At 72.0% G+C, this 57,671-nt stretch carries 43 protein-coding genes (2 of these 43 cut by a window edge); 27 read left to right on the forward strand and 16 right to left on the reverse strand.

Going from position 1 to position 57,671, the window contains the following annotated elements:
• On the reverse strand, window positions 1-930 hold the 5' portion of the coding sequence (locus tag ACIOC1_RS14150; RefSeq protein WP_391162165.1) for a beta-1,3-glucanase family protein. The gene continues 270 nt to the left of window position 1, outside the view; 930 of the gene's 1,200 nt are visible here — the first part of the coding sequence; it begins with the start codon at window positions 928-930; its stop codon lies beyond the left edge, outside the window.
• A 158-nt stretch (window positions 931-1,088) separates the two neighbouring features.
• Window positions 1,089-2,120, reverse strand: a complete 1,032-nt coding sequence (locus tag ACIOC1_RS14155) for a LacI family DNA-binding transcriptional regulator (protein WP_401854206.1) — start codon at window positions 2,118-2,120, stop codon at window positions 1,089-1,091.
• A 376-nt stretch (window positions 2,121-2,496) separates the two neighbouring features.
• Here ACIOC1_RS14155 and ACIOC1_RS14160 point away from each other — a divergent pair, with 376 nt between their 5' ends.
• On the forward strand, window positions 2,497-5,643 hold the full coding sequence (locus ACIOC1_RS14160; protein ID WP_401854209.1) for a GH92 family glycosyl hydrolase: 3,147 nt from the start codon (window positions 2,497-2,499) through the stop codon (window positions 5,641-5,643).
• A gap of 83 nt (window positions 5,644-5,726) precedes the next feature.
• Here the strand turns inward: ACIOC1_RS14160 and glgC are convergent, their stop codons facing one another.
• The 3 genes from glgC to ACIOC1_RS14175 form a co-directional block, all read right to left on the reverse strand.
• Window positions 5,727-6,944 carry a glucose-1-phosphate adenylyltransferase gene (glgC, locus tag ACIOC1_RS14165; RefSeq protein WP_355345901.1) on the reverse strand — a complete coding sequence of 406 codons (1,218 nt, stop codon included), beginning with the start codon at window positions 6,942-6,944 and terminating at the stop codon, window positions 5,727-5,729.
• A 101-nt stretch (window positions 6,945-7,045) separates the two neighbouring features.
• Window positions 7,046-8,221, reverse strand: coding sequence for a glycogen synthase (gene glgA / locus ACIOC1_RS14170; protein ID WP_391045618.1), 1,176 nt, complete (start codon window positions 8,219-8,221; stop codon window positions 7,046-7,048).
• Between the two features lie 133 nt (window positions 8,222-8,354).
• Window positions 8,355-8,768 carry a nitroreductase family deazaflavin-dependent oxidoreductase gene (locus ACIOC1_RS14175; protein ID WP_355345895.1) on the reverse strand — a complete coding sequence of 138 codons (414 nt, stop codon included), beginning with the start codon at window positions 8,766-8,768 and terminating at the stop codon, window positions 8,355-8,357.
• 465 nt (window positions 8,769-9,233) lie between these two features.
• On the opposite strand from ACIOC1_RS14175, the gene ACIOC1_RS14180 reads away from it, so the two are divergent.
• A complete protein-coding gene (locus tag ACIOC1_RS14180) occupies window positions 9,234-9,806 on the forward strand; it encodes a GNAT family N-acetyltransferase (RefSeq protein WP_391052393.1) in 573 nt (190 codons plus the stop codon).
• 237 nt (window positions 9,807-10,043) lie between these two features.
• Here the strand turns inward: ACIOC1_RS14180 and ACIOC1_RS14185 are convergent, their stop codons facing one another.
• Window positions 10,044-10,991: an SDR family NAD(P)-dependent oxidoreductase gene (locus ACIOC1_RS14185; RefSeq protein ID WP_401854212.1), complete on the reverse strand. Its 948-nt coding sequence runs from the start codon at window positions 10,989-10,991 to the stop codon at window positions 10,044-10,046.
• Window positions 10,992-11,153: 162 nt separating this feature from the next.
• Here ACIOC1_RS14185 and ACIOC1_RS14190 point away from each other — a divergent pair, with 162 nt between their 5' ends.
• The 3 genes from ACIOC1_RS14190 to ACIOC1_RS14200 all read left to right on the forward strand — a co-directional run bounded on the left by ACIOC1_RS14190 (window position 11,154) and on the right by ACIOC1_RS14200 (window position 13,310).
• Window positions 11,154-11,732 (forward strand): helix-turn-helix domain-containing protein, encoded by a 579-nt coding sequence (locus ACIOC1_RS14190; RefSeq protein ID WP_355345886.1) that lies wholly within the window; start codon window positions 11,154-11,156, stop codon window positions 11,730-11,732.
• A 184-nt stretch (window positions 11,733-11,916) separates the two neighbouring features.
• Window positions 11,917-12,819 carry a SigB/SigF/SigG family RNA polymerase sigma factor gene (locus tag ACIOC1_RS14195; protein ID WP_391052386.1) on the forward strand — a complete coding sequence of 301 codons (903 nt, stop codon included), beginning with the start codon at window positions 11,917-11,919 and terminating at the stop codon, window positions 12,817-12,819.
• Between the two features lie 209 nt (window positions 12,820-13,028).
• Window positions 13,029-13,310, forward strand: coding sequence for a hypothetical protein (locus tag ACIOC1_RS14200; protein ID WP_355345883.1), 282 nt, complete (start codon window positions 13,029-13,031; stop codon window positions 13,308-13,310).
• Between the two features lie 79 nt (window positions 13,311-13,389).
• On the opposite strand, the gene ACIOC1_RS14205 is transcribed toward ACIOC1_RS14200, so the two are convergent.
• From ACIOC1_RS14205 to ACIOC1_RS14235, 7 genes are all read right to left on the reverse strand, one after another.
• Window positions 13,390-15,192, reverse strand: a complete 1,803-nt coding sequence (locus ACIOC1_RS14205; protein WP_401854216.1) for a beta-xylosidase — start codon at window positions 15,190-15,192, stop codon at window positions 13,390-13,392.
• Entirely contained in the window at window positions 15,189-17,255 is a 2,067-nt protein-coding gene (locus ACIOC1_RS14210) for a TIM-barrel domain-containing protein (protein ID WP_401854218.1), read from the reverse strand. Before ACIOC1_RS14210 ends, ACIOC1_RS14205 begins: the two co-directional genes overlap by 4 nt.
• Before the next feature lie 87 nt (window positions 17,256-17,342).
• The gene (locus ACIOC1_RS14215; protein ID WP_391052400.1) at window positions 17,343-18,104 is read right to left on the reverse strand and encodes an ABC transporter permease subunit; all 762 of its coding nucleotides are present in this window, start codon (window positions 18,102-18,104) and stop codon (window positions 17,343-17,345) included.
• Between the two features lie 74 nt (window positions 18,105-18,178).
• Window positions 18,179-19,150, reverse strand: a complete 972-nt coding sequence (locus ACIOC1_RS14220) for an ABC transporter permease subunit (RefSeq protein WP_391162172.1) — start codon at window positions 19,148-19,150, stop codon at window positions 18,179-18,181.
• Between the two features lie 13 nt (window positions 19,151-19,163).
• Window positions 19,164-20,420, reverse strand: coding sequence for an ABC transporter substrate-binding protein (locus ACIOC1_RS14225; RefSeq protein ID WP_401854221.1), 1,257 nt, complete (start codon window positions 20,418-20,420; stop codon window positions 19,164-19,166).
• 196 nt (window positions 20,421-20,616) lie between these two features.
• Window positions 20,617-21,624 (reverse strand): substrate-binding domain-containing protein, encoded by a 1,008-nt coding sequence (locus tag ACIOC1_RS14230; protein WP_391052369.1) that lies wholly within the window; start codon window positions 21,622-21,624, stop codon window positions 20,617-20,619.
• Between the two features lie 146 nt (window positions 21,625-21,770).
• Window positions 21,771-23,246, reverse strand: coding sequence for an MFS transporter (locus ACIOC1_RS14235; protein WP_355345865.1), 1,476 nt, complete (start codon window positions 23,244-23,246; stop codon window positions 21,771-21,773).
• Between the two features lie 537 nt (window positions 23,247-23,783).
• Between ACIOC1_RS14235 and ACIOC1_RS14240 the strand changes: the two genes are divergently transcribed.
• From ACIOC1_RS14240 to ACIOC1_RS14280, 9 genes are all read left to right on the forward strand, one after another.
• Window positions 23,784-24,518: a YoaK family protein gene (locus tag ACIOC1_RS14240; RefSeq protein ID WP_355345862.1), complete on the forward strand. Its 735-nt coding sequence runs from the start codon at window positions 23,784-23,786 to the stop codon at window positions 24,516-24,518.
• A gap of 151 nt (window positions 24,519-24,669) precedes the next feature.
• Window positions 24,670-24,999 carry a YciI family protein gene (locus tag ACIOC1_RS14245; RefSeq protein WP_391117591.1) on the forward strand — a complete coding sequence of 110 codons (330 nt, stop codon included), beginning with the start codon at window positions 24,670-24,672 and terminating at the stop codon, window positions 24,997-24,999.
• 42 nt (window positions 25,000-25,041) lie between these two features.
• The gene (locus ACIOC1_RS14250) at window positions 25,042-26,439 is read left to right on the forward strand and encodes an RNA polymerase sigma factor (protein WP_401722587.1); all 1,398 of its coding nucleotides are present in this window, start codon (window positions 25,042-25,044) and stop codon (window positions 26,437-26,439) included.
• A 241-nt stretch (window positions 26,440-26,680) separates the two neighbouring features.
• The gene (locus ACIOC1_RS14255; RefSeq protein ID WP_401854224.1) at window positions 26,681-27,934 is read left to right on the forward strand and encodes a glycoside hydrolase family 3 N-terminal domain-containing protein; all 1,254 of its coding nucleotides are present in this window, start codon (window positions 26,681-26,683) and stop codon (window positions 27,932-27,934) included.
• 287 nt (window positions 27,935-28,221) lie between these two features.
• Window positions 28,222-29,412, forward strand: coding sequence for an imelysin family protein (locus tag ACIOC1_RS14260; RefSeq protein WP_391162234.1), 1,191 nt, complete (start codon window positions 28,222-28,224; stop codon window positions 29,410-29,412).
• Entirely contained in the window at window positions 29,409-30,686 is a 1,278-nt protein-coding gene (gene efeB, locus ACIOC1_RS14265) for an iron uptake transporter deferrochelatase/peroxidase subunit (RefSeq protein ID WP_401854226.1), read from the forward strand. Before ACIOC1_RS14260 ends, efeB begins: the two co-directional genes overlap by 4 nt.
• A 182-nt stretch (window positions 30,687-30,868) precedes the next feature.
• Window positions 30,869-32,833: an alkaline phosphatase family protein gene (locus tag ACIOC1_RS14270; RefSeq protein ID WP_401854228.1), complete on the forward strand. Its 1,965-nt coding sequence runs from the start codon at window positions 30,869-30,871 to the stop codon at window positions 32,831-32,833.
• Between the two features lie 493 nt (window positions 32,834-33,326).
• The gene (locus tag ACIOC1_RS14275) at window positions 33,327-35,936 is read left to right on the forward strand and encodes a discoidin domain-containing protein (RefSeq protein WP_355345842.1); all 2,610 of its coding nucleotides are present in this window, start codon (window positions 33,327-33,329) and stop codon (window positions 35,934-35,936) included.
• Between the two features lie 439 nt (window positions 35,937-36,375).
• The gene (locus ACIOC1_RS14280) at window positions 36,376-39,336 is read left to right on the forward strand and encodes a glycoside hydrolase family 3 C-terminal domain-containing protein (RefSeq protein ID WP_401854231.1); all 2,961 of its coding nucleotides are present in this window, start codon (window positions 36,376-36,378) and stop codon (window positions 39,334-39,336) included.
• 105 nt (window positions 39,337-39,441) lie between these two features.
• Here the strand turns inward: ACIOC1_RS14280 and ACIOC1_RS14285 are convergent, their stop codons facing one another.
• Window positions 39,442-39,948, reverse strand: coding sequence for a cupin domain-containing protein (locus tag ACIOC1_RS14285; RefSeq protein WP_401854234.1), 507 nt, complete (start codon window positions 39,946-39,948; stop codon window positions 39,442-39,444).
• Window positions 39,949-40,087: 139 nt separating this feature from the next.
• Between ACIOC1_RS14285 and ACIOC1_RS14290 the strand changes: the two genes are divergently transcribed.
• The 13 genes from ACIOC1_RS14290 to ACIOC1_RS14350 all read left to right on the forward strand — a co-directional run bounded on the left by ACIOC1_RS14290 (window position 40,088) and on the right by ACIOC1_RS14350 (window position 55,410).
• Window positions 40,088-40,591, forward strand: a complete 504-nt coding sequence (locus tag ACIOC1_RS14290; protein WP_401722602.1) for an RrF2 family transcriptional regulator — start codon at window positions 40,088-40,090, stop codon at window positions 40,589-40,591.
• On the forward strand, window positions 40,588-41,514 hold the full coding sequence (locus tag ACIOC1_RS14295; RefSeq protein ID WP_401854237.1) for a DsbA family protein: 927 nt from the start codon (window positions 40,588-40,590) through the stop codon (window positions 41,512-41,514). The genes ACIOC1_RS14290 and ACIOC1_RS14295 overlap by 4 nt, the downstream gene beginning before the upstream one ends.
• Window positions 41,515-42,093: 579 nt before the next feature.
• Window positions 42,094-43,635 (forward strand): ABC transporter substrate-binding protein, encoded by a 1,542-nt coding sequence (locus ACIOC1_RS14300; protein ID WP_401854239.1) that lies wholly within the window; start codon window positions 42,094-42,096, stop codon window positions 43,633-43,635.
• Complete coding sequence (locus tag ACIOC1_RS14305; protein WP_355345824.1) at window positions 43,632-44,708, forward strand: ABC transporter permease; 1,077 nt, start codon at window positions 43,632-43,634, stop codon at window positions 44,706-44,708. The genes ACIOC1_RS14300 and ACIOC1_RS14305 overlap by 4 nt, the downstream gene beginning before the upstream one ends.
• A complete protein-coding gene (locus ACIOC1_RS14310; RefSeq protein ID WP_391052338.1) occupies window positions 44,705-45,589 on the forward strand; it encodes an ABC transporter permease subunit in 885 nt (294 codons plus the stop codon). Before ACIOC1_RS14305 ends, ACIOC1_RS14310 begins: the two co-directional genes overlap by 4 nt.
• Window positions 45,573-46,826, forward strand: a complete 1,254-nt coding sequence (locus tag ACIOC1_RS14315; RefSeq protein WP_401854242.1) for an ABC transporter ATP-binding protein — start codon at window positions 45,573-45,575, stop codon at window positions 46,824-46,826. The genes ACIOC1_RS14310 and ACIOC1_RS14315 overlap by 17 nt, the downstream gene beginning before the upstream one ends.
• The gene (locus ACIOC1_RS14320) at window positions 46,823-47,917 is read left to right on the forward strand and encodes an ABC transporter ATP-binding protein (RefSeq protein WP_401854243.1); all 1,095 of its coding nucleotides are present in this window, start codon (window positions 46,823-46,825) and stop codon (window positions 47,915-47,917) included. The genes ACIOC1_RS14315 and ACIOC1_RS14320 overlap by 4 nt, the downstream gene beginning before the upstream one ends.
• A gap of 45 nt (window positions 47,918-47,962) precedes the next feature.
• The gene (locus ACIOC1_RS14325; protein WP_401722616.1) at window positions 47,963-49,045 is read left to right on the forward strand and encodes an LLM class flavin-dependent oxidoreductase; all 1,083 of its coding nucleotides are present in this window, start codon (window positions 47,963-47,965) and stop codon (window positions 49,043-49,045) included.
• On the forward strand, window positions 49,042-51,549 hold the full coding sequence (locus ACIOC1_RS14330) for a molybdopterin-dependent oxidoreductase (RefSeq protein ID WP_401854246.1): 2,508 nt from the start codon (window positions 49,042-49,044) through the stop codon (window positions 51,547-51,549). Before ACIOC1_RS14325 ends, ACIOC1_RS14330 begins: the two co-directional genes overlap by 4 nt.
• On the forward strand, window positions 51,546-52,766 hold the full coding sequence (locus ACIOC1_RS14335; protein WP_391052327.1) for an acyl-CoA dehydrogenase family protein: 1,221 nt from the start codon (window positions 51,546-51,548) through the stop codon (window positions 52,764-52,766). The genes ACIOC1_RS14330 and ACIOC1_RS14335 overlap by 4 nt, the downstream gene beginning before the upstream one ends.
• A 51-nt stretch (window positions 52,767-52,817) precedes the next feature.
• Window positions 52,818-53,981 carry an LLM class flavin-dependent oxidoreductase gene (locus ACIOC1_RS14340; protein ID WP_355345803.1) on the forward strand — a complete coding sequence of 388 codons (1,164 nt, stop codon included), beginning with the start codon at window positions 52,818-52,820 and terminating at the stop codon, window positions 53,979-53,981.
• Window positions 53,978-54,784 (forward strand): alpha/beta hydrolase, encoded by an 807-nt coding sequence (locus tag ACIOC1_RS14345; RefSeq protein ID WP_401854248.1) that lies wholly within the window; start codon window positions 53,978-53,980, stop codon window positions 54,782-54,784. The genes ACIOC1_RS14340 and ACIOC1_RS14345 overlap by 4 nt, the downstream gene beginning before the upstream one ends.
• 74 nt (window positions 54,785-54,858) lie before the next feature.
• Entirely contained in the window at window positions 54,859-55,410 is a 552-nt protein-coding gene (locus ACIOC1_RS14350; protein ID WP_355345797.1) for a flavin reductase family protein, read from the forward strand.
• Between the two features lie 34 nt (window positions 55,411-55,444).
• Here ACIOC1_RS14350 and ACIOC1_RS14355 read toward each other — a convergent pair whose 3' ends face one another.
• On the reverse strand, window positions 55,445-56,206 hold the full coding sequence (locus ACIOC1_RS14355; protein WP_401854251.1) for a class I SAM-dependent methyltransferase: 762 nt from the start codon (window positions 56,204-56,206) through the stop codon (window positions 55,445-55,447).
• Window positions 56,207-56,499: 293 nt separating this feature from the next.
• On the reverse strand, window positions 56,500-57,671 hold the 3' portion of the coding sequence (locus ACIOC1_RS14360) for a hypothetical protein (protein WP_401854254.1). 163 nt of this gene lie beyond the right edge of the window; only the last 1,172 of its 1,335 coding nucleotides appear in the window; its start codon lies beyond the right edge, outside the window — the gene reads right to left on this strand; its stop codon occupies window positions 56,500-56,502.

Consider the following 57,671-nt stretch of genomic DNA (forward strand, 5'->3'; position numbering starts at 1 on the left):
TGCGTCCAGCAGCTTGTAGCAGCCGAAGACGCTGTCGGAGTCCGGCTTCTGGAAGCTGGTGACGACCGCGCCCGAGGAGTCGGTGAAGTTCATGACGTCACCGGAGACCCGGCCGAAGTACTTGGTGTCCGGCTGGTCGCCGAAGGGCGTGACCGTCAGGGTCGAGGAACTGTACTTGTCCCAGACCCGGTTGATGTAGTCGTCCATCACCGAGGCGGGCAGCGCACCGGACTCGATGCCGTGGCCGGGCGCGAGCGCGCGCAGGACGCTGCCGTCGGGCGCGGTCTCGACCAGGCCCGCCCAGCCGCCGGGCCGCGCCTTGAGGCCGTCGAAGAACCCGTTGTAGCCGCCGGGCTTGAGGTGTCCCGTGGTCTTCGTCGTCCCGTCCGCGGTCTTCACGCCGACCGCGTAGGGGGCGGAGAACATGTCGACCTGCGTGCTGTTGATCCACAGGCCCGAGTCGTTGAGCGTGTACTCGGTCCAGTTGAACAGGATGTCGTGGTTCGGGTCGTCCGGATTCTGCACGGCGGGCTGGACGAGGCCGCCGGTGGTCAGCTTGAAGACCAGCTTCTGGCCGTAGGAGAAGTACACCCGGCCGGAGAACTTGGGGAGCTTCAGGGTGAGCGACTGGCCGTCGGCGGGGCCCGCGATGGACGCGTCGGGCGCCTCGGTGGGGGGATTGCCGCCGGCCGGCCACGCGTGGAAGGCGCCGTCCGCGTCGGCCCAGCCCTGTTCTCCGGTGGCGAGGTTGGTGCCGATGTCGTAGACGTAGACCTGGTCGCCGCGGCCGGAGTTGTTGGTGAAGGTGAGCGGAATGGTGTCCGGCACCGAGGCCGAGGCGGTCGACGCGAGCCCCGCGGCGGTCAGTCCGCCGCCGATCAGCGTGGCCGCGGCCAGCGGTACGAACAGCTTCCGTTTGGTGATGTACACGCTCTGTACTCCTCATCAGTTGGGGCACCGCGGAGGACAGACGTCGCCGGACATCGCGGAATCCGTTCCTCCGCAGCGGTTCTGAGAGCGCTCTCACCCTGATGGGGAATGGTGTGCATGTCAATGACGCGACAGTGGACTTCCGCTGCTGACGGTAATCACCGCTGATCCGGGGCGGGTTGGGGAGACCGGAGGCCGCGGAATTCGCCGGAGCCGCGGATCACGAGACGGGTCAGCAGCACCACGGAGCGGGGTGCGGAGCGGTCGCCGCCGATCCGGGCGAAGAGCAGACTGGCCGCCGTGCCGCCGATGGCCACCGGGTCCTGGCTGACCACGGTCAGCGGCGGGCTGAGCCGTTCGGCGAGCGGCAGGTCGTCGAAGCCGACGATCGCCACCGGGGCCGGGTGGTCGAGGCCGTCGAGCACGCCCATGGTGATCAGGTCGTTGCTGGCGAACAGCGCGGTCGGCGGGTCCGGCAGGGCGCGCAGCCCGGCGAGCGCGCCGCGCGCCTCGCGGTGGGAGCGCAGTTCGTGCCGGACGAGGTCGGGGTCCTCGGGTATGCCGTGCGCGGCCAGCGCGTCGAGGTAGCCGAGGTGGCGCTCCCGCTGGGTCCAGATGCCGTAGCGGTCGCCCAGGTAGGCGATACGGGTGTGGCCGTGGCCGAGCAGGTGGCTGACCGCGCGTTCGGCGCCCGCGCGGTTGTCGACGGTGACGGTGTCCACGGCGAGGCCCTTGGCGGGCCGGTCCACGCAGACCACCTGGGTGCCGCCCTCCATGGGCTGCTTGAGGAAACCGTGGCCGCCGCTGGTCGGCACGATGATCAGGCCGTCCACCTGACGGGCGGTGAAGGCGGCGATGACCTCGCGTTCGCGCCGCGGTTCGTCGTTGGTGCTGCCGACGAGCACGACGTAGCCGCGGCGGTGCGCCTCGTCCTCGACCGAGCGGGCCATCAGCGCGTAGAAGGGGTTGGCGAGGTCGTCGACGACGAGCGCGATGGTGGAGGTGCCGAGGTTCTTCTGGCGCAGATTGCGCGCGTTGTCGTTGCGCTGGTAACCGAGCTTCCTGACCGCCCGCTCGACCCTGGCGGCGGTGTCCGGCGAGACGCCCGGCTCGCCCGAGACGACGCGGGAGACCGTCATGGGGCTCACCCCCGCGGTCCGGGCCACGTCCTTCATCGTCGGGCGCTTCACGGGCCTCCTCCTCGGCGTGCTTCGGGCCGACCGCCGTACGGGCTGGTGTCGATGATGTCAGGCCACGGCGCGGACAACCATCGTCCGTGGTGGAGCGCTTGGTAACGTTCACAAAATGTCAGGCCCTCGCGCGTTCGACCCGACGCATCGTCACGCCCCTTTCGCACGGACCTCGTCGGCGGCTCCGCACGGGCATCGTACGGCCGGAAACACCCGATGTCCCGGCCTGGTCCGCACCCTTGACATCCAGTCAGGTACACCTCAACAATTCGGTTCTGCTTGGTAACGTTCACATGCACTTCGCGCAGCCCCCCGTGCCCCGAGGCGGCCCGCAAGGACGACGGCGCGCCGCCTCCGCGAGAAGGTGGTCTCCTCCGTGCCCCCCACTCCGTTCCGCATCAGAACCGTCGGCGCCGCGAGCGCCCTGTTACTGGCCGCCTTCGGCGTCGGCGGCCTGGCCGCGGCCCCCGCGCACGCCGCGACGCTGCCGCTGACGCAGTACGCCGACCCGTTCGTCGGCACCGACGACAGCTCGGCTCCCAACCCCGTGCCGGGCGGCGCGGGCGGCAGTACGTATCCGGGTGCGGTGGTGCCCTTCGGCGGTGTGCAGTTCAGCCCCGACACCCCGACGGCCTCGCCCTCCGGCTACCGCTACTCCGACACCTCGATCGAGGACTTCAGCCTCACGCACTTCGACGGCGCGGGCTGCCCGAACAACGAGGACCTGCCGCTGATGCCGGTCACCGGCGCGGTCAGCACCTCACCGGGCACCAACTGGACCAGTTACGCGTCCGGTTACACCAAGGCGAACGAGTCGGCCGCTCCCGGCTACTACAAGAACCGGCTGGACAAGTACGCGACCAATGTCGAGCTGACGGCCACCACCCGTACCGGCATGGGGAAGCTGACCTACCCCTCGTCCACGTCGTCCCGGCTGCTGATCAACACCAGTCACAGCGCGACGGGCAACCGCAACGGCACGGTGAACGTCAACGGTTCCGAAGTGACCGGCAGCGTCACCGCGGGCGGCTTCTGCGGCTCCACGAAGACCTTCCAGATCTACTTCGACATCCGCTTCGACCGCGCCCCGACCGGGCACGGCACCTGGTCGGGCGGCACGGTCACCGACGGTTCATCCAGCGCGAGCGGCACCAACACCGGCGCGTACGTCACCTTCGACACGACCGGCAACGCGGCCGTGCAGTTCAAGGTCGGGCTGAGCTACGTGAGCGTGGCGAACGCACAGGCCAACGTGGTGGCGGAGAACAACGGCTGGGACTTCGGCGCGGTGCGCACGGCCGCCGACACCTCGTGGAACCAGATCCTCAACCGGGCGCAGGTCACCGGCGGCGCGACCGCCGACCTCAAGAAGTTCTACACCTCGCTCTACCACGTCTTCCAGAGCCCCAACGTCTCCAGTGACGTCAACGGCGACTACCGGGGCTTCGACGGCGCGGTGCACAATTCGACCCGGCCGGTCTACCAGAACTACTCGGGCTGGGACATCTACCGGTCCTGGGCGGCGCTGGTCGCGCTGATCGCGCCGACCGAGGCGAGCGACATCGCCAAGTCGATGGTCCTGGACGGGCAGCAGGGCGGTCTGCTGCCGAAGTGGTCGCAGCAGACCAACGAGGACTTCGTGATGACGGGCGATCCGGGTCCGATCATCGTCAGCAGTCTCTACGCCTTCGGGGCCAGGGACTTCGACACCGCGAGCGCGCTGTCGCTGATGGAGAAGGCGTCCAACGGCGGCACGATGCAGGGCTCGCCGATCCGCGGCAATCAGGGCACGTACACCAACCTGCACTATCTGCCCGGCGCGCCCTCGGACTCCCTCGAATACTCCGCGTCGGACTTCGCGGTCGCGCAGTTCGCCAAGGCGCTGGGGAACACGTCCAGTTACTCCACGCACATGACGCGCGCGCAGTGGTGGCGCAACACGTACAGCACCGAGTCCGGCTACACGCAGCCGCGCAACTCCGACGGGAGCTGGGCGTGGCCGCTGAATCCGGCCAGCCAGAACAACTTCACCGAGGGCAACGCGTCGCAGTACACCTGGATGGTGCCGTACGACTTCTCCGACCTGATCAACGACATGGGCGGCCGGCAGACCGCGGTGCAGCGCCTCGACCACCACTTCACGCAGGTCAACGCGGGCCAGAGCCTGCCGTACTACTACATCGGCAACGAGCCGGAGCACGGTGTGCCGTGGGCGTACAACTACGCGCGTGACCCCGCGGGCGCCTCGGACGCGGTGCGCAAGGTGATGACCGAGTCGTACACCACCGGTCCCGGCGGCCTGCCGGGCAACGACGACCTGGGCGCGACCTCGGCCTGGTACGTGTGGGCCGCGCTCGGGGTGTACCCGGCGACGCCCGGCGCGGACACACTGGCGATCCACGGCCCGCAGTTCCCGTCCGTGCTGCTCCAGCGGCCTGGCGGCAACATCACCATCAACTCCTCGGGCAGCGGCGGCTATGTGCAGGGCGTCAGCGTCAACGGGACGGCCACCAGCCACAATTACCTGCGCTACCCGGACGTGGCGGGCGGCGGGACGCTGAACTTCACCATGGTCGGTACGCCGAGCGCGAGTTGGGGAACGGGCGCGGGCGACGTCCCGCCGTCCTTCACCGACGGAGCGACCCCGGTGCCGGCCGCGCCCGAACTGGGCACGGACCTGGCCAAGGGCAAGCCGGTGACGGCCTCGGCGCCGTGCGCGACCGCGGAGTCCGGCGACAAGGCCGTGGACGGCACGCTGAAGGACAACAGCAAGTGGTGCTCCACGGTGGCCAATCCGTCCCTCCAGGTGGACCTCGGCTCGGTGCAGACCGTGTCGTCGTTCGTGCTCAAGCACGCCGGGCTCGGCGGGGAGAACACCGGCTGGAACACGGCCGCGTTCACCATCCAGACCAGTACCGACGGCGCCAACTGGACCACCGCGGCCACCGTCACGGGCTCGCGCTCCAGCCGTACCTACCACCCGGTCTCGGCGCGCCAGGCCCGCTATGTGAAGGTCGCCATCTCCTCGCCGGTCAACGACGCGGCCGGCTCGACCGTGGCCGCCAGGCTCTACGAACTGGAGGTGTACGGCGGCGGCCAGGCCGATCTCGCGCTCGGCCGCACCGCGACCGGCTCCGACGCGTGCGGCACCACCGAGACGCCCGACAAGGCGGTCAACGGCAGTTACACCGGCGGCAACAGCGACAAGTGGTGCTCGAAGGTGTCGGGCACCAAGACCCTCCAGGTCGACCTCGGCGCCTCGCACGCGCTGTCCTCGCTGACCGTCCGGCACGCCGGGGCGGGCGGTGAGGACCCGAGCTGGAACACCAAGGACTTCGACCTCGCCGTCTCCGCCGACGGCAGCACCTGGACCACCGTCGCCCAGGTCCGCGGCAACACCGCTGACTCCACGACCAACGCGGTGAGCGCCACGGCCCGTTATGTGCGGCTCAGCGTGATCACGCCGTCCCAGAACACCGATCCGGCGGCGCGGATCTACGAGTTGGAGGTGTACGGCAGTTAGGCGGCGCTCCCCCGGCCGCACGGGAACGGCGGCCACCCCTCGGTGCGAGGGGTGGCCGCCGTTCCGCGGACGGGCGGTGCGTGTCAGAGCACCAACTGGGCCTTGCCCAGCGCGATCACCCCCGCCGCGGAGACCGTGTACAGCTCGCGGTCGCGGTCCGGGTTGACGCCGATGGTGGCGCCCGGCGGCACGTCGACGTTCTTGTCGAGCACCGCGCCCCTGACGATGGCGCCGCGCCCGACCCGTACGTTGTCGTGCAGTACCGAGCCCTGGACGACGGCGCCGGTGTCCACGACCACGCCGGGCGACAGCACCGAGCGGGTGACCTGCCCGCGGATCTCACAGCCGGGGCTCACCACCGACTCGCCCACGATGCCGCCCGCGGCGATCTTGGCGGGCGGGAGCTGCCCGGAGTGGGTGTAGATGGGCCAGCGCCGGTTGTGCAGGCTGAAGGCGGGCTGGTCGGAGATCAGGTCCATGTGCGCGTCGTAGTACGCGTCCAGCGTGCCGACGTCGCGCCAGTAGCCGTGGTCGCGGGCGGTCTCGCCCGGCACGTGGTTGTTGTCGAAGTCGTAGACCTGGGCGACGCCCTGGTCGGTGAGCCGGGGCAGGATGCTGCCGCCCATGTCGTGGACGGACTGCGGGTCCTCCGCGTCCTCGTGCAGGGCGTCGATCAGGGTCTTCGTACTGAACAGGTAGTTGCCCATCGAGGCGAAGACATGCTGGGGGTCGCCGGGCAGCCCCGGCGGGTCGAGAGGTTTCTCCAGGAAGCGTTCCACTTGTATGCCGTCGGCGGCGGGCGAGATCACGCCGAAGCCCGCCGCGTCGGCTCTGGGCACCTTGATTCCCGCGACGGTGACGCCCGCGCCGTGCTCGATGTGCTGCGCCAGCATCTGCCGGGGGTCCATCCGGTACACATGGTCGGCGCCGAACACCGCGATGTAGTCCGGCTGTTCGTCGTGCACGAGATTGAGGGACTGAAGGATCGCGTCCGCGCTGCCGAGATACCAGCGCGGGCCGAGCCGCTGCTGTGCCGGTACCGGCGTCACGTAGTTGCCCAGCAGGCTGGACATCCGCCAGGTGGTGGTCACATGGCGGTCGAGCGAGTGGGACTTGTACTGCGTCAGCACGCAGATCCGCAGGATGTCCGCGTTCACCAGGTTCGACAGGACGAAATCGACCAGGCGGTACGTGCCGCCGAAGGTCACCGCTGGTTTGGCCCGGTCGGCGGTCAGCGGCATCAGCCGCTTTCCCGCGCCACCGGCCAGCACTATGCCCAGTACCGAAGGTCCTCCACGCATCGAGACCCCCCCTTGTCGTCTCTGCCGCTCATATCTGCTCCTCGTGCCGTTCTCGTGCCTGATCCCGGTCCCGTGTTCCGGCGTTCACCGGCTCACTCCGCCTACCGGCCCTGCGCCAGCACCGACGCGTACAGCTCCGCCGTACGCCGTGCCACGGTGTCCCAGCCGAATTCGCGCACCGCGCGGTCCCGGCCCGCCGCCCCCATCCGCTCCGCCTCGGCGCGGTCGCCGATCACCCGGTTGAGCGCCCGCGCGAGTCCCGCCTCGAACGCGGCGGGGTCCTCCTCGCGGTAGGGCACGAGCAGCCCGGTGACGCCGTCCTCGACGACCTCGGGGATGCCGCCGACCGCGGAGGCGACCACGGGTGTGCCGCAGCCCATCGCCTCCAGATTCACGATGCCCAGCGGCTCGTACACCGAAGGGCACGCGAACACCGCCGCGTGGGTGAGGAGTTGGACCACGGCGGGGCGTGGCAGCATCGCCGGGATCCAGTGCACGCCGTCGCGTACCGCGTTCAGCTCGTCGAAGAGCGCGCGGAATTCGCGGTCGAGCGCGGGGGTGTCCGGCGCTCCCGCGCACAGCACGAGCTGCGCGGACGGGTCGAGTTCGCGGGCGGCCCGCAGAAGATGGGGCACGCCCTTCTGCCGGGTGATCCGGCCGACGAAGAGCACGTAGGGGCGCTGCGGATCGATGCCGATCCGGCTGAGCACGTCGGTGCGCGGGTCGGGCCGGTAGGTGGCGGTGTCGATCCCGTTGCGGATGACGTGCACCCGGTCGGGGTCGAGCGCCGGATAGCAGCCCAGGATGTCGCCGCGCATGCCGTCGGAGACCGCGACCACCGCGTCGGCCGACTCCATCGCCGTGCGCTCGGCCCAGCTCGACAGGGCGTAGCCGCCGCCGAGCTGCTCCGCCTTCCAGGGCCGCAGCGGCTCCAGCGAGTGGGCGGTGAGCACGTGCGGTATGCCGTAGAGCAGCTTGCTCAGGTGGCCCGCGAGGTTGGCGTACCAGGTGTGCGAGTGGACGAGGTCGCGGCCCTGAAGACCGGCGGCCATGGCCAGGTCGACGGAGAAGGTGCGCAGCGCGTCGTTGGCGCCGTCGAGCGTGGACGGGGCGTGGTGCCGGGTCACCCCGGTGTCGGGGCTGTCCGCCCCGTCGCCCCAGCAGTGCACGGCGACATCCACCAATGAGCGCAGTTCACGGGCCAGGAACTCCACGTGGACCCCGGCTCCGCCGTATACATCCGGCGGATATTCCCGGGTCAACAGACCCACCTTCACCGAGACCTCCTGCCGTCGACAACCGTGTGCCCCTGTTGCCTTCCCCGGTTGGACGCGGCCTACCGCGCGGGAGCGTGACGTAATTCCGCCGCCCGCGCGGTCCGACGGCAGGTCGCACCCGCCGCGCGCGGTCCTAGCGGCGGCTGAGCGCGATCACCGGGATGACCCGGCTGGTCTTCTTCTGGTAGTCGGCGAAGCCGGGGAAACGGGACGCCTGCTCGGCGTACTTCTCGTCGCGCTCGGCGCCCTTGAGCTCCTCGGCGTGCACGGGGATGGTCTCGTCGCCGATCTCGATGTCGATGTCGGGGTGCGCGAGGAGGTTGAGGTACCAGGCGGGGTGGGTGTCGGCGCCGCCCTTCGAGGCGAACACCAGATAGCGGTCCCCGTCGGCCATGTACATCAGCGGGTTGACGCGCTCGATGCCGGTACGGGCGCCGCGGGTGTGCAGCAGCACCATCGGCGCGCCCTCGAAGGGGCCGCCGACCTTCCCGTGGTTGGCCCGGAACTCGGCCGTGATCCGGGCATTGAAGTCGTCGCCGTCGCTCATTCACCGCTCCTGACAGATGTGGTCAATACGGGTCCCACCGGTCACCTTAGCCAAGCGGCCGGCCCGTTCTCCGTATCCGCGAACGCGAGCCCCTGGCCCGGCATTCCCCCGAACGGGCGTGCGCCGCGCGGGCCTCGGACGGCGGTGCGGCCGTTCTGCGGGAAATCGTCCGGATCGCACTGGACCACGCGTCACACCGGTCACCCGCACCGCGTACGACGCAGGGGCACGCGCAGGCGGGCGTGCGCGGAACAGGTGCATCGTTTTCCCGCCAGATCCGGCGAGCCGCCCGGCCGACGTGCGCCGGGGCCGGCCGGGCCGCCCGCGTGCCGGGGGCGCAAGCACACGGCCCACCGGGCGATGGCCAATACAGCGGATCTGCCCAGGTGACGCGGAAAGTGGAATGACGCTTTACGGACGGCTGTCCGGAGCCGGACAGGGCACACGGAGGAGAGACCGCGCGTGATGACCAACAGCCGCTCCGCCGCACCCGTTCCGCTGCGCAGCGGGGCACGGTTGGCGCTGGCACTGGCGAGGGAAGAGATGATGCAGGACTACCACCGGTGGGAGACCGATCCGGCGACCGTCGTCGGATTCGGGGCCCGCTGGCCGGTGTCCTGGGAAGTCTTCCAGGCTCGTTTCCACAGTGGCCATACCTCCACCCACTACCAACTCTTCGAAGTGATCACCACGGACAGTGGCATTCCGGTCGGGACCACCGCGCTGAGCGTCGACCAGTCGGCCAACAGCGCCGAGTACACCCTTGTCATCGCCCCGGAGCACCGCGGCCTGGGCTACGCCGCCGAGGCCACCGCACTCACCCTCGACTGGGCTTTCACCATCGCGTCGCTGAGCGCGGTGTGGCTGGAGGTACTCGCTCCGCACACCGCCGCGGTGCACGCCTACCTCAAGGCCGGTTTCCGTGACGCCGGGCGGCTGCGCAGCGCCGCGCTGTGGCAGGGCAGGCGCGTCGACAAACTCCTGCTGGACTGCGTCCCCGGCGACCTGCCGGGGACCGAGCCGGACGAGAGGAGGTGATCCACGATGTCATGCTCCGACGTGAACTGCCGTAAAGGCGGGTGCACCACCGACCCCGACCGCACCGGGCGCGAAGGCGGTCAGAAGCGCGGGTGAGCGGCCATCGGCCGGGCGCCGCGGTGCGTGACGTACCGCGGCGCCACCGTATATACGGAAGTCTCCGTGCGTTCCCGGAGATGTCCCGCCGATGCCACCGGAGATGTCCCCACCGTTGTCCCCGGAGATGCCCCCGCCGCGCTATCCGGCGGCCAGGGTCGCCACGGACACCTCCCACAGCCGCCGCGCCGCCTCCGGGTCGAGGGCGTAGGCCGCGACGCCGTCGGGGGCGCCGGGCCGGTTCTCCGCCGCCTCGTCGCAGTCCTCGAAGTACCGGCCGCCGACGCCGTCGAGCAGCGGAGAGGCCGCGACCAGCACCGAGGTCGCCGCGCCCTGCTCCGGGGTCTTCCACCGGGGGAGGTCGGGGCCCCGCTCGGCGCGCAGCCGGTTCAGCTCCTCGTCGGACACGTAGCGCTGGAGCTTGGTCCTGATCCCGCCCGGCATCAGCGCGTTGACGGTGATGCCGTCACTCGCCCAGCGCTTGGTGGCCTCGACGGCGAACAGCACGTTGGCGGTCTTGGACTGGCCGTACGCGGACCAGGGCTCGTACGGCCGCTCGCGGAAGTGGATGTCGTCGAAGACGACGGGCGAGCGCAGATGGGCGCTGGAGCTGACCGCGGCCACGCGGGCGCCGCCCGCCGCGGCGAGCGCCGGGCGCAGGCCGGCGGCCAGGGCGAAGTGGCCCAGGTGGTTGGTGGCGAACTGCATCTCCCAGCCCTGCGGGGTGCGCATCTCGGGCGAGGCCATGATTCCGGCGTTGTTGACCAGCATGTGCAGCGGGCCCTGCCAGTCCGCGACGAAGGCGGCGACGGACGCCTGGTCGGCCAGGTCGAGCGGAGCGACCCGCACCTGCTCGTTCCCCGTGGTCCTCGTGATGTCCTCGGCGGTCCGCCGGCCTGCCTCCGCGTCCCGTACGGCCAGCGTCACCTCGGCCCCGGCGGCGGCCAGGGCGCGGGCGGTCTCGACACCGATGCCGGACGCGCCACCGGTCACGACGGCGCGGCGGCCGGTCAGATCGATGGCCGCCAGCACGTCGGCGGCGGTGGACTCCCTGGTGAAGGGGGTGGTGATGAGGGGGTTTGACGTCATGATCCGTGCGTCTCCTCGGTAGCGCGGAGGGCATGGCACTGCCGGTACGATAAAAACCGGAGGATCCTCCGCTCAGATCCACCGTAAGCGGAGGAACCTCCGCTTGCAAATTCGCCGGGCCCCCGTGCCCCGACGATCCGCGTCCCACCGAGGAGAGACACCGTGCCGGGCACCTCACCCCGCCCCCTGCGCGCCGACGCGCAGCGCAATCGCGACCGGCTGCTGGCCGCCGCCGTGCGCGCGTTCGCCCACGACGGGCCCGAGGTGACGCTCGAGGCCATCGCCAAGGACGCGGGGGTCGGCATCGGCACGCTCTACCGGAACTTCCCGACCCGCGAGGCGCTGGTCGAGGCCGCGTACCGCAACGAGCTGACCCGGCTGTGCGACGCCGCGCCCCGGCTGCTCACCGCCGCTCCCCCCGACGTGGCGGCGCGCGCCTGGATGGACCACTTCATCGACTACATGACGACCAAGCGCGGCATGGCCGACGCGCTGCGCGCCGTGATCGCGTCCGGCGGCGACCCCTTCGCGCACAGCCGTGAGGCGCTGCTCGGCGCGGTCGGCACCCTGCTGCGGGCGGGCGCGGAGGCCGGGACGCTGCGGGCGGACGCCGACCCCGAAGACGTGCTCGTCGGGCTCGGCGGGGTGGCGCTGTCGGCGGCCGGTCCGGAGCGCAGGGCGCAGGCGGGACGTCTGCTGGACCTGCTCATGGACGGATTGCGCTACCGTGCGGGGCAGTAGTCGCGGCGCGCGGCCGGAGACGGGACGCGCGACGGGACCCGGCAGAACACGGACGAGGACGCGAAACAGGCCGCCGCTCGGACCCGTTCGGGGTCCGGAAAAATTGCTCGAAAAAAAGTTGGCATAGGACGTTCGACAGCGGGCAAGCGGCTTGTGGACAGTCTTACCGAGGCGAGGCGATGACGTGACCACACAGGTTCAGCAGTCGGACAGCGCGTACGAAACGGCGACGCTTGAGGCATCACCGCGATCCGAGGGCGGCTTGATTGGTGAACTTCCGCGGATCGACGACGCCACGGCGGTGGCCCCCAAGGACGCGCGGGCGCTGTCGAAGCTCTTCTTCGACCGGCTCCAGGCCGTCGAGGAGGGCACCCGTGAATACCAGTACGCCCGCAACACGCTGATCGAGATGAACCTCTCGTTGGTGCACTTCGCCGCCGGGCGCTACCGCAACCGGCCGGCCACCGACATGGAGGAGATCGTCCAGGTCGGCACGATCGGCCTGATCAAGGCCATCGACCGGTTCGACCTGTCGCGGGAGAACGAGTTCACCACCTTCGCCATCCCGTACATCGTCGGCGAGATGAAGCGGTTCTTCCGCGACACCTCCTGGGCCGTGCACGTGCCGCGCCGCCTCCAGGAACTGCGCGTCGAACTGAGCAAGGCCAAGGAAGCGCTCGCGCTGGTGCTGGACCGCGACCCGACGGTGGCCGAGCTGGCCGCGCACCTCGACCTGACCGAGGAAGAGGTCATCGAGGGCCTGGTCGCCGCCAACGGCTACACCGCGGGCTCGCTGGACACGCCGTACAACGACGGTGAGAGCGGCGGTGACGGCGAGGGCCGCACGCTGGCCGACACCTTCGGCGAGTGCGACTACGCGATGGACCTCATCGAGAACTTCCAGAGCCTGGCCCCGCTGATCGCCAAGCTCCCCGAGCGCGACCGGCAGATCCTCCAGATGCGCTTCGGCGAGGAGATGACGCAGGCGCAGATCGGCGAGGAGCTGGGCTACTCGCAAATGCACGTGTCGCGGCTGCTGAGCCGCACCATCGCCGGCCTGCGCGCGGGCCTGATGACGCAGAAGTAGGCAGCCGGAAGCAGGCAGCGAGCACGACGAACGGCTGAGGGGCCTCCCGGACCGGGAGGCCCCTCAGCCGTTCACGCCCGCCCGTACCGCTCCCCCGTCGATTGCGCGACACGTGAAGTGTGTGACGGACAGTGAACGGGGAATGCGAGGGGTAGTTGACGATTGCGGGATGAGGGATCCGGATGACGGATGACGAAGGGGTGCGGTCCATGACCATTGCCAGTGACAGCCAGTCGGTGTCGGACGAACTGCGCGACCGGGCGGGCGCGTTCGTGAACAGCCATGTCGACATGTGGGTGACGGTGGAGGACGACGGGGTGCTGATCCTCGCCGGTGGCGACGCCGCGGAGCTCTTCCAGGCCGCCACGGACTGGCTGCGCGAGGGGCCCTCCTACACGGTCGCCTCGGTCGGCTGGGCGCGCCAGGAGACGGAGCCCGCTTACGCGTTGCGACTGGTCCTTCGGCAGCCGGTGGGCGGCGAGGCCGTGTGACCGGTGCCCGTCCGCGGCCCCGTGGCCGGAAGGCCGGGGGTCGCGGACGGGCCGGTGTGCGCCGCGGGGGCGTCCGGGACTACGAGACGTCCGCGCGGTCGACGGCGATGTTGTTCCCGGTGCTGTGCGCGTTGCGCGCGCCGGTGTTGGTGATGGTCAGGGTGTGGCTCCCGGACGGGAGCGCGGGGCTGGTCCACACGGTGCCCGAGGCGTTGCGGGCGGCCGCGTAGTTGTCGACGCTGACGGGTGAACCGCCGTCGACCGAGAGCGACATGATGCCCTGGTCGGTGTCGCGGACGGCGTGCAGGGCGACGGTGCTCCCGTGGAAGTGGAAGGTCGCCGAGGCGCCCGCGGTGAACGTCCAGTTGGCGGTCTGCTGGTACATGTCGGTGATGCCGTTGGCGACGCCCCAGTTGGCGCCGTACTGGAAGTAGTTGGCGTCGCCGGAGTTGGTGGCGGTGCCGTCCACGACGGTCGTCACCGGGTCGACGGGTCCGGTGGAGCCGTTGCCCGCGGTCAGGGTGACCGTGTAGGCGTCGGTGCCGCTGGTGAGGGTGACGGGGACGCGCAGGGTGTTGCCGTCTGGGGTGAGGTCGGAGTCCAGGACGGTGGCGGGCGCGCCGAGCGGGGACTGGTCGGGGATGCGTTGGATCTTGGCGTGCACCTTGCCGTTGCCGCCGCGCAGCCAGGAGGCGGCGGACAGATTCTGGAAGGTGACCGTGGTGGTGCCGCCCTGGCCCGAGTTGTTGCCGATCAGCGCGAGGACCTGGTGGGCGGTGGTGTCCGCGCCCGCGGCGACGGCGATACCGCCGCTGCCCGTGGTGCCCAGCAGGTGGCCGCCGATCCGCGCGTACGCCTGGTAGACCCACCACTGGCCGGTCGGCTGGCCGCCGACGAGCAGGGAGTCGAGCGTCCCGGCCCCGCAGCAGTCGGTCCAGATCGCGTGCGCGGCGGACGCGACGCCCGAGGCGGAGAGCCGGTCGAGGAACCAGGCGGTGTAGGCGGCGTTCTGCTGCTGCGAGAACAGGTACTCGTTGATGGTCAGCGGGAGCGGGGCGATGCCGTGCGCGGACAGCAGGGCGCGGGCGTCGGCGGCGTCGGCCGCGGGGTCGTTGCCGAAATGCCAGTTGACGACGGTCGGCAGGGTGTTGTCGGCCTTGGTACGGCCGAGGAAGTCGTCGAGCCAGCCGTGGTTGTAGCCGCTGTAGGAGGGGCCGACGATCTGCGCGGAGGGCGCCAGGCGGCGGATCTCGCGCACCGCCGTGTCCCACATCTGGTAGTACTGCGCGCTGTTGACACCGCGCTGCCAGAAGCCGGTGCCGTCCGGCTCGTTCCAGATGTCGTAGCTGACGGGCACCCCGGACGCCTGGACGTCGGCGACGAGCCGGTCGATGAAGGCCGCCCAGTTGGAGCAGTCGCCGTTGTCGCAGGGGTAGACGGTGTTCGACGGCTGGGTGGTGTCGGCGCCCCAGACGTCGGAGACCAGCAGGTGGTAGGTGGCGCGGTAGGGCGCGGCGGTGACGCGGCGGGCCTGGGACAGCGCGGAGTCGACGCGTATCCGGTAGCCGGAGCCCGCGGTGTAGCCGTCGCCCAGCCAGCCGCCGCCCGCGATCCGGGCGCCGCCGCCGCGGAAGAGGGTGGGCTTGAGGGGTTGGAGCAGGCTGTCGGCGGGCCCCGAGCCGTCCTGGCTGAGGCCGTAGAGGAAGCCGGAGCCGGCCTGGTTGGGCACCGCGCCCTGGTTGCCGAGGTCGACGGAGACGGTGGTGTCGGCCGCGGCGGCCGGGGACGGGCCGAGGGTGGCGCAGGCCAGGACGGCGGCGCCCAGCGCCGCCGCCGCCAGTGCGGTGGCGCGCCACCGGGGTCGTGCCGTGGACGGGTTCATCTGTCCTCCTTGACAGGTGGGGTGGGGGGTACGTCAGCAGGTGGGCCGAGCGGTTCGGCGCGGTCGCGCACGAACAGCGGTACGGCGTCGAGCGGGGCGGGGACGGTGACCCACCGGCCGCCCGCGTACCGCGTCGGTGTCGGCGTCATGGGGTGGTCCGGGGTCCCGGCGCCTTCGAGGTGCGTCCAGTCGGCGCCCGCGGGGAGGTAGACGCGGCGCTCACGGGCGCCGGGGCGTGTGACCGGAGCCACCAACAGGTCGTGTCCGCACAGGAATTGGTCGTCCACCGACCAGGCGGTGGCGTCGTCGGGGAATGCGAGCAGCAGCGGGCGGAGCAGCGGCAGCCCGTCCTCGCGGCCCGCGTCCAACTGGGCGTGCAGGTAGGGGCGCAGCCGCTCGCGCAGGGCCAGCGCGCCGGTCATCGCGCGCTCGGCGACCGCGCCGTAGGACCAGATCTCGTTGGGCCCGCCGCCGGTGCCGATCGGGCCGTGGAAGACGCGCGGCTCGCGGTGGCCGTGCAGCCGCAGCAGCGGGCAGAACACGGCGAATTGGAACCAGCGGACCATCAGCTCGCGGTAGTCCTCGTCGTCCGGGTCGCCGCCGTGGAAGCCGCCGATGTCGGTGGTCCACCACGGGATGCCGCTCATGGCGACGTTGAGCCCGGCCCTGATGGAGTCGGCGAGCGCGTCGAAGGTCGCGGGGATGTCGCCGGACCAGAGCGCGACGCCGTACCGCTGCGAGCCCGCCCACGCGGATCTGACCAGCGACAGGATCTCCGTCTCGCCCTGCTCGGCGAGGTGTTCGTACACACCGCGGGCGTGTTCGCGCGGGTAGAGGTTGGCGACCTCGCTGCCGGGGCCCGCCGCGTAGCTGAGATTGTGCGGGTGTCCGGGGCGCATCTCCGGTTCGCAGGCGTCCAGCCAGAAGGCGCGGACGCCGAGCTTGTAGTAGTGCTCCTGGAGCCGGTCCCACAGGGCGGCGCGGGCGGCGGGGTCGGTGGCGTCGTAGAAGGCGACGCCGATGCCCTCGGCCGCGTCCTCGGTGTCCGGCCAGTCGCCGTGCGAGGTCACGCCGTTGTACGTGGCGACGAGCTGGCCCGCGTCCCGCAGCGCCGCGTAGCCGGTGGACAGCGGGCTGACCGACGGCCAGACGGAGACGGCCAATTCGACGCCGAGCGCGCGCAGTTCCTCGACCATGGCGCGCGGGTCCGGCCAGTCGCGGCGGTCGAAGTCCCAGTCGCCGAGATTGCGCCAGTGCAGGTAGTCGACGACGATCACCGACAGGGGCAGGCCGCGGCGGGCGTATTCGCGGGCGACGGCGAGGAGTTCGTCCTGGTCGCGGTAGCGGAGCTTGCTCTGCCACAGTCCGGAGGCCCAGCGCGGGAAGGCGGGGGCGTGTCCGGTGGCGGCGGCGTAGTGGCCGAGGACGTCGGCGGGGGTGCGGCCCGCGGTGAGCCAGTAGTCGAGCTGCTGGGCGCGGTCGGCGACCCAGCGGGTGCCGTTGGCGGCGAATTCCACCCGGCCGACCGCCGGGCTGTTCCACAGGAAGCCGTAGCCTCGGCTGGACACGGCGAAGGGGACGGTCACCTCGCCGTTGCGCTGCTGGAGTTCGAGGACCGTGCCCTTCTGGTCGAAGCGGCCGTGGCCGTGCTGGCCGAGGCCGTGGATCCGTTCGTCGTCGTACGCGGCGAAGCGCTGCTCGATCCGGTACTTGCCGCCGCCCGCCGACTCGAAGTGCCGTGCTCCCGGCCACCAGAAGTGCGGCGGCTCCTCGCGCAGCAACTCCGCGCCGGTGTCGGCGCGTACGGCCGTGAGCAGTCCGTCGGAGGCGGCGACGGTGATCCGCAGCAGGCCGTTGGTCAAGGTGGCGTGCGTGTCGTGGACGTCGATCTCGCACGCGGAGGGTGCGGGCGCGGTCTCCAGCGCGCCGGGCAGGCCGTCGGTGACGCGGTGGACACCGGCCCGCACGCGGACGCTGTCGGGTCCCCACGGCTGGATCTCCAGCACGTGGTGGCCGTGACGCCACCGCAGGCGGTTCGGGGAGCGGGTGAACGCGGACGGCAAGGTCTCTCCTCGGTGGTCGGGGTCGCGGGCGGCCGGGGTCGCGGCCGGTCGTGGTCGCGGGGCCGGGCGGGGCAAGGCTGTTGGGGGTCAGTCCTTGACGGCGCCGCTGGTCACGCCCGCCGCCACGTAGCGCTGGGCGATGACGAGCAGCACCGCGGCCGGGAGCGAGGCGATGATCCCGGTGGCCATCACGCTGTTCCAGTCGCTGAGATGGGCGCCGATGAAGCGGTAGATGCCGACGGTGACGGGCGCCCGGTCGTCCTGGGTGGTGAGGGTGACGGCGAACAGGAAGTCGGCCCACGCGAAGAGGAAGGAGAACAGGCTCGCGGTGACCACGGCGTTCCTGCTGACCGGCAGGATCACCGACAGCAGGGTGCGCAGCCGTGACGCGCCGTCGAGTTCCGCCGCCTCGCTCAGTTCCGCGGGCACACCGCGCATGGCGGTGCTCAGGATGAGTGCCGCGAAGGGCACGCACAATGTGGAGTCGGCCAGGATCAGCGCCAGCGGCGAATTCAGCAACTGGAGCTTGTTGGCCATCGTGTAGAGCGAGTTGGCCATCACCACGCCGGGGATCATCTGCGCCACCAGGAAGGCGAAGGTGAGCATCCGGCCGCCGGGCGCCCGCAGTTGGGCCAGACCGTACGCGGCGGGCACCGCGATCAGCAGCACCACCAGGACGGTCCCGGCCGACACCCCGAGGCTGACCAGGAGGTGGCCGCCCTGGCTGGACAGCGCCCTGCGGTAGCCCTGGAGCGTGCCGTGCAGCGGGAACCAGGTCGGGGAGCTCTTCACCAGATCGGTCGAGGGCAGCAGCGACGCGTTGAGCATCCAGTACAGCGGGAAGAGCATCACCGCGAGGATCAGCAGCGCGATCACGGTGTTCAGCGGGCGGGTGAACCGGCGCGCGCCGGTGGCGGGGGCGCTCACCGTCCCGCCTGCCGCTGCTCACGGGTGCTGCGCAGATAGACCGCGGCGAAGACCACCGCGACCACGATGAGCAGGTTGCCCACCGCCGCGCCCCGCCCGAACAGCAGTTGCTGGAAGGAGAGGTTGTACGCGTAGGTGGTCAGCGTCTGCGAGGACCCGGCGGGGCCGCCCTGGGTGAGGATCATGATCACGTCGAAGACCTTGATGGTGTAGATCAGCCCCAGCGTCAGCACCACGGCGGTGACCGGCCGCAGCAGCGGGAGCGTGATGTGCCGGAAGCGGCGCCAGGCGTTCGCGCCGTCCAGCGACGCGGCCTCGTACAGCTCCCCCGGAATGCTCTGGAGTCCGCCGTAGAGGATCACCATGTTGAAGGGGATGCCGACCCAGATGTTGACCAGCGTCACGGCGATCAGCGAGTCGTGGGTGCTGGCGAGCCACGGGATCGGATGGCCCGTCAGACCCAGGCTCAGCAGCGCGTGGTTGAGCACGCCCGAGTCGGTGTCGAGGATCCAGCGCCAGGCGGTGCCCGAGACCACCAGCGGGAGCAGCCAGGGGATCAGCAGCAGTGAGCGCAGCGGGCCGCCCAGCGGGAAGGACCGGTTGAAGAAGACCGCGAGGGCCAGGCCGATGGCGAACTGGAAGGCCAGCGAACCGGCCGTGAACAGCACGGTGTTGACGACGGTGCGGGAGAAGTGGCTGTCGTGGAGGACGGCCGTGTAGTTGTCCCAGCCGACGTACGGCGCGACGCCGGTGTAGAAGGAGGAGACGGTGTAGTTCTGGAAGCCCATCCGGACGTTGCCGGCCAGCGGGTACAGATAGAAGCCGAGGACGTAGAGCCAGGCGGGGGCGATGAAGGCGAAGGCCGCCCAGCGGCCGGTGCGGCGCCGGGGGCGGCGGCCGTGGCCGTCCTGCCGGGCGGCGACGGGCTTCGCCCGTGCCACCGGGGCGCTGCGGACAGTGGTGGACATCGGTCGGCCCCGCCTAGTTCCGCGCGGAGCGCTGCGCCTGGGCGAGCGCGGACTGCGGGCTGGTGCCGCCCGCGAGCGCGGCCTGGATCGCGTCGGCGAGCGCCTGGCTGACCTTGGGGTAGTCGGTGCCCAGTTCCGTGGTCCTGGCCCGCGCGGTGCCGACCTCCGCCACGAAGGCCGCCAACTGCGGCTGACTGGTCGCCAGTCGCGCGGCGGCCTGCTGGTTGCTGGGGATGTAGCCCGCGTCCTTGGACCACTTCAGGCTCTCCTCCTGGCCGAGCAGGCACTTCACCACGGAGACGGCCTTGGCCTCGCGCGCCGCGTTGCTGTGCCCGACCGTCCAGACCTCGCCGCCCAGCGGCACGACCGGCTTCGCGGAGGGATCGGGCACCGGTATGGGCACCACGCCGAAGCGCAGGTCCTTGGCCGCGTTGAGCGTGGGGAGCTGCCAGGGGCCGTTCACCATCATCGCCGCGTTCCCGGCGAGGAACTGGTCGTTGACGTCCGCCTGCGTCCAGGTGACCACCGATTTGGAGGCCGAGCCCGTACCGACCAGGTCCTTCCACAGCGTGAGCGCCTTGACGGCATGCGGCGAGTCCAGTGCCTTCAGGCTGGCGCCCGCGGTCCAGAAGAAGGGCTCGAACTGGAAGCTGCCCTCCTCGGTGCCGACCGCGCTGAACGCGACGCCGTAGCGGGAGCCCTTGGTCAACTTCTTCGCCGCGGCGGTCAGTTCGTCCCAGGTCTTCGGCGGCGTGAGCCCCGCCCGGGTGAACAGGTCCTTGTTGTAGTAGAGCGCCAGGCCGTTGACGCCCGGCGCGATCCCGTACGTCTGGCCGTCGTACTGCCCCGCGGCGACGATCGACGGGTACAGGCCCTCGGTGGTCAGTCCGGCCTTCGACAGCGACACCAGGCCCCCGGTGGCGGCCAGTTGCTGGAGGTCGGGGTTGTCGATCAGCGCCAGGTCGGGGAGGGTGCGGGCCGATGCCTGCTGGAGCAGTTTCGGCATGAACTGGGCGCGCGGCACCTGCTGGTGCTTGATGTGCACGCCGGACTTGGCGGCGCACTCGTCGAGTATCCGCGGCAGTTGGGTGTTCTGCGGTGCCGCGTCGTAGTAGTCGATCTCCGTCAGCGTGTCGGAGCCGGAGCCCGAACTGCCGGAGCCGGTGCCGCAGGCGGCCAGCACGAGCACCCCGGCGGCGGCCAGCGCCGCCAGCGTGCCGGGTCGGGCGGCGGTGCGGGAGAGGCGGGGGAAGGGGAGGGAGCGGCTCATCGACGTGCCTTTCGAATTGATTCGACAGTGGCGCCGCGGGCACGGGACCGCCCACCGGTCCGCGCCGTGCGTGAGGGAGTGTGGGCAAGGAAACGCAGAGGGTGGTGCGGTGTGACACCGGGTCGGTGCGGTGACACCGAGTCAGAGGGGTGACGCCCCGGTCAGAGCGGAGGCGGTAAGCGCCGGTGGACGCGCCTCAGCGGGCTGGACCCGTACTGCCGCGCACCTTCAGCGTCGGGGCGAGCAGCGTGCTCGCGGGCAGCTCCTCGCCCTTGATCCGCCGGGCCAGGCTGCGTACGGCCGCCCTGGCCAGTTCCTCGGCGGGCAGCGACACCGAGGTCAGCGGCGGGGTGCACCGCTCGGCCTCGTCGTCGGGACAGATCGCGATGACGGAGATGTCGCGCGGGACCGCGCACCCCATACCGGCGAGCCGGTCCATCACCAGCGGCAGCACGCGCTCGTTGTAGACGATCAGCGCGGTCAGTTCGGGCTCGCGGGTCAGCAGGTCGTCCAGCGCGCGGACCACCCCGCCGGGAGCGGGCTCGCACGCGGCCCAGACCGCGGTCCTGCCCCCGCTCTCCAGCGCGGCCAGCACCGACTCGCGGGCGTGCACCGCGTAGGCCACGTCACGGCCGAACGCCTCGGGCGCCTGCCCGAGGTAGCCGACCCGGGTGTGGCCCGACTCGTGCAGATGCTCCGCGCAGGCCCGCGCGGCCAGCGCGAAGTCGAAGTCGACGCGCGGCAGTCCGTGCGGGTCGTCCGGCGTGCCGACCAGCACCGCGGGGCACTTCAGCTCGGTGAGCAGCGGGATCCTGGGGTCCTGCCGCTGCACCTCCATCAGCATCACGCCGTCGACGAGCGCGCTGGCGACCGCGTCCCTGATGGCCGCCTCACCGTCGTCGTCGGTCAGCATCAGCACCTTGAGCCCGCTGTCCTGGGCCGCGGTGAGGGCGGCCCAGACGTACGGCATCTGCACCTGGTTGTGCGGGCCGTAGACCATCGGCAGGGCCATCGCGATCACACCGGTGCGGCGGGTGCGGATGGACCGCGCCCCGGCGTGCGGCCTGAACCCCAGCGTCTCGATGCTCAGTTCGACGCGCCTGATGGTCTCGGGCGAGATGGTCCGGTTGCCGCTCAGGACGTACGACACCGTGCTGCGCGAAACGCCCGCGTGCCGCGCCACATCCGCGATCGTCACCGTCATGACCGACTCCGAGTCCCTCGACTGTCGAACTGATTCGATTCGTTCGATTGGCGGTGAACGTAGCACCGGCTCCGGGCCCCGGACAAGACAGTGGACGCGACCGGAATCCGGCCGCGTCCACTCGATTCGCCCCGCGAGGCCCGCCGCTAGGCGGAGGCGGACGCCGGTTCGGCGGACGACAGCGGGGTGGCGATGTCCTCGAGCGAGCGGCCCTCGGCCTTGACCGCGAGCACCGCCGCGACCAGGCCCGCCGCGCACATCAGGGACGCGCCGATCACGAAGGCCAGCACGGTGTCGTCCACGACACCGGACTTGGTGAGGTCGGCGAAGACCAGCGGACCGCTGATGCCGCCGGCGGCCGTACCGATCGCGTAGAAGAAGGCGATGGCCATCGCGCGGGTCTCCATCGGGAAGATCTCCGAGACGGTCAGATAAGCGCTGCTGGCACCGGCGGACGCGAAGAACAGCACGACGCACCAGCACGCGGTCATCGTCGTGGCGTCCAGCGAGCCCCGGTGGAAGAGCCACGCCGTGCCGAACAGCAGGATGCCGGAGATCAGATACGTCGAGGAGATCATGATCCGGCGGCCGACGGTGTCGAAGAGCTTGCCGAGCAGCAGCGGGCCGAGGAAGTTGCCCGCCGCGATGACCGCGAAGTAGTAGCCGGTCTTGCCGGTCGAGACGCCGAAGAAGGTGGTGAGGATGGAGCCGAACCCGAAGGTGATGGCGTTGTAGAGGAACGCCTGGCCGATGAAGAGCGACAGGCCGAGCACCGCGCGCTTGGGGTACTTGTGGAAGACGGTCTTGGCGATCAGCCCGAATCCGATGCTCTTGCGCTGGTGGATGGTGATCGAGTTCTTGGCGCGCGGCAGCCGCTCGCCCTTCTCCTCCTCGATCTCCCGCTCCACCGTGCCGACCAGTTGGTCCGCCTCGTCGCCGTAGCCGTGGATGAACTGCCAGCGCGGGCTCTCCGGCACGTGCCGCCGTACCACCAGGATCACCAGACCGAGGACGACGCCGAGGGCGAAGGTGAGCCGCCAGCCGACGTCCTTGGGGAAGATGTCGGTGTTCAGCGCGACGATCGACAGCAGCGAGCCGCCGATGGCGCCGAGCCAGTAACTGCCGTTGATGATCAGGTCGACCCGGCCGCGGAATCGGGACGGGATCAGTTCGTCGATGGCCGAGTTGATCGCCGCGTACTCGCCGCCGATGCCGAAGCCGGTCAGGAAGCGGAAGGTGAAGAACCACCAGGGCTGGAAGGACAGCGCGGTCATCGCGGTCGCGGTGAGGTAGACCGCGAGGGTGACCATGAAGAGCTTCTTGCGGCCGAAGCGGTCGGTCAGCCAGCCGAAGAACAGCGCGCCCGCGCAGGAGCCCGCCACGTAGAGCGCGGCGGCGATGCCCGTGATCTGGGCGGACGTGATCGACAGCCCGCTGCCCTGTTCGGAGATCCGCCCGGCGATGTTGCCGACGGTGGTCACCTCGAGGCCGTCGAGGATCCACACGGTGCCCAGGCCGATCACGATCATCCAGTGCCAGCGCGACCACGGCAGCCGGTCGAGGCGCGCGGGGACGTCGGTGGTGATCGTGCCGCCGGACGCGGCTTCCGGCGCTGACGCCATGGGTCCCTCCTTCATGAGCCGTACCGACGGCTCAACGTGAGCCGGTCCGACAGCCCGGTCCGAGCCGGGCCGACGGCCCGACCCTTGCGCGGCTGCCCCCTTGACGTGCCGTCATGCCGCGCCGCTGCTCGCGCGCTCCAGGATCGCCACGTCGCGGGCCAGTCTCACACCGGCGCGGGCCCGTACGGCGCCGACAGCCCGCGCGTCCCCCGTATGCCACGCGCGGCACGGCTGACGTGCCCGTTCGGGCGCGGGAGCGGGCGCCGGCACGGCTGTGGGCGGTCCGCTTTTCGGTACGGGCGCGGACCGATCTTCAGACCGGCGACGCCTGGCTTTCGGACCGGCGCGGCCTGGCTTTCGGACCGGCGCGGACCGACTTTCATACGGGCGCGGACCGATCTTCGTACCGGCGCGCCACGGCGTTCGTACGGGCAACGGCCCGCTTACGGCGGAAGGTCCCGCGCGGCGGGGGGTCTGACGGGCTGCGGGGCGGGACCATGGGTCGCCCAGGGAACGCATGATCGGAGGACGGCCGCCGTGAACTCCACGCTCCGCGAGGCCCGCGACACGCTCGTACCCGACTTCGGCGGGCGGCACGGGCCGCTGCCGCCGCTGCTGCTCGGGCTCACCGTCGTGACCGGACTGGTCGACGCCTTCAGCTATCTGGCACTGGGCCGGGTCTTCGTCGCGAACATGACGGGCAACGTCGTCTTCATGGCCTTCTCGCTCGCCGGTTCCAGCGGCTTCTCGCTGACCGCCTCCGTCCTGTCGCTGCTCTCCTTCGCCGTGGGCGCGCTGGCCGCGGGGCGGCTGGCCAACCGTGTCGTGCGGCACCGGGCGCGGCTGCTGCTCGCGGTGACGGCCGGACAGGCACTGCTCGTCCTGGTCTGTTACGTGGTCGGCGAACTGGTCGACCTGCCGGCCGCCGGGTGGAGCCGCTGGTGCCTGGTCGTGCTGCTGGGCTTCGCGATGGGCGGGCAGAACGCGGTGGTACGGCGGCTGGCCGTGCCCGACCTGACGACCACGGTGCTGACCCTGACCATCACCGGCGTGGCCTCGGACAGCCGCCTGGCGGGCGGCGAGACGAGCAAGGCGGGGCGCAGGCTGCTCTCGGCGGCGGCGATGTTCCTCGGGGCCCTGGCCGGTGCCGCGCTGATCGGGCACGGGCACCGGGCGCTGCCGCTGCTCATCGCCGGTGCGGCGCTGGTCGCGGTGGCGGTGGCGTTGTTCCCGCACCGGCGCTCGGCGCTCGGCTGGACGGCGGCGGCGTGACGCGGACGCGGCTCGTGCCGAAGTTCTTTCCGCCCGGTGTAGTTTCCGGCGGTTCCCGATCGTCGTAGGGGTGGACGCACGGGAGGAAGAAGAGGCCCGTGGCCGCCGGAGGCATCGCGACCTCCGGAGTGACCGGAGAAGGAGAAGGACCATGAAGTATCTGCTGCTCATCTGCGACGACGGATCGCTGGCCGACGCGCCCGAGGAGGAGATGGACGCGATGCCGTGGGTCGCGGAGACGACCCGCAACGGCACCCGGCTGCTGGGCAGCCGCATCCGTCCGGCGCAGGACGCGACCACCGTACGGTTCAAGGACGGCGCGCCGCTGATCACGGACGGGCCCTTCGCCGAGACGAAGGAGCAGATCTGCGGCTTCGACATCATCGACTGCGCCGATCTGGACGAGGCGATCGCGATCGCCGCGAAGCATCCGGTGGCGCGGTACGGGATGGTCGAGGTGCGGCCGTTCTGGACGGAGTGACGCGAGCCGCGGGCTGACGAGGTGGCGGGGCGGAGTGAGGCGATGACGGGTCGGGACGCGGAGTCCTGGGCGGTGACCGGGGCGCACGGGGACTCCGGGCGCGGACAGGCGCGTCCCCCGTCGGGGCCGCGCCGCCCCGACCCCGTCAAGGACGCCGTCGCCGCGGCCTGGTCAGAGGAGTGGGGCCGGGTCGTGGCCGCGGTGATCGGCATGACCGGCGACTGGGACCTCGCGGAGGAGTGCGCGCAGGACGCCTTCGCGCGGGCGCTGGAGCGCTGGCCGGTCGACGGTGTGCCGCGCAGGCCCGGCGCCTGGCTGACCACCACCGCCCGCAACCGCGCCCTGGACCGGCTGCGCAGGGCGGCGAACGAGAAACGCAAGCTGCGGGAGGCGGCCGTGCTGACCCCGGTGGACGACGCCCTCCCGCCGCCCGGGAACGACGACGATCCCGTACCGGACGACCGGCTGCGGCTGATCTTCACCTGCTGCCACCCCGCGCTGCCGCTGCCGTCCCGCGTCGCGCTGACCCTGCGCACCCTGACCGGGCTGAGCACGGCGGAGATCGCGCGGGCCTTCCTGGTGCCCGAGGGCACGATGGGGCAGCGGCTCACCCGCGCCAAGAGCAAGATCCGGCACGCGGGCATCCCCTTCCGCGTGCCGCCGCGCGACCTGCTCCCGGAGCGGACCTCCGCCGTACTCGCCGTGCTGTACCTGCTGTTCAACGCCGGTTACGCGCCCAGGGCCGACACGGCGGACAGCGCCGACCAGCGGCGCGTCACGGCCGAGGCGATCCGGCTGGCCCGGCTGCTGGCCGCGCTGCTGCCGTACGAGCCGGAGGCGCGCGGACTGCTCGCGCTGATGCTGCTGCACGACGCGCGCGCCGCCGCCCGTACCGACGCGGCCGGTGACCTGGTGCCGCTCGACGAGCAGGACCGTACGGCCTGGGACCGGGACGAGATCGCCGAGGGGCTCGCCGTCGTGGAGGACGCCCTGCTCGCCCGCCGCCCGGGGCCGTACCAGGTCCAGGCCGCCATCGCCGCCTGCCACGCGAGCGCCGCCGAGGCCGCCGCCACCGACTGGCCGCAGATCGCGCTCCTCTACGGCGAACTGGCGCGCATGACGCCGGGCCCCGTGGTCGAGCTCAACCGCGCGGTCGCCGTCGCCATGGCCCGCGGGCCCGCCGCGGGCCTCGCCCTGGTCGACGCCCTCACCGCGAGCGGCCGACTCGACGGCTACCACCTGCTCCCCGCCACCCGCGCCGACCTGCTGCGCCGTCTCGGCCGCTCCGACGCGGCCGCCGACGCCTACCGCGAGGCCATCGCCCTCTCCCCCACCCCGCCCGAACGCCGCTTCCTCCTCCGCCGCCTGGCCGAGGTCGAATCCGGCACCGGAACGTCCGGCTCGACGCCTCCCACCGCCCCGGACCCGGCCGACGGCTGACGGCCGCTCCGACGCCTTCCCCTGGTAAGGGCCTTGCCGGGCGTGTCACACCCATCGCGGGGGTTTCTCCACGTCACATGAGACAACTGGTGCCTCAGGGGGAAGGGGATGAGTGCATACGTTCCGTTTCCGTGTGATCGAAAAGGTGTGAGGTCTTCCCGTGCGTCTGCCGACTGCTCCTGGTGCCGCCAGCCGAACGTCCCGCTCGCGACGGCGTGGGGTGGGGCTCGCGGTGGGGCTGATGGTCACTGTCGCGGCCTGTTCCAACGGGGGCGGGAGCGGTGACACGTCGGCCACGTCCGTGGCGCCCGGTACGACGTCGGCGTCGCCCAGCGCGGCCCCGACGACCACGGCCACGTCGGCCCGTCCGTCGGCGTCACCGTCGCCCAGCACGACGCACGCCACTCCCGTACCGCCGCCCGCGGCGAGCACGACCAAGGCGCAGGCGAGCTGCGTGGACCGGACGGCGGGCGCGATGTCGACCGCCCAGCGCGTCGGGCAGCTCTTCATGTCGGCCGTGACGTCCACCGGGATGACCGGCTCCGAGGCGTCGGCGATCACGCAGGGCAAGGTGGGCGCGGTCATCCTGATGGGCCACACCTCGGCGGGCACGCAGGCGGTCAAGGGGGTCACCGACCGGGTGCGGACGCTCGCCACCTCCGTCAAGGGCTCGAATCTGCGGCTGCTGGTCTCCACCGACCAGGAGGGCGGCGAGGTCCAGGTGCTCAACGGCCCCGGCTTCTCCAGCATGCCGAACGCGGTCACGCAGGGTCAGTGGTCCGCGTCGCGGCTCCGGCAGGAGGCGGCGACGTGGGCGGGCCAGCTCAAGGCGGCCGGGGTGAACATGAACCTGGCCCCGGTCGCGGACACGGTCCCGGCGGATCTGGTGGGCGTCAACGCGCCGATCGGCGAGCTGCACCGGGAGTACGGAAACGATCCCGCGACCGTCGCCACGCACAGCGACGCGTTTCTGCTCGGCATGCGGCAGTCCGGGGTCGTTCCCACGGCCAAGCACTTTCCCGGCCTCGGCCGGGTCCGCGGCAACACCGACCTGACGGCGGGCGTCACGGACACGGTGACCACCCGTAACGACTCCTACCTCCAGCCGTTCCGCAGCGCCATCCAGGCGGGCACGCCGTTCATCATGGTCTCGTCGGCGACCTATACGAAGATCGACCCCAAGAACCAGGCGGTCTTCTCGCGCATCGTCCTGCACGACCTGCTGCGCACCCAGCTCGGCTTCAAGGGCGCGGTCATCTCCGACGACATCGGCGCGGCCGTCGCCGTCAGCGACCGTACCCCCGCGCAGCGCGCGCTGGACTTCTTCGCCGCGGGCGGCAACATGCTGCTGACCGTCCGGCCGAGCGACATCGCGCCGATGACCGCCGCCGTCATCGACCGGCTCCCGAAGGACGCGACGCTGCGCGCCGCGGTCGACGACAGCCTGAACCGCATCCTGACCGCCAAGGTCAACGCGGGCCTGCTGAGCTGCTGAGGCGCTACGGCGCAACGTGTGACGGTGCTGCTGACGGGTGACGGTGCTCCGGGCGCGACACGGCACTTCACCGGCCGAAAACCCCGGTAAGGGTGCCCTTATGTGACCCAAGGGTGAACTGCCGGGGAATTGTGGATTCCTGACCTTGGCGCAGGTGGGTGCGCGGTCGTGAGGTGCTTAGCATGAACGGCGCCCCGTTCCACTGCACCGACATCTGGAGGTCCGGTGTGTCCGCCGAACCAGACGGCATAGCTCCGCCGCCACCGCACCGACTCCGCCGCGTGCCGATGTGGCAGGTGGCCGCGGCCGGGCTCGCCGTCGCCGGAGCGGTCACCGCGGCGGTGCTCACCGTCGGCGGCGGTGGCGGTCACACCGACAAGCACGCCGCTCCCGCCACCGCGTCGGACGGTCTGCGGCACACGGCGGTGGACGCGTCCACGGGCGGCTGCGGCCGGGGCTGGATCACGCCGAAGCCGGGCACGCAGGTCTTCGACCTGCGCAACACCGGTGCGAGCGCCACCGAGGTCTATCTGACCGACCCGCGCAGCGGGAAGGTCTACGGCGAGGTGGAGGGCCTGGCGCCGGGCATCACCCGGCCGATGGCGGTGGACCTGGGCAGCGGCTCGTACGCGTTCAAGTGCCTCCAGGAGGACACCGACGCGGTCACCGGGCCGACCGTCGTCGTACCGGGCAAGGCTCCCCGGGGTCCGGCCGCGGTGCCGGTCACCCAGCACGATCTGATCCCGCCGACGCTGGCGTACCAGCGGTGGGTCGGCGCCCGGATCGACGACCTCGCCCGCGGCGTCGGCGCCCTCAGGTCGGACATCGACGGCGGCGATCTGACCGCGGCCCGCCGCGACTGGCTGAGCGCACACCTGGTCTACGAGCGGATGGGCGCCGCGTACGGCACCTTCGGCGACGCGGACGGCGCGATCAACGGCACGGCCTCGCTCACGCCTGGCTCGGTCGCCTCCGCGGACTTCACCGGCTTCCACCGGATCGAGTACGGGCTGTGGCACGGCGCCTCCGCCGACTCGTTGCGCGGCCCGGCCGCCGCGCTGGTCAAGGACGTGGCGACGCTGCGCGACGGCTGGTCGCAGGAGCGGATGGACCCGGCCGACCTGGGACTGCGCGCGCACGAGATCGTGGAGAACGCCGAGCAGTTCGAGCTGACCGGCCGTACGGACTACGGCAGCGGCACGAATCTGGCCACGGCCCGCGCGAATCTCGACGGCACGAAGGAACTGCTCGGCCGGCTGCACGCCCTGCTCGCCCCGCGTGACCCGCGGACCGCCGAGCTCGACGCGTCGCTCAAGCGCGCGGAGCGCGACCTGGACGCCGCGCACCACGGTGGGACGTGGACGCCGCTCGACAAGCTGACACACGATCAGCGCCAGCGGATCAACGCCGACTTCGGCGATCTGCTCGAACAACTCGCCCCGGTGGCGACGATCTTCGATGTACGGAGGACGGCATGACGGACACGCACGGGCCCGTGGCGGGCGCGGGCGACCTGCGGCGGCGCGGCTTTCTGCGCGGCGCGGCGCTCGGTGTGGGCGCCGTCGGCGCGGTGGCCGGTGGCGCCGCCGCGCTGACGGGCGCGACCGCTTCCGCCGCCGGCCCGGCCCCGGCCCCGGCGGCACGCGCGAACGCCGACTTCCACGGCCCGCACCAGGCGGGCGTCACGCGGCCGGTGCAGCAGTCCTCGCTCTTCCTGTCCTTCGACGTCACCGCCGCCGACCGGCGTGAACTGACCGAGTTGCTGCACATCGTCACCGACCGGGCGAGGTTCCTGACCGGCGGCGGCACACCCGCGGCGCTCGGCATCACGGACTCGCCGTCGGACAGCGGCACGCTGGGCCCGAAGGTGCCGGGCGACGGTCTGACCGTCACCGTCGGGGTGGGCGCGTCGCTCTTCGACGAGCGGTTCGGGCTCAAGGACCGCAAGCCGCTGCGGCTGAGCACGATGCCCGCGTTCGAGGACGACGACCTCCAACCCGACTGGTGCCACGGGGACCTGAGCCTCCAGCTCTCCGCGCCGCACCCGGACACGGCGCTGCACGCGCTGCGCGACATCGCCCGGCACACCCGCGGCGGGATGCAGGTGCGCTGGCGGCTGGACGGTTTCACCAGCCCGCCGCGGCCCAGCGGCACACCGCGCAACCACATGGGTTTCAAGGACGGCACCTCCAATCCGGACATCAGCGATCCGGCCACCGCGAACGAGCTGCTCTGGGTGCGGGGCGCCGGGGGCGGCGGCGAGCCCGCCTGGACGACCGGAGGCACGTACCAGGTGGTGCGGACGATCCGGATGCTGGTGGAGTTCTGGGACCGGGTATCGATCACCGAACAGGAGCGGATGTTCGGCCGCAGCCGGGACACCGGCGCACCGCTGGACGGGACCAGGGAATTCGACACACCGCGATTCGCGCAGGATCCGACCGGCGATGTGATCCCGTTGGACAGCCATATCCGGGTCGCCAATCCGCGCACCGCGCGCACCGACAAGTCCCGTATTCTGCGCCGTGGTTACAACTACGACCGGGGTATGGACAGCAATGGCAACCTCGACATGGGGCTGATCTTCGTCTGTTATCAGCAGGACATCGAGCGGCAGTTCGCGACGGTGCAAAAGCGCCTCGCGGGTGAGCCGCTGGTGGACTACATCACCCCGTTCGGCGGCGGCTATTTCTTCGTCCTGCCGGGAGTGCGCGACCGGTCCGACTGGCTCGGCAGCGGGCTGCTCGCCTGAAACCGCAGCTCAGAGTGTAAAAGCGGGGTCAAGGCTTCCTAAGATTTTACTGACCCGCTGTTCACCCCGCCTCCACCGCTGTGCCTTTGTCATGTCGCGGACCGCCATGACGATCGCGTTCGACACCGTGCACGAATGACAGCGGCACGCGCGACGCGGCACTTAGCGGAGGCTGAGAAAGTATGAGCACCACAAGCGGTTCTGGCAGGAGCAGAGGGGCGGGCCCGCGCGTACGGGCCGCCCGGTGGGGGGCGTTCGCCGGAGCTGCGGCGCTCGTGCTGATGGGCGGGACGGCGGCGCCGGCCCTGGCCGACTCCCCGTCGCACAACGGCGGTGGCGGCACCGAGACGCCGATCAAGCACCTGGTGGTGATCTTCCAGGAGAACGTCTCCTTCGACCACTACTTCGGCAGCTACCCGGACGCGGCGAACACCGACGGCACGAAGTTCACGGCGGCCGGGAACACGCCGAAGAACATCGACACCCTCGCGCACGCCGGTCTGCTCAAGACCAACCCGAACCAGTACGCGCCCAAGCGGCTCTCCCCCGACCAGGCCGTGACCTGCGACCAGAACCACAACTACGGCCCCGAACAGTACGCGGCCAACGGCGGCAAGGCCGACGCGTACGTCCAGAACACCGAGACCAGCAAGTGTTCTGGCGGCCTGTTCGGCGAGCCCGGTCTGGTGATGGACTACTACGACGGCAACACCGTCACGGGCCTGTGGAACTACGCGCAGCACTACTCGCTGGGCGACAACTCGTACAGTTCCACGTACGGTCCGTCCACGCCGGGCGCGCTCAATCTGATCTCCGGTCAGACGCACGGTGTCATCTCGGTCGACCCGGCCTCGGGCACCGAGCACCCGAAGCAGACGGCGACGCCGGACGCGTACACGGTGGTCTCCCCCGACGCCAAGGGCGTCGGCACGGTCATCAACGACCCCGACCCGGCGTTCGACGACTGCTCGGACAACAGCCACACCGGCACCAACGCGCTGGCGGTCATGCGCGGCAAGAACGTCGGTGACCTGCTGAACTCCAAGAAGGTCACCTGGGGCTGGTTCCAGGGCGGCTTCCGTCCCTCCACCCCCTGGGACGGCAAGAGCGGCGACTACGCGAGCTGCGCCAACTCCACGCACGCCAACATCGCCGGCGCGTCCTCGGTCGACTACAGCCCGCACCACTCGCCGTTCCAGTACTACGCGTCGACGTCGAACCCGCACCACCTCGCGCCGAAGAACACCGCCGAGATCGGGCACAACGGCCAGGCGAACCACAACTACGACCTGACCGACTTCGACTCCGCGCTCAAGGCGGGCAGCCTGCCCGCCGTCAGCTTCCTCAAGGCCGCCGAGTACCAGGACGGCCACGCCGCCTACTCCGACCCGACCGACGAGCAGAACTTCCTCGTCAAGGAGATCAACGCGGTCCAGGCGTCGTCCTCCTGGAAGGACACCGCGGTCGTCGTCGCGTACGACGACTCCGACGGCTGGTACGACCACGCGTACGCCAAGCCGCAGAACGGCTCGAAGGACAGCACGGTCGGCTCCAACGGCAAGGCCGTCGACAGCCCGGCGTGCCAGGCGGGTCCCGCGTCGGCCGGTGGCTACGCGGATCGCTGCGGCCCCGGCACCCGGCAGCCGCTGCTGGTCATCTCCCCTTACAGCAAGGTGAATTCGGTCGACCACACCCGCACCGAGCAGGCGTCGATCACCAAGTTCATCGAGGACAACTGGAAGACCGGCCGGGTCGGTGACGCGTCCTTCGACAGCCGCGCCAACTCGCTGACCGGCGCGTTCGACTTCGAGCACCCGAACAACAAGCAGGTGCTGCTGAACGCCGACGGCTCCGTGAAGTCGGTCAAGGACATCGACACCCACGGCGGGGGCGGCCACGGCACCTCCGGCGGCTCCTCCTCGGGCGGCGCGAACTCGGGCGGCGCGAACTCCGGTGGCTCCAACGGCGGTTCGCACTCGGGCGGCTCGTCCGGCGGTCACAACGACGCCTCCACGCAGACCCTCGCGGAGACCGGGGGCACCTCCCCGGTCCTGCCGCTGGGCATCACCGCGGGCGTACTGCTCGTCGGCGGCGGGGCGCTCTACTACGCCCGCCGCGGCCGTCGCCGTTCGACCACCGCGGTCTGATCCGACGCTCTGCCCCAGGGCCGTTCCCGGTGCGCCTCGCGCGCGCCGGGAACGGCCCTTTTCGCCATCCGCCGCACATACCACCGCAGTCCACTGCGGCTTCATGCTCTGAAGGTATACGGAAGCGTTTCCGGGTCGGACCGGGGTGCGGGCGAGGTGCGACGGCGCGTCAAGCGGCCTGCCGCGCGGAGACGTCCTGACATACCCGCTGGTCACCGCAGTGCGTTCAACTTGTGTCACCAGCTACGACGGCTTTGCCCGGATTTCTGGAGCTTCCCCATTCGGGAGGACGCACTCTGTGCACAACTCTTGACATGGATGAAACACAGGGAGAACCATCGCGGTGTGCACCCGGGAGAGCGCTCTCACCTCAACAGGTGGGCGCCCGCCCGGACTTCACCGTTTCAGCAGCATCCTGTCGTCCGGCCACCGCAGTTCGGCCGGACGATCACCGACCCCTGCCCCCCCACGTGTGGAACCAGGAGAGTTGCTCATGCTCGCTCCCCCCTCCGGCTCGACGGCGCTGAGACCATCAGCACCGGCGAATCGGCGTAACACCGCCGCGGCGATCATCACGGCCCTGATCGCCTCGTTGCTCCTCTTCGTACCCTCGCACTCCGCCCGCGCGGCGGACACACTGCTCTCCCAGGGCAAGACCGCGACGGCGTCGTCGACCGAGAACGCGGGCACGCCCGCCTCGGCCGCGGTCGACGGCAACACCGGCACCCGCTGGTCCAGCGCCGCCTCCGACCCGCAGTGGCTCCAGGTCGACCTCGGCGCCACGGCGACCATCAGCTCCGTCACCCTCAACTGGGAGGCGGCGTACGCCAAGGCGTTCAAGATCCAGACCTCGGCCGACGGCACGAACTGGACCGACGCCTACTCCACCACCACCGCGACCGGTGGTGTCCAGACAGTCGCCGTAAACGCTTCCGGGCGTTATGTCCGTATGTACGGTACGGCGCGCGCGACCGGTTACGGTTACTCGCTCTGGGAGTTCCAGGTCTACGGCAGCACGGGCGGCGGGGGCAACCCGCCGGCCACCGGGACGCTGCTCTCGCAGGGCAAGACCGCCACCGCGTCCTCGACCGAGAACGCGGGCACGCCCGCCTCGGCCGCGGTCGACGGCAACGCCGGCACCCGCTGGTCCAGCGCGGCCAGCGACCCGCAGTGGCTCCAGGTCGACCTGGGCGCGTCCGCGACCATCAGCTCGGTCGCGCTCAACTGGGAGGCGGCGTACGCCAAGTCCTTCAAGATCCAGACCTCGGCCGACGGCACGAACTGGACCGACATCTACTCCACCACCACCGGAACGGGCGGCAACCAGACGCTCACCGTGACCGGCACCGGGCGCTACGTCCGGGTGTACGGCACGGTCCGCGCCACCGGATACGGCTACTCCCTGTGGGAGTTCCAGGTGTTCGGCACCGCGGGCAGCGGCGGTGGCGGCACCGGCCCGATCCAGGGCGGCGGCGACCTCGGCCCCAACGTCAAGGTCTTCGACCCGTCCACGCCCAACCTCCAGGGCCAGCTCGACCAGATCTTCGCCCAGCAGGAGTCCAACCAGTTCGGTGACGCCCGCTACCAGGTCTTCTTCAAGCCGGGTACGTACAACGGCATCAACGACCAGGTCGGCTTCTACACCTCGGTCTCCGGCCTGGGCAAGAACCCGGACGACGTCCAGATCAACGGTGACATCACCGTCGACGCGGGCTGGTTCAACGGCAACGCGACGCAGAACTTCTGGCGCTCGGTGGAGAACCTGGCCATCAAGCCGGTCAGCGGCGACGACCGCTGGGCCGTCGCGCAGGCCGCGCCGTTCCGCCGGATCCACGTCCAGGGCGGTCTGAACCTGGCACCGGCCGGTTACGGCTGGGCGAGTGGCGGCTACATCGCCGACAGCAAGATCGACGGCACCGTGGGCCCGTACTCGCAGCAGCAGTGGTACACCCGCGACAGCTCCATCGGCGGCTGGACCAACGGCGTGTGGAACATGGTGTTCTCGGGTGTGAAGGGCGCTCCGGCGCAGGGCTTCCCGAACCCGGTCTACACGACGCTGGCCACGACGCCGGAGTCGCGTGAGAAGCCGTACATGTACCTGGACGGCAACAACTACTCGGTGTTCGTGCCGAGCCTGCGGCAGAACGCGAGCGGCACCTCCTGGCCCAACACGCCGGGTACGTCGATCCCGCTGACGCAGTTCTACGTGGCGCACCCCGGCGACTCCGCGGCGACCATCAACGCGGCGCTCGCGCAGGGGCTGAACCTGCTGCTCACTCCGGGCATCTACCACGTGGACCAGCCGATCAACGTCACGCGCGCCAACACCGTCGTCCTCGGCCTCGGCTACGCCACGGTCGTCCCGGACAACGGCGTGGACGCGGTGAAGGTCGCCGACGTGGACGGCGTCCGGCTGGCGAGCTTCCTGATCGACGCCGGTGCGGGCAACTCGCCGCAGCTCCTCCAGGTCGGCGCGCCCGGTTCGTCCGCGAACCACTCGGCCAACCCGACCACGGTCCAGGACGTGTTCGCCCGGGTCGGCGGCGCGCGCGCCGCTCAGGCCCAGACCGCGTTCGAGATCAACAGCAATGACGTCATCATCGACCACACCTGGATCTGGCGTGCCGACCACGGCAGCGCGCCGACCGGCTGGAACGTCAACCCGGCCGACATCGGTCTGAAGGTCAACGGCAACAACGTGCTGGCGACCGGCCTGTTCGTGGAGCACTTCAAGAAGTACGACGTGGAGTGGTCCGGTCAGAACGGCAGGACGATCTTCTTCCAGAACGAGAAGGCCTACGACGCCCCGAACCAGGCGGCGGTCCAGAACGGCAGTATCCGCGGGTTCGCGGCCTACAAGGTGGACGACAACGTCACCACCCACGAGGGCTGGGGCCTCGGCAGCTACTGCAACTACACGGCCGATCCGTCGATCATCCAGGACCACGGCTTCGAGGCACCGACCACGGCGGGCGTGAAGTTCCACGACCTGTTGGTCGTCTCGCTCGGCGGCATGGGCCAATACGCCCACGTCATCAACAACACCGGGCCGGGCACGTCGGGCACCTCGACCGTACCGTCCACGGTGACGTCGTACCCGTAACCCCATGACGAAGGCCGTCATGGCGCCTGAGACCCCGTAGGCGCGTCGCCCCACAGGCGCGCCTACGGGCACCACCGAGTGCGAGGGGCCGCCGCCCTGTTCAGGGCGGCGGCCCTTCCGCATGTCCGGGAGCGGGCCGTACGGGTCCGGGCCCCTCGGCGCGCGCGGGCTCGGGCCGCTCGGCGCGTGCCGTCTCGGGCCGCTCGCGCGCGCCGTCTCGGGCCGACTCCGGGTGTTCGGGATCGCACCTAATCAGGTCAGTCGCGGACGCAACAGGCGGTCGTAGCGGCCGACTTCACGCAATATGGCGGCGTCGAATCTGCAATAACCCTTGACCTGTGCGCAAGTTGAGCACAATCCTCGGTGAGCACTCTTGGGCTCCATCCCCCCTGGCACGGGCGGCACCCCACACCGCCCGCCGAACCCGAACGGAGTGGCGATGAGACGACGCCCCCTGCTCTCCAGCGTGCTCGCCATCGCGGTCGCCGCGCTGGCCGCGCTGACCGCCGGACCCCTGCCCGCGCAGTCCGCGTCGGCGGTCGACGCCCGGCCGTGGATGAGCGCGGCCGACACCCCCGCGCAGCGCGCCGACGCTCTGCTGGCGCAGATGACCAACGCCGAGAAGATCACGATGATGCACGGCGGCGCGCAGTGCTCATGGGGCGCCTGCGTGGACGCCAACACCCGTCTCGGCATACCCCAGTTACGCCTCCAGGACGGCCCGGCGGGCGTCGCGGACGGCGCGGGCGGCGTCACACAGCTCCCGGCCCCGGTGGCCGCCGCGGCCTCCTGGGACCGCGACCTGGCCAAGAGCTACGGCCAGGTGATCGGCAACGAGGAGTGGGGCAAGGGCGCCAATGTGGTGCTCGGCCCGACGATCAACATCGTGCGCGACCCGCGCTGGGGCCGCGCCTTCGAGTCACTGGGCGAAGACCCGTATCTGACAGGCCAGTTGGGCGCAGCCGACATCCAGGGCATCCAGAGCCAGGGCCCGATGGCCCAGGTCAAGCACTACGCGGACTACAACCAGGAGACCAACCGCAACAACGCCTCGGACAACGTCATCATGTCCGACCGTACCCAGCGGGAGATCTACCTGCCCGCCTTCGAGGCCGCCGTCAAGCAGGGCCAAGCGTACTCGGTGATGTGTTCCTACGCCTCGGTCGCGGGCACCTTCGCCTGCGAGAACGCCCAGTTGATCCAGCAGGTGCTGGAGGGCGACCTCGGCTTCACCGGCTTCGTCACCTCCGACTGGGGCGGCACCCACTCCACGGTCGCCTCGGCCAACAACGGCCTGGACATGGAGATGAACGGCAGCGACTTCTACGGCACGGCGCTCACCAACGCGGTGGCCTCCGGCCAGGTCTCGCAGGCCACGCTCGACGGGCACGTCCGCCGCATCCTCACCGCGATGTTCGCCTCCGGGCTCTTCGACACCACGCAGACCGGCACCATCACCACGCCGGTCAGCACGGACGCGCACCGGACCACGGCCCGGCAGGTCGCCGAGGAGGGCAGCGTCCTGCTGAAGAACGCCTCCGCCGCGCTGCCGCTGGGCTCCGCGAACAAGAAGATCGCCGTGATCGGCGACGACGCGGGTCCCAACGCCATGACGGCGGGCGGCGGCAGCACGCACGTCGGCTCGTCCTCGGTCGTGACCCCGTACTCGGCGCTGGTCACCCGCGCGGGCAGCGGCGCGAGCGTCAACTACGCCCAGGGATACGCCTCCCCGAGCGGCGAGATCGTCGACAGCCCGTATCTGACGCCCTCTTCGGGCAGCGGCCACGGCCTGTACGGGCAGTTCTACAACGGGACGTCGATGGGCGGCACTCCGGTCCTCTCGCGGGTCGACCCGACGCTGAACTTCCTGTGGGGCGGCGCCTCTCCGGCGTCCGGTGTCCCGGCGACCGGCTGGTCGGCGAAGTGGACCGGCACGCTGACCCCGCCGACCACCGGCACGTACACCTTCGCCCTGACCAGTGACGACGGCAGCAGGCTGTTCGTCAACGGCCAGCAGATCATCAACAACTGGGCGAATCAGCCGACCACCACGAAGACGGGCACGGTGACGCTCACCGCGGGCCAGCCGGTCAGCGTCGAGATCGACTACTTCCAGGACGGCGGCGGCAGCGAGCTGGAACTGGGCTGGCAGATCCCCAATCAGGACCTGCACGGCGAGGCCGTCACGGCGGCGCGCAACGCGGACACCGCGATCGTCTTCGTGAACAAGGGCGAGGGCGAAGGCGCCGACATCAACGACATCTCGCTGTCCGGCGACCAGAACCAGCTCGTCACCGATGTGGCGGCGGCCAACCCCAACACCATCGTGGTCGTCAACAGCGGCTCGGCGATCGCCATGCCGTGGGCCAACTCCGTCCGGGGCATCATCGAGAACTGGTATCCGGGCCAGGAGGACGGCAACGCCATCGCCCGGCTGCTGTACGGCGACGTCAACTTCTCCGGCAAGCTGCCGGTGACCTTCCCCGCCTCCCTCGCGGACGTCCCCGCCCACACCCCGGCCCAATGGCCCGGCCAGAACAACACCGTGCAGTACAGCGAGGGCATCAACGTCGGCTACCGCTGGTACGACTCGCAGAACAAGACGCCCGCGTACCCGTTCGGCTTCGGCCTGTCCTACACGACCTTCGGCTACTCGGGCCTGACGGTCGGCGCGCCCGACGCGAACGGCAACGTCGCGGTCGGCTTCGACGTCACCAACACCGGCACACGAGCGGGCGCCGAGGTCGCCCAGGTCTACGTCGGACAGCCCGCCACCACCGGCGAACCGCCCAAGAACCTGCGCGGCTTCCAGCGGGTCAGCCTCAACCCCGGCCAGAGCCAGCACGTCACGGTCACCCTGGACGCCCGCAGCTTCCAGTACTGGACCACCACCTGGACCAACGCGGCCGGCACCAACGCCGTCTACGTCGGCTCCTCCTCCCGCGACATCCGCCTCACCGGCCAGACCACCATCCCGGGCGGCGGGACGGGGAATCCGGGCCAGAGCACCACGATCAGCCTCAAGGCGCACGCCAACAGCCAGTACGTGACGGCGGAGAACGCGGGCGCGGCGGCGCTCATCGCCAACCGTACGGCGATCGGCCCCTGGGAGACCTTCGACGCGATCGACCTCGGTTCAGGGACGGTCGCGCTGCGGGCGCACGCCAACAACAAGTACGTGACCACCCCCAACTCCGGGGCCGGTGCGCTGATCGCGAGCAGCAGTACCATCGGCGCCGCCGAGACCTTCGACCTGATCCACGACCCGGACGGCGCGGTGACGCTGCGCGCCCACTCCAACCATCAGTACGTGACGGCGGAGAACGCGGGCGCCGCCGCCCTGATCGCCAACCGTGCGGCGATCGGCCCCTGGGAGGAGTTCGACCTGGTCAACGACTGACCTCGGCCGCCGGTCTCGGGCACGCGTGACGGCACCGGCCCCGGTGACCGGTCTCGGTGACCGGCCCCGGTGACCGCTTCGCGTGACCTTCCGGGTGACGGCTCGTCAGGAGCCGTCACCCGGAAGCGCGTACAGGCTCGGGAGGTTCACCACGATCGCCTCCTGGGTGCTGCGGGCGATGACGACCACGGCCTCCTCGGAGTTGTCCGGGTTCTCCTCGCGGTGCGGCACGAAGGGGGGTACGAAGATGTAGTCGCCGGGCGCGGCGCGCAGCCGTACCTCCTCGGGCTCGCCGCCGGAGTCGTCCACGAAGACGAACTCCGGCCGTCCGCTGACGACATAGATCGCGGTCTCCGACTCGCCGTGGTGGTGGTCGGAGGAGGCGGTGGCGGGGGCGACATGGGTCTGGCCCATCCACAGCCGCTCGGACCCGACGGTCCCGCCGCTGATCGCCGCGAACCGCCGCATGCCGCCGGTCTGCGCGGTGTCGCCGTCGAGGCCGTCGGCCTTGATGTGGTGCAGTCGGCTGCGCAGCGAGCCGTGCGAAGGGTCGGAACCGGCCGGGAGATGCGGATGGAATCCCTCACCGGCGATGGTCGGCTGATCGCTCATGGCAGACGACGCTAGAGGGCGCCCGGAAAAGATGTCAAGAGGTGTCCATTACGGCTCACCTGCACAGACGCACCCTTCCGTGGCCGGTGGAGCCGCCCGCGGTGCCGACTTCCGCCGTCCGGCGCGCCATACTGGAGCCATGCATATCTCCGCGAAGGCGGACTACGCCGCGCGGGCCCTCATGGAGCTGGCCTGCGACATCGACCGCCCGCTGACCTGCGAGGCCATCGCCTCCTCGCAGGAGATTCCGTTCCGATTCCTGAAGTCCGTGGTCGGCGAGCTGCGGCGGGCGGGGCTGGTGCGCAGCCAGCGCGGCTGTGAGGGCGGCTACTGGCTGACCAGACCCGCCGCCGAGATCACGCTGCTCGACGTGGTGCGCGCCGTGGACGGCGAGGTGATCACGCTGCGCGGCGAGCCGTTGGCCGAGCTTGCCTATCCGACGCCCGCCACGGGCCTGCCGAGTGTGTGGCGCACGATCGAGGAGGGCGCCGCCGCCGTGCTGGCCGGGGTGACGATCGCGGCGCTGCTGCCGTCCGGGTCGGCCGCGGCCGGTGGCGCACAGGCCGCCGGGCCGGACGCCGCTTCGATCGCCGCTCCGGCCGCCCCTTCGGCGGGCGAGGACCGCCTGGCGGGCGTGGCATGACCGGTCCCCCGCAGCCCGGTGGCACCGACCGCCTCCAGGTCACCGAGTACACCGATCCGCTCTGTCCGTGGGCGTGGGGCTCCGAGCCCGTCTTCCGCGCGCTGCGGGCCGCGCTCGGCGAACAGGCGTCATGGCGGCGGGTGTTCGGCATCCTCTTCGACACCGACGACGCCCCGGCGCCCGATCCGGCGGCCGAGACCCGGTGGTACGAGGGCTTCGTCCGGGAGATCAGCGGGCACACCGGGGCTCCGCACGCGGTGCGGCTGAGCCGGGTGGCGGCGACGAGCTGGCCCGCCTCGCTGGTCGCCAAGGCGGCCGAGGCGCAGGGCGGCCAGGTGGCCGACCGGGTGCTGCGGCGGCTGCGCGAGACGATGTTCGTGACCGGCGAGCCCGCCGATACACTGGACCTGGCGCTGGCCGCCGCCGAGGGCGTGCCCGGTCTCGACCCCGTACGCCTGGCCGCCGACGCCGCGTCCCCCCGGGTCCTCGCCGCCGTGACGGCCGACCACCGCGAGACGCGCGCCCCGCTGGCCGATGTGCTGACCGTCACAGCGGCGGGGCCGCATCCGGGCACCGCCAAGGAAACCCCGTCGGGAGAGCTGCGGTACGCGCTGCCCACCGTCGTGCTGACCGGGCCGCTCGGGCGTCGCGTGGTGCCCGGCAGGCGTGCGGCGGCGAGCTATCTGGAGGCGGCGCTCGCGGTCGCCCCCGGGGTGTCCGTGTCGGCCGAACAGCCGTCCGCCGAGGCCCTGTTGGCGTACCACCGCAGCCTGACCGGGCCGGAGTGGGAGCTGCTGGCGCCGGGGGTCGCGCCGCCCGCCTCTGCCGTCCCGGTGGCCACCGGGAACGGCCCGCTGTGGCTCCACCCGGCCGAGGCCGCGGCATACCCGGCCCCCGTATCCGTACCCCCGCTGCCGCGTTGACCAGCGGGTCTTCCGCACGCGGTCACCGTTCCACCGAATGAGACACCTTTTGGTGTCCATTGACATCGGCTCACCCCGGCAGTCAGGATGGGCACATGCTTACGACGCACCCCGGTGTGGTGTGCCGCTACGTGGACTTCCTGCGTACCAGCAGCGCTCTCTGTCGCTGACCGTACGCCCGTGGCCCTCGCGCGGCGCCTGACCGCCCCGCAGACCCCAGGCCCCAGGCCCCCGATCGGCCGGCCTGTGTCCAGGCCCGTGCGCCCCGCCCACGCGTCCTCCCGCTCGTCTTTCCGTGGCCCCGTCGTCCCGTGACGTCCACGCCATGACCCCCGCCGTAACCGCCTGAGGCACCCGCCCCCGGCGCGGCACTCCCCCGTCACGCCCACCGCCCAGTGCCGCCGCCATGGCGCCGCACCGCGATCCGTGCCGCCTCCGTCCTCGGCGCGCCGGTCTCCTGGCCGTCGCCGAGCGGAACGGCACGCTGTACGCCGCCCCCGTCGCGCCGCCCTCACCGTCGAGGGCACCCCCTCGAAACGCACCCTCGAAAGGTGACGCCTCGTCATGAATCGTGCCGCCGTGTCCAGTTCTCTTCCCACCTCCCCGAGCAGACGTTCCTTCCTCGGGCTCGGCCTCGGCGCGGGCGCCGCCCTGGCGCTCGCGGCCTGCGGCAGTGGCAGCGGTACCTCGGGGAGCAGCGCGGGCTCCTCCGTCCTCAAGTGGGGCTGGGCGCTGCCCACTTCGTGGGACCCGGTCTTCTCCTCCGCCGGATGGGACGTGCACTCGCTCTCCCTGGTCTACGCGGGCCTCACCAAGCTCGACCCGCACGGCGCGGCCGTACCGGCGCTCGCCAGCGCGTGGAAGTACAACGCCCTGGGCACGCAGGTGACCTTCACCCTCCGTCCCGGACTGACCTTCTCCGACGGCTCCGCGCTGGACGCCACCGCCGTCAAGAAGAGCCTCGACCGCGGCCGTACCGACCCCAAGTCGCTGGTCGCACCGCAGCTCACCTCGGTCAAGGCGGTGTCCGCGCCGAACGCCACGACCGTCGTGATCGACCTGACGCACGCGGACTACCAGCTCCCCAACCTGCTGGCGGGCAAGACCGGGATGGTCGTCAATCCGGCCGCCTTCACCTCGGACGCCGCGGGCATCGCCTCCAAACCGGCCGGCTCGGGACCCTTCACGCTGACCTCGTACACCCAGAACGCCAAGGCCGTCCTGCGGCGCAACCCCACGTACTGGGACGCGGCCTCGATCAAGCTGAACAACTTCGAGCTGTACCCGCTGCCCGACGCCTCCACGGTCGTCGCGGCGCTCCAGTCGGGGCAGTACAACGTGGCGCAGATCCCGGGCAGCCAGGTCGAGGCGGCCAAGGCGGCCGGGCTCGAAGTGCAGGTCATTCCCTCGATGGTGGTCGCCACCCTGGATGTGAACAGCAGCAAGGCGCCGTTCGACGACCCCAAGGTGGTCGAGGCGCTGAAGTACGCGATCGACCGTGAGGCGCTGCTGAAGACCCAGGCGTTCGGCCACGGCGAGGTCAGCTACCAGCCCTTCCCGAAGGGTTACGCGGGGTACGACCCGGCCAGCGCGAATCTCTTCCCGTACGACCCGGAGAAGGCCAAGCGGTTGCTCGCGGAGGCCGGGCACGCGGGCGGCCTGGACCTCACGCTGACCACGGGCGCCGCGCAGGGCGAGCCCGAGCAGATCCAGGCGCAGCTCAAGAAGGTCGGGATCAACGCGAAGATCGAGGTCATCCCCGAGGCGCAGTTCACCCAGATCATCTACATCCAGCACGACCGGCAGTTGGCCGTCGACCAGTTCGCGGGCCGCGACTCCGCCGTGCAGGCGTTCCAAGTGCTCTTCGGTGAGCAGGGGTTGATGAATCCGGGCCGCACCACCCCGCCGGAGCTGGCCGCCGCCATCGACAAGGTGACCCGCACTCCGCTCGACTCCCCCGAATACCCGAAGGTCCTCCAGGCCGCGAGCGCCACCGCGGTGCGCACCACGCCGAACGTCTTCCTGTTCACGGTGCCGCGCATCCTCGCCAGGGCCCGCGGGGTGTCGGCGCTGCCCGAGACCACGGTGGTGCAGCGCTTCGAAGGGGTGACCGTCGGATGACGGCGCTCGCCGCCGCGCTGCCCCGGCGGCGGTCGGCACGGGCCCGCCGGGCGCTGATCGCGCCGCGGCCGATCGGTTCCGCGGTGCTCACCACCGCCACCGTGTTCCTGCTGTCGTCGCTGCTGACCTTCGGGCTCGGCGCGCTGTCGAACGCCAACCCCGGCGCGGCGGTGCTCGGCGAGACCGCCACGCCAGCCGACATCGACCGGATGAACCACGCCTTCGGCCTGGACCGGCCGCTGCCGGTGCAGTACGTGAGCTGGCTCGGCCACGCCCTGACCGGCGATCTCGGGCGCTCCTGGTTCACCACGCTCCCGGTCTCCGACAGCGTCTTCCGGGCGCTGCCGGTGGACCTGTCGATCGCCGGTCTCGCCCTGGTGATCGCCGTGCTGCTCGGCGCGGCGGGCGGGATCGCCGCCGCGTACAGCAACGGCGGGCGGCTGGACCGCGCGATCACGGCGGCCTGCTCGGTGCTCGGTACGCTGCCGGCCTTCGTCGTCGCGATCGGTCTGATCGCGGTGGTGTCGGTGAAGCTCGGGTGGCTGCCGTCCGGCGGCTACACCGCCTTCGGTGACGATCCGGCGCAGTGGCTGCGCTTCGCGGCGCTGCCCGCCTTCGCGCTCAGCCTGGACGCCGCCGCGAACGTGGCCCGGCAGCTACGGGCCTCGCTGGTCGGGGAGTTGCGGGCGAATTACGTGACGGGCGCGATGATGCGCGGTCTGTCGGCCCGGCGGGTGCTCTTCGGGCACGTGCTGCGCAACGCGGCGGGACCCGCGCTCACCGTCCTCGGCATGAGCGTGCCGATGCTGATCGGCGGCGCGGTCGTCACCGAGCGGATCTTCAACCTGCCCGGTATCGCGCAGCTCTCCCTCCAGGCGGCCCAGCAGCACGATGTGCCGGTCATCCAGGGCACGCTGCTGGTCACGGTGGCGGTGGTCCTGCTCGCCAACATCGCGATCAACGCCGGTCTGCTGGCGCTCAACCCGGCCGCCCGCAGGGGCCGTTCCAAGGCGAACGCGGCATCGGGAGACGCCGCGCTCGCTGACGGCGCGTCACGTGGCGGTGCCTCATGAGGACGCTGCGCCGCACCGGACGGGTGCCCGCCGCCCGTTTCGCACTGGCCGTACTCGCCGTCGTCGCCCTGCTCGCGGTGCTCGGCGGGGTGATCGCCCCGCAGGACCCGCTCGCGCAGGACACCGCGCGGGTGCTCCAAGGTCCCAGCGGATCACACCTGTTGGGGACGGACTACCTCGGCAGGGACGTCCTGAGCAGGCTGCTGGCGGGCACCGGCCGCTCCGTGCTCGGCGCGGTCGAGTCGGTCGGCGCGGCGATGGTCCTCGGCGTCGTGCCGGGCCTCGCGTCGCTGTGGCTCGGCCGCGGCTTCGAGTGGGCCGCGCTGCGCGCGGTGGACGCGCTGATGACGCTGCCGTTCACGCTCTTCGCCATCGCCGCGATCGGCGTCTTCGGCAACGGCCTCAACCAGGCGATGCTCGCGCTCGGCGTGCTGCTGGCCCCGCTGTTCTTCCGGGTGTCCCGCGCCGCCGCGCTGGGCCTGAAGCAGGCCCAGTACGTGGAGGCCGCGGAGCTGATGGGCGCCTCGCGCGGCCGGATCCTGCGGACCCACATCGCCGCGAAGGTGCTGCCGACGATCGCCGTGACCACGGCCCACGCGCTGGCGACGGCGCTGCTGACCGTCGCCTCGCTGACCTTCCTCGGCGTCGGCGTCCAGCCGCCCGCCCCGACCTGGGGCGGCATGCTCGCCAGCGACCTGGGCTATCTCGCCCAGCAGCCGTGGGCGCCCGCCCTGCCCGGCGTCCTGATCATGATCACCGTCGGCGCGCTCAATCTGCTCGCGGACGCCGTACGGGACAGCGGCGCCGATGTCGGGGCCGAGCCGCGAGCCGCCCGCGAACCCCAGGGGAGGAAGGCCGATGACCGTGTCGTCGCTGTCTGAGCCGGGCCGTGCCCGCACCGTCGGTGCGACCGGACCCGTACTCACCGTGGACGGGCTGCACATCACCGTCTCCGGCGGTCGCGCCGAGGCCGTCCGCGACGTGTCCTTCACCGTCCACGCGGGCGAGGCCGTCGGCGTCGTCGGCGAGTCGGGCAGCGGCAAGACGCTGACCTGCCGCTCGCTGCTCGGCGTGCTGCCGCCCGGCTGCCAGGTGTCGGCGGGCAGCGCGGTGCTGGCCGGTGCGGATCCCGACGGTACGGAAGCGGTCGGTACGGCGACGGCCGGTGCCTCGGACGCGGGTGCCTCGGCCGCGGGTGGGTCGGCGGCGGGTGCGTCGGCGGCCGGAAAGGCGTCGCCCGCAAGCTCGTGGCCCACAAGCCGGTCGTTCGGCAAGGCGTCCGCCGCGAAGTCCTCGGCCAGGAAGTCGTCGGGCGCCGCCTCGTCGGCCGGTACCGATCTGACCGCGCTCGACAAGCGGCAGTGGGAGCGGCTGCGCGGGGTGGAGCTGGGCGCGGTCTTCCAGGACCCGGCCTCGTATCTCAACCCGGCGCTGACCGTGGGCCGCCAGCTCGCGGAGCCGCTGCGCGTACGCCTCGGTCTGAAGCGGGCGCGGGCGCACGAGCGGGCCGTGGAACTCTTCGCCTCGGTCGGCCTGCGTGATCCCGCCGACGTCTACCACCGGTACCCGCACGAGCTGTCGGGCGGCATGCTGCAACGCGTCCTGATCGCCATCGCGGTCGCCTGCGATCCGCGGCTGCTCGTCGCGGACGAGGCGACGACGGCGCTCGACACCGTCGTGCAGGCCGAAGTCCTCGATCTGCTGGCCCAGTTGCGCGACGAGCGCGGTCTCGCCCTGCTGCTGGTCACCCACGACCTGGCCGTCGTCGCCGAGGTCACCGACCGGGTGCTGGTCTTCTACGCGGGCGAGATCGTCGAGGACGGCCCCACCCAGGACGTCGTCCACCGCCCCGCGCACCCCTACACCGCCGCGCTGCTGCGCGTCGCCTCCCTCGGCGACTGGAACCGCCGCGAGCTGGCCGTCATCCCCGGCCGTCCGCCCGAGGCGGGCGAGGCCCCGGTCGGCTGCCGGTTCGCCGACCGCTGCGCCTTCGCCGAGGACCGCTGCCGTACGCGGCCGGTGCCGCTCACCGCGACCGCCGACGGCCGCCGTGTCCGCTGCGTGCGCGCCGCGGAACTCGCCCTGTCCCCGCCGCCCCTCCAGGAGGTGCCCGCATGACCACCACCCCCGCGGCCCGCACGGCGCCGGTCTCCGACGTCTCCCCGCCCACGGCGGACATCGAGCGGCCGGTCGCGCCGTCCGCGGTGCCCGCCGCCGAACGCCAGACGCGGGCGTCGGCGCCCGCGCTCCAGGTCGAAGGGCTCGGTGTCACCTACCAGCGGCGCCCCGGCCACAGCCACAGCGCCCCCGTGCTGAGCGGTGTGGACCTGGAGGTGACGGCCGGTCAGATCCTCGGGGTGATCGGCGAGACCGGGTCGGGAAAGACGACGCTGGCGCGGGCCGTGGTCGGGCTGGCGCCGGTGGTGGCCGGGCGGATCGGCGTGGCGGGCGTCGAGGTCGGCGCGCTGCGCGGACGGGAGTTGCGCGACCACCGGCGGTCCGGGCTGGTGCAGTACATGTTCCAGGACCCGCTGCGGTCGCTGGACCCGGATCTGACGGTGAACGACCTGGTGGGCGAGCCGTTGGCGGTCGCCGGGGTGGAGCGCGCCGAGCGGCGCGGCCGGGTGGCGGAGGCGCTGCACCGGGTGGGGCTCGACGCGGGCACCCTGGGCGGCCGGATTCCGGCCCAGCTCTCCGGCGGCCAGCGTCAGCGCGTGTCCTTGGCGCGGGCGATCGTCACGCGGCCCGCGTTGCTGCTGGCGGACGAGCCGGTCAGCGCGCTGGACGCCTCGAACCGCAACCATGTGCTGCGGCTGCTGGACGAGTTGCGCCGCGACCTGGGCGTGGCCGTCGTCGTCATCTCGCACGACCTCAGCTCGCTGGCCGGGATCGCCGACCGGATCGCGGTGCTGTACCGGGGGCGACTGGTCGAACAGGGCCCGACCGCCGATGTGTTGGCCCGCCCGCTGCACCCGTACACCGCGCTGCTCACCGCGTCCGCGCCCCGCGTGGACCGCGATCCGTCGAAGCGGCGCGAACGGCCGGGGCCGCCCGGTGAGGTGCCGGTCTGGGCGGCCGACCCCGGCGCCTGCGTCTTCGCCCACCGCTGCCCGCTGGCGGACGCCGACTGCCGCACGCAACCGGGCAGTTCGCCGCACTCGGACGAGCGGGCCGCCGCCTGTCACCACCCGGTCGCCGCCGCCCGCTGACCCGCGCCCACCACCAGCAACCCCACGATCTTCGGGAGAGACCCCGTGCCCATCGAATTCATCGGCATCGCCAGCACCCAGCAGTTCAGTGAGACCGGCGCCGCGTCCGGGCCTGTCGTCGACCCCGGCTACCTGACCGAACTGGCCCTGGCGCACGAGGAGTCCGGCTTCGACCGTGTGCTGGTCGCGCACTCCTCCGCGAGCCCCGACGGCTTCACCGTCGCCGACCAGATCCTGAACCGTACGACCCGGCTCGGTGTGCTGCTCGCCCACCGTCCCGGTTTCGTCGCCCCGACGCTCACGGCCCGCAAGTACGCCACGCTCGACGCCTTCCACCCTGGCCGGGTCGCGCTGCACGTCATCACCGGAGGCGACGACGCCGACCAGGCGCGGGACGGCGACCTCAGCGACAAGCCGACCCGCTACCGGCGCACCGACGAGTTCCTCGACGTGGTGCGCAAGGAGTGGGAGTCGGCAGAACCCTTCGACTACGAGGGCGAGTTCTACACCGTGCGCGGCGGCTACTCGTCGGTCCGCCCGGCCGATCCGATCCCGGTGTACTTCGGCGGCGCGTCCGGTGACGCGGTGCGGGTCGGCGGCAAGCACGCGGATGTGTACGCCTTCTGGGGCGAGCCGCTCGCGGGGATCGCCGAGCGCATCCGGCAGGTCCGCGCGGCGGCGTCGCCGTACGGCCGCGACCCGCGGTTCAGCGTCAGCCTGCGCCCGATACCGGCCGCCACGGAGGCCGAGGCGTGGCGCCGCGCCGAGGACGTCCTGCGGCTGACGAAGGAGAAGGCGGGCGAGGTGCGCAAGGCGTTCAACCTCGACCACACCGCGCAGGAGGGCTCGCGCAGGCTGCTCGAATACGCCGCCAAGGGCGACGTGCACGACAAGCGGCTGTGGACGGCGGTCGCCAAGGTCACCGGGGCCGCGGGCAACTCCACCGCGCTGGTGGGCAGTTACGAGCAGGTCGCCGAGTCGCTGCTGGACTACGTGGGCCTGGGCGTGTCGACCCTCCTGATCCGCGGCTTCAGCCCGCTGGAGGACGCCCGCGACTACGGTTCCCTGGTGCGGCTGGTCCGCGAGCAGACCGACGGCGCCGCGCTGACCGGAGCGGCTGCCGTATGACCGCCGGGACCGGGAGCGCGCCCTCGGTGGGGAGGAGGGCCGGGGCGGTCACCCCGACGACCTCCCACTGGGGGGCGTTCGGGGTACGGCGGAACGCGGACGGCACGGTCACCGCCGTCCCGCACCCCGCCGACCCCTCGCCGTCACCGCTGCTGCGCGGTGTGCCGGGCTCGCTCCGGCACGCCACCCGGATCCGGCGGCCCGCCGCCCGGCGCGGCTGGCTGGAGCACGGCCCCGGTCCCACCTCCGGGCGCGGCGACGAGCCCTTCGTGGAACTCGGCTGGGACGAGGCGCTGGACCTGGCCGCCGCCGAACTGGCGCGGGTCCGCGACGAGTTCGGCAACACGGCGGTGTTCGGCGGCTCGTACGGCTGGGCGAGCGCGGGGCGCTTCCACCACGCGCAGAGCCAACTCCACCGGTTCCTGGCGCAGTTCGGCGGCTACACGGGCTCGCGCAACTCGTACAGCCTGGGCACCTCGCTGGTGCTGCTGCCGTATCTGGTCGGCGACGCGGAGTCGGTGCTGCGGTCCTCGTCCACCTGGCCGACGATCACCGGGCACACCGAACTGATCATCGCCTTCGGCGGAATCCCCGCGAAGAACGTGCATGTCACCCCCGGTGGGGTGACCCGGCACGGCACGCCCGGCCATCTGTCGGCGCTGGCCGCGGCCGGTGCCCGGGTCGCGCTGGTCAGCCCGCTGCGCGACGACCTGCCGGACGGCCTGGACGCCGACTGGTATCCGATCCGCCCGGCGACCGACACCGCGCTGATGCTGGCGCTCGCCCACACCCTGGTCGACGAGGGCCTGTACGACCGGGAGTTCGTCGACCGGTACTGCGCCGGGGCCGACACCTTCCTGCGCTATTTGCGCGGCGCCGACGACGGCACGGTGAAGGACGCGCGGTGGGCCGCGGCGCTCACCGGCATCCCGGCCGACCGAATCCGCGACCTGGCCCGCAGCGCCGCGCGGCAGCGCACCCTGGTCACCGTCACCTGGTCGTTGCAGCGCATCCAGCACGGCGAGCAGCCGGTGTGGGCGGCGCTCGCGCTGGCCGCGCTGCTCGGCCAGATCGGACTGCCGGGCGGCGGATTCGGCCACGGCTACGGCTCGATGGGCGACGTGGGCGACACCGGTCCGCAGGTCCGGCTGCCGTATCTGCCCCAAGGGCCCAATCCCGTCACGGAGTTCATCCCCTGCGCCCGGATCGCGGACCTGCTGCTGCGTCCCGGCGAGGAGTACGACTACGACGGCACGCGCCGCCGCTACCCGGACATCCGGCTGGTGCACTGGGCCGGCGGCAACCCCTTCCACCACCATCAGGACCTGGGCAGGCTGCGGCGCGCCTTCGGGCGGCCGGACACCGTGCTGGTGCACGAGACGCACTGGACGGCGACCGCCCGCCACGCCGATCTGGTGTTCCCCGCCACCACGTCCCTGGAGCGCGAGGACATCGGCGGGGGGCGGCGCGACACGCATCTGATCGCCATGCACCGCGCGGTCGAGCCGGTCGGCGAGGCCTGCGACGACCACGCGATCCTGGCCGGTCTGGCCGAACGCCTCGGATTCGGCGAGCGGTTCACCGAGGGACGGGACCCGGCGGGATGGCTGGAGCACCTGTACACGCGGTGGGCCGAGGAGTTGGCGGCGACCGGGGGCGGCGAGCCGCCCGCCTTCGCGGACTTCTGGTCGGCGGGCGAGTGGGAACTGCCGCCGCAGCCCGCCGAGCGCACGCTCTTCGCCAGCTTCAGGGCCGACCCGCTGGGCGCGCCCCTGGCCACCCCCAGCGGCCGGATCGAGCTGACCAGCGCGACGGTGGCCGCCCTCGGGCTGCCCGACTGCCCCGGCCACCCGGCCTGGCTCGAACCCGACGAGTGGCCGGGCGCCCCGGCCGCGGACCGGCTGCCGCTGCTGCTGATCGCGAACCAGCCCGCCAACCGGCTGCACAGTCAGCTCGACACCGGGGCCGCGAGCCTGGACGCCAAGGTCGCCGGGCGTGAGGCGCTGCGGATCCATCCGGCGGACGCGGCGGCCCGTTCGGTCCGCGACGGCGATCTGGTGCGGATCTTCAACGACCGGGGCGCCTGCCTGGCGGGCGCGGTGCTCACCGACCGGGTACGGCCCGGTGTCGTACGGCTGCCGACCGGCGCGTGGTTCGACCCGGTGCCCGGTCACGAGCCGCCGCTGTGCGCGCACGGCAATCCGAACGTGCTGACCGCCGACATCCCCAGCTCCCGGCTCTCCCAGGGCTGCACCGGCCAACACGCGCTGGTCGAGGTCGAGTTGTGGACCGGAGGGCCGCCGCCCGAGGTGACCGTCCGCCGGCCGCCCGCCTTCGCCGACGATCCGCGCGCGGGCCGTACGGCGCACGCGACTCCCTCGACGGCCGCCGCGGGACCGGCCACCGCTGACACGTACGCGCCCGGCCCGTACGGCCGCCTCGGACCACCCGAGCCCGGCGATCCCCACTTCGAACGGCCCCACCACAGGAAGGCCACACCGTGACCACCGACCTCGCGTCCTCGTCCGGCACCGGCTCCGCCGCGCCCGCGGACGCCGCCGCCACCGGCCTGCCCGCACCCGACTACGACCGGCTGCCCGAGGTCGCGGCGGCGCTGGCCGCGCGGGCCGGTGAGCACGACCGGGACGCGAGCTTCCCGCACGAGGGCGTGGCCGCCGTGCACGCCGCCGGACTGCTCACCGCGACCGTCGACCGCGGCCACGGCGGCGCGGGGGCCGGTCTCGCCGACACCGTACGCATCCTGCGGGCGCTCGGCGGCGGCGATCCGGCGGTCGCGCTGGTCACGTCGATGACGCTGTTCGCGCACGCGGCGCAGGCCCGCGCCCCGCACTGGCCGCAGGACACCTACGGCGAGCTGCTGGCCGAGTCGGCGCGACGCCCGGCGCTGGTGAACGCCCTGCGGGTGGAGCCCGATCTGGGCAGTCCGGTACGCGGCGGGCTTCCGGCGGCCACCGCGCGGCGGCGCGAGGACCACTGGGAGCTGACCGGGCACAAGATCTTCTCGACCGGCGCGGTGGCGCTGCGCTGGATGATGGTGTGGGCGCGCACCGACGAGGAGCCGGTGCGGACCGGTTCGTTCCTGGTGCGCACCGACTCGCCGGGCATCGAAGTGCGGCCCACCTGGAACCACTTGGGGCTGCGCGCCAGCCGCAGCGACGACGTGCTGTTCGACTCGGTCCGTGTGCCGCTCGGCCGCACCGCCGGGCTCGCGGAGCCCGGCCAGGACGGCGGCCGGGACGTCGTCGGCGGTGCCTGGAACTCGCTGGGCCTGACCGCGCTCTACCTCGGCGTGGCGCGCGCCGCCCAGCGGTGGCTGACCGGTTTCCTGCACGAGCGCGTGCCCAGCGCGCTCGGCGCTCCGCTGGCCACGCTGCCGCGCTTCCAGAGCGCGGTCGGCGAGATCGAGGTCCAACTGGCCGGTGCGGAGAGGCTGGTGGCGGCGCTGGCCGAGGCCGTCGACAGCGGTGATCCGCTCGCCGCCGCGGAGGCGGGCGGCGCGAAGGTGCTCGGCACCCGGGCCGCGATCGGTTCGGTCGAGCAGGCCGTCGCGCTGATCGGCAACAACGGCCTGACCAACGACAACCCGCTGCAACGCCATCTGCGGGACGTGTTGTGCTCCCGCGTCCACACCCCGCAGGACGACTCGGTGCTGCTCGGCACCGGGCGCGCCGCCCTCGACCTCGGCGGGTCCGCCCGCTGACCCCCTTTTCGCCTTCTCTTCCGCTCCCTCTCACGAAAGGCCCCAGCAGCCATGCCTGTTGAGTTCATCGGCATGATCGGCACCCGCGACGTCTCCGAGGTCCGTCCTCCGTCCGGGCCGGTCGTCGACCCCGACTACACGCGGCGGTTCGCCCTCGCCCACGAGGAGGCGGGCTTCGACCGCGTCCTGATCGGCTACGGCTCCGGCAGCCCCGACGGTACGCAGGTCGCCGCCCATGTCGCCGCGCACACCGAGCGGTTGGGCCTGCTGGTGGCGCACCGCCCCGGCTTCGTCGCCCCGACCCTTGCGGCCAGGACCTTCGCCACCCTCGACCAGTTCTCCGGCGGGCGCACTGCGGTGCACATCATCACCGGCGGGCACGACGCCGAGCAGCGCAGGGACGGCGACCACCTCGGCAAGGACGACCGCTACGCGCGGACCGACGAATACCTCGACATCCTCAAGTCCGCCTGGACCAGCACGGAACCGGTCAGCCACGAGGGCCGCTTCTACCACTACGAGGACTACCTCTCCGAGGTGCGCCCGGTCACCGAGCCCCGCATCCCGCTGTACTTCGGCGGCTCGTCCGAGGCGGCCTACCGGGTCGGCGGCAAGCACGCCGACGTCTTCGCGCTGTGGGGCGAACCGCTGGCGGAGACGGCGGAGCAGATCGCGTCCGTGCGGGCCGCGGCCGAGGCGGCGGGCCGCACCGAGCCGCCGCGGATCAGCGTCTCCTTCCGGCCGATCCTCGGCCGTACCGAGGAGGAGGCGTGGGACCGCGCGCACCGCATCCTGGACACCATCAACTCCCGCGGCGCGGCAGGCTCGTTCGTCGGCAGCCGCCGCACGACCCTGCCGGTCGGCCCGGACGCCCAGCCGCAGAACACCGGCTCGCAGCGGCTGCTCGCCGCCGCGGCCAAGGGTGAGCTGCACGACCGCGCGCTGTGGACCCCCACCGCCAAGGCGACCGGGGCGGCGGGCAATTCGACCGCCCTGGTCGGCACGCCGGAGACCGTCGCCCAGGCGCTGCTGGACTACGTGGACATCGGCGTCACCACGCTGCTGATCCGCGGCTACGACCCGCTGGACGACGTGATCGACTACGGCCGTGACCTGCTGCCGCTGGTCCGGGCCGAGGTGGCCCGGCGCGACGCGGACGCGACGGGCGTGTCCGGCTCCGCTCCCGCGGTCGCCGCCGTGAGCGGTGCCCGATGAGCGCCCCGGTCGGCCTCGCCGAGGCCACCGGAGACCCGGTGCACCCGCGAGTTCCGAGCGCGGCGGAGGAGGCCGCGCCGGTCGCGGACTGGTACCCGGCCGCGGGCCTGGCGCACCGCGGCACCGTCGTCCTGCTCCCCGGGCGCGGTGAACACCCGGGCGTGTACGAGCGGTTCGGCCGGCGGCTGGCGGCCGACGCGTATGTCGTCCACGTACTCGACGTGCCCGAGGACGGCGATCCCGAGCCGGTCGCGGGCGCCGTCGAAGCGATCGCGGCGGGCGCGGCCAGGCCGCTGGTGCTGGCCGGTTCCGACAGCGGGGCCCTGCACGCGCTGGCAGCCGCGGGGCGTACGGGCGTCGCACCGGACGCGCTGCTGCTCGCCGGGGCGCCGGAACCGGGCGCGGCGGCCGGGTGGGACGACGAGCTGGCCGTACGCACGGCGTGCCCGACGCACCGGGGGCGACTGGACGCCGACCCGCTGTTCGTCGCCGGCGCCCTCGCCGCCCCCGTCCCCGGCGCGCTGGCCGAGGCCGCCGACGCGGCGCTCACAGCCGGGCTCCCGTTCCCGGCCCTCGTGCTGCACGGAGCGGCCGATCCGGTCTCCGCGCCGTCCGTCGCCCACTCCCTGGCCGCGCGGCTGCCCGCGGCGACCCTGGCCACGGTGACGGACGGCAGGCACGACGTGCTCAACGACATCCAGCACCGCAGTGTCGCCGCCCTCGTCGTCCAGTGGCTGGAGCGGCTGCGTATCGCTCCCTCGCTCCCGCCGATCCTCACGGTGACCCCGGTCGCCGCGCCCTGACGCCCCGCCATGTGCCGGGCCCCGTAAGGGGTCCGGCCACTCCCCTGGCATCCGACCCGGAAGGACCGCCCGTCATGACCGCGACCCCGTCGCTCGCCGCTGCCACCAACTCACCCGTGGATCACACCCGTTCCGCCGCCGGAGCGGTACGTCCGGCCGATCTGCTGCGGCGTACGCTGCGGCGGCAGGCGACGGCGGTGACCGTCGTGACCGTGCCGGGTCCCGCGGGATTCACCGCGACGTCCTTCACCTCGGCGTCCCTCGAACCGGCCTTGGTGTCCTTCTACTTGTCCACCACGGCGTCCACGGCGGGCGCCGTCAGGTCGGCCGACCGTTTCGCCGTGCATCTGCTCGGGTCCGACCAGGAGGACCTGGCGCGGGGCTTCGCGCGCAGTGGCGTGGACCGGTTCGCCGGGGTGGACTGGACACCGGACACGGGCGGGCTGCCGCTGCTGTCCGGGGTGCCGGCCTGGCTGACCGCCCGTACCGTGCACGTCCACGACGTCGGCGACCACTTCCTCGTGGTCGGCCATGTGGAGGACGCGGGCGGTCCCGGCGCGGACTCGCCGCTGGTCCACCACGACGGGGCGTTCGGCACCTTCCACACCGACCGGCCCCGCGCGTAACCGCGACGGGCGTCGCGGGGGGGCGGTCCCGGCGTCAGGCCGCCTTCCGCGCCTCGATGAGGAAGCGGGTCACCGTGGCCGTGAACGACCCCTCGGACGTGATGTGTTCGTGCAGGGCGCGCAGGGTGTCGCGGTGCTCGGCGACCGTGAAGCCGGGGACCATCCAGATGACCTTGCGCAGGTAGTAGACGACCGCGCCGATGTCGTGGAATTCCATTCGCAGCGACTCGGCGCGCAGGTCGACCACCTCGAGTCCGGCCGCGGCGGCGCCCGCACGCGCCAGGTCGGGGTGGCGCGCGCCGCGCACCGCGTCGGGCTGCTCTCCGAGGAAGAACTCCACGAGTTCGAACGCGCTGGCCGGGCCGACCTGTTGGGAGAAGTACGTGCCGCCGGGGCGCAGGACGCGCGCGATCTCGTCCCACCACACCGTCACGGGGTGGCGGCTGGTCACCAGGTCGAACGCCTCGTCGGCGAAGGGCAGCGGGGGCTCGTCCGTGTCCGCGACGACGACCGCGCCGCGCGGGTGCAGCAGCGCGGTCGCCTTGGCCACATTCGGCGGCCACGACTCGGTCGCGGCCATCAGCGGCGGCAGCGCGGGCACCCCGGCGAGCACTTCGCCGCCGCCGGTCTGGATGTCGAGCGCGGCCGACGCCCGGCCGAGACGCTCGCCCATCCGCCGCTGATACCCCCACGACGGCCGCTGCTCGGTGGCCCGCCCGTCCAGCCAGGAGAAGTCCCACCCGTCGACCGACACCGAGTCGGCCTCCGCCACCAGCGCGTCGAAGTCACGTTCCATCCCGGCATCATCGCCGCAGGCCGCCCGCCGGACCACTCGATTAACCCGTGCCTCGATCGCCTCGGACCTCGACCAGCCCGAGCTCGGGCCTCGACCACACCCGGGCCGCGACCACCTCAGGCTTCGACCACCTCGGACCTCCATCAGCCCCGACCTCGACCACCTCGGACCTCGATCACACCCGGACCTCGACCACACCCGGACCTCGATCAACCGGCGCCTGGGCCACGGGCCGTACCTGAGGAGCCGGCCAGCAAGGGGGGCCGTCCCGCGCCGGAGGCGGCCCCTGCCGCTCAGCGCACCGGCACCCCGCCGTAGCCCTGGACGATCGGCCGCCAGGTCGGCTGGAACTGGGGAAGGGTCGAGCCGACCGCCCACGCGGTGGGTGTGCCCGGCAGCGGGTGCGGCACGGCGGCCACGCCGAAGAGCGAGGCACCCTGGCCCGCCGCGTCGGTCGCCGCGGGCTCGGCGTGCCAGGCCGCGCCGTCCCAGCGCATGGTGAACGCCGGTGTGGCCACGCCCTGTTGCTCGCCGACGGCGAGCAGGCCGTGCTCGCCGTACGCGGTGACGCCGTGCAGGTCCGCGTGGACGGCGGGCGCCGCGACCTCCGTCCACGTACGCCCGTCCCAGTGCAGGGTCAGCGGGGAGTTCGTGCCGTCCGGCGTGCTGCTCCCACCGACCGCCCACACGTCGTCGGGGCCGAGCACGGCGACGCTCTCCAGCGACTCGCCGCGGCCGGCGGTGTGCGGCGTCGGCACGATCAGCCAGGCCGCGCCGTCCCAGCGCTCGACGAGCGGGCGGCCCTCACCCCGCGCGTCGTAGACGACGCCGACGGCCCAGACACGACCGTCGCCGTCGGCCGCCGCACCCGACAGCAGCGCGTCGCCGCCAGGCTCCGGGGTGGCGACCGACGACCAGGCGCGCCCGTTCCAGTGGTACGCCAGCGGGCGCGGCGCGCCGATCCGGTCCTGCGCGGTGACGCCGACCGTCCAGAGGTCGTCCGGGCCGGTGCCCGCGAGCGCCGACGGGTACGCCGACCGGTCGGCGGCCTCCGCGGGCAGCGGGACCTCCTGCCAGCGGCGGCCGTCGAAGTGCTCGGCCAGCGAGCGGTCCTGGAACGCCGCGGCGTCGTTCCAGGAGCCGACGGCCCAGACGTCACGGGCGGACAGCGGCAGTACGGCGTCGAGCTTGCCGTTCGCCGCCGCGCCGCCGGACGGCCGGTGGGCGAGCGGGCCGGTGGCGTTCCACCGGGCGCCGTCGAACCGCTCGGCGACGGGGACGTTCACGCCCGACGGGTCCTCGCGGTAGCCGACCGACCACGCGTCGAGCGAGTCGCGGGCCGCCACGGCGCGCAGTTCCTCGTCCCGCTCGGGCCCGGCCGCGCGGCGGCTGCGCCACACCGGCAGGTCGGGGCCGCCGGGCGCGGGCGCGGCAGCGGAAGCGTCCGGCACCGGGGCGAAGGCCG

The organism is Streptomyces sp. NPDC088197 (assembly GCF_044741185.1).
Lineage (GTDB): Bacteria > Actinomycetota > Actinomycetes > Streptomycetales > Streptomycetaceae > Actinacidiphila.

Bases quoted from the DNA above. Each gene is read 5' to 3' on its own strand.
- glgC (WP_355345901.1), bottom strand. From the start codon at position 6,944: ATGCGTGGAGGACCTTCGGTACTGGGCATAGTGCTGGCCGGTGGCGCG.
- ACIOC1_RS14175 (WP_355345895.1), bottom strand. From the start codon at position 8,768: ATGAGCGACGGCGACGACTTCAATGCCCGGATCACGGCCGAGTTCCGG.
- ACIOC1_RS14180 (WP_391052393.1), top strand. From the start codon at position 9,234: ATGACCAACAGCCGCTCCGCCGCACCCGTTCCGCTGCGCAGCGGGGCA.
- ACIOC1_RS14185 (WP_401854212.1), bottom strand. From the start codon at position 10,991: ATGACGTCAAACCCCCTCATCACCACCCCCTTCACCAGGGAGTCCACC.
- ACIOC1_RS14200 (WP_355345883.1), top strand. From the start codon at position 13,029: ATGACCATTGCCAGTGACAGCCAGTCGGTGTCGGACGAACTGCGCGAC.
- ACIOC1_RS14205 (WP_401854216.1), bottom strand. From the start codon at position 15,192: ATGAACCCGTCCACGGCACGACCCCGGTGGCGCGCCACCGCACTGGCG.
- ACIOC1_RS14215 (WP_391052400.1), bottom strand. From the start codon at position 18,104: ATGCTCTTCCCGCTGTACTGGATGCTCAACGCGTCGCTGCTGCCCTCG.
- ACIOC1_RS14220 (WP_391162172.1), bottom strand. From the start codon at position 19,150: ATGTCCACCACTGTCCGCAGCGCCCCGGTGGCACGGGCGAAGCCCGTC.
- ACIOC1_RS14225 (WP_401854221.1), bottom strand. From the start codon at position 20,420: ATGAGCCGCTCCCTCCCCTTCCCCCGCCTCTCCCGCACCGCCGCCCGA.
- ACIOC1_RS14230 (WP_391052369.1), bottom strand. From the start codon at position 21,624: ATGACGGTGACGATCGCGGATGTGGCGCGGCACGCGGGCGTTTCGCGC.
- ACIOC1_RS14235 (WP_355345865.1), bottom strand. From the start codon at position 23,246: ATGGCGTCAGCGCCGGAAGCCGCGTCCGGCGGCACGATCACCACCGAC.
- ACIOC1_RS14245 (WP_391117591.1), top strand. From the start codon at position 24,670: ATGAAGTATCTGCTGCTCATCTGCGACGACGGATCGCTGGCCGACGCG.
- ACIOC1_RS14250 (WP_401722587.1), top strand. From the start codon at position 25,042: ATGACGGGTCGGGACGCGGAGTCCTGGGCGGTGACCGGGGCGCACGGG.
- ACIOC1_RS14255 (WP_401854224.1), top strand. From the start codon at position 26,681: ATGGTCACTGTCGCGGCCTGTTCCAACGGGGGCGGGAGCGGTGACACG.
- ACIOC1_RS14260 (WP_391162234.1), top strand. From the start codon at position 28,222: ATGTGGCAGGTGGCCGCGGCCGGGCTCGCCGTCGCCGGAGCGGTCACC.
- efeB (WP_401854226.1), top strand. From the start codon at position 29,409: ATGACGGACACGCACGGGCCCGTGGCGGGCGCGGGCGACCTGCGGCGG.
- ACIOC1_RS14270 (WP_401854228.1), top strand. From the start codon at position 30,869: ATGAGCACCACAAGCGGTTCTGGCAGGAGCAGAGGGGCGGGCCCGCGC.
- ACIOC1_RS14275 (WP_355345842.1), top strand. From the start codon at position 33,327: ATGCTCGCTCCCCCCTCCGGCTCGACGGCGCTGAGACCATCAGCACCG.
- ACIOC1_RS14280 (WP_401854231.1), top strand. From the start codon at position 36,376: ATGAGACGACGCCCCCTGCTCTCCAGCGTGCTCGCCATCGCGGTCGCC.
- ACIOC1_RS14285 (WP_401854234.1), bottom strand. From the start codon at position 39,948: ATGAGCGATCAGCCGACCATCGCCGGTGAGGGATTCCATCCGCATCTC.
- ACIOC1_RS14290 (WP_401722602.1), top strand. From the start codon at position 40,088: ATGCATATCTCCGCGAAGGCGGACTACGCCGCGCGGGCCCTCATGGAG.
- ACIOC1_RS14295 (WP_401854237.1), top strand. From the start codon at position 40,588: ATGACCGGTCCCCCGCAGCCCGGTGGCACCGACCGCCTCCAGGTCACC.
- ACIOC1_RS14305 (WP_355345824.1), top strand. From the start codon at position 43,632: ATGACGGCGCTCGCCGCCGCGCTGCCCCGGCGGCGGTCGGCACGGGCC.
- ACIOC1_RS14310 (WP_391052338.1), top strand. From the start codon at position 44,705: ATGAGGACGCTGCGCCGCACCGGACGGGTGCCCGCCGCCCGTTTCGCA.
- ACIOC1_RS14320 (WP_401854243.1), top strand. From the start codon at position 46,823: ATGACCACCACCCCCGCGGCCCGCACGGCGCCGGTCTCCGACGTCTCC.
- ACIOC1_RS14330 (WP_401854246.1), top strand. From the start codon at position 49,042: ATGACCGCCGGGACCGGGAGCGCGCCCTCGGTGGGGAGGAGGGCCGGG.
- ACIOC1_RS14340 (WP_355345803.1), top strand. From the start codon at position 52,818: ATGCCTGTTGAGTTCATCGGCATGATCGGCACCCGCGACGTCTCCGAG.
- ACIOC1_RS14345 (WP_401854248.1), top strand. From the start codon at position 53,978: ATGAGCGCCCCGGTCGGCCTCGCCGAGGCCACCGGAGACCCGGTGCAC.
- ACIOC1_RS14350 (WP_355345797.1), top strand. From the start codon at position 54,859: ATGACCGCGACCCCGTCGCTCGCCGCTGCCACCAACTCACCCGTGGAT.
- ACIOC1_RS14355 (WP_401854251.1), bottom strand. From the start codon at position 56,206: ATGGAACGTGACTTCGACGCGCTGGTGGCGGAGGCCGACTCGGTGTCG.